At 64.1% G+C, this 55,631-nt stretch carries 53 protein-coding genes and 1 pseudogene (1 of these 54 running past the window's edge); 23 read left to right on the plus strand and 31 right to left on the minus strand.

All coding sequences use genetic code 11. From position 1 onward, the window contains the following. The first annotated feature begins 645 nt into the window (after positions 1–645). On the plus strand, positions 646–1,896 hold the full coding sequence (locus tag Q7V45_RS07610; protein WP_304849532.1) for a peptidoglycan DD-metalloendopeptidase family protein: 1,251 nt from the start codon (positions 646–648) through the stop codon (positions 1,894–1,896). Between the two features lie 6 nt (positions 1,897–1,902). On the opposite strand, the gene clpB is transcribed toward Q7V45_RS07610, so the two are convergent. Next, the gene (gene clpB / locus Q7V45_RS07615) at positions 1,903–4,509 is read right to left on the minus strand and encodes an ATP-dependent chaperone ClpB (protein ID WP_304849535.1); all 2,607 of its coding nucleotides are present in this window, start codon (positions 4,507–4,509) and stop codon (positions 1,903–1,905) included. 182 nt (positions 4,510–4,691) lie between these two features. On the opposite strand from clpB, the gene Q7V45_RS07620 reads away from it, so the two are divergent. Continuing rightward, the gene (locus tag Q7V45_RS07620; protein ID WP_304849538.1) at positions 4,692–5,252 is read left to right on the plus strand and encodes a DUF4337 domain-containing protein; all 561 of its coding nucleotides are present in this window, start codon (positions 4,692–4,694) and stop codon (positions 5,250–5,252) included. Positions 5,253–5,914: 662 nt separating this feature from the next. Here Q7V45_RS07620 and Q7V45_RS27025 read toward each other — a convergent pair. The 8 genes and pseudogenes from Q7V45_RS27025 to Q7V45_RS07660 all read right to left on the minus strand — a co-directional run. After that, a pseudogene (locus Q7V45_RS27025) lies at positions 5,915–6,148 on the minus strand (DUF4167 domain-containing protein); the annotation flags it as partial. A gap of 174 nt (positions 6,149–6,322) precedes the next feature. Beyond that, positions 6,323–7,192 (minus strand): peptide chain release factor N(5)-glutamine methyltransferase, encoded by an 870-nt coding sequence (gene prmC, locus Q7V45_RS07630; protein ID WP_304849544.1) that lies wholly within the window; start codon positions 7,190–7,192, stop codon positions 6,323–6,325. Positions 7,193–7,194: 2 nt separating this feature from the next. Then, complete coding sequence (prfA, locus tag Q7V45_RS07635) at positions 7,195–8,259, minus strand: peptide chain release factor 1 (protein ID WP_304849547.1); 1,065 nt, start codon at positions 8,257–8,259, stop codon at positions 7,195–7,197. Between the two features lies 1 nt (position 8,260). Next, the gene (gene hisS / locus Q7V45_RS07640) at positions 8,261–9,493 is read right to left on the minus strand and encodes a histidine--tRNA ligase (RefSeq protein WP_304849743.1); all 1,233 of its coding nucleotides are present in this window, start codon (positions 9,491–9,493) and stop codon (positions 8,261–8,263) included. A 56-nt stretch (positions 9,494–9,549) separates the two neighbouring features. Beyond that, positions 9,550–10,686, minus strand: coding sequence for a flavodoxin-dependent (E)-4-hydroxy-3-methylbut-2-enyl-diphosphate synthase (gene ispG, locus Q7V45_RS07645; RefSeq protein ID WP_304849550.1), 1,137 nt, complete (start codon positions 10,684–10,686; stop codon positions 9,550–9,552). A gap of 65 nt (positions 10,687–10,751) precedes the next feature. Further along, complete coding sequence (locus Q7V45_RS07650; protein ID WP_304849553.1) at positions 10,752–11,711, minus strand: RodZ family helix-turn-helix domain-containing protein; 960 nt, start codon at positions 11,709–11,711, stop codon at positions 10,752–10,754. A gap of 80 nt (positions 11,712–11,791) precedes the next feature. Continuing rightward, positions 11,792–14,023: a phosphoenolpyruvate--protein phosphotransferase gene (ptsP, locus tag Q7V45_RS07655; protein WP_304849556.1), complete on the minus strand. Its 2,232-nt coding sequence runs from the start codon at positions 14,021–14,023 to the stop codon at positions 11,792–11,794. A gap of 258 nt (positions 14,024–14,281) precedes the next feature. Beyond that, the gene (locus Q7V45_RS07660) at positions 14,282–15,529 is read right to left on the minus strand and encodes an aspartate kinase (protein ID WP_304849559.1); all 1,248 of its coding nucleotides are present in this window, start codon (positions 15,527–15,529) and stop codon (positions 14,282–14,284) included. Positions 15,530–15,607: 78 nt separating this feature from the next. Here Q7V45_RS07660 and ubiG point away from each other — a divergent pair, with 78 nt between their 5' ends. Continuing rightward, complete coding sequence (gene ubiG, locus Q7V45_RS07665; RefSeq protein ID WP_304849562.1) at positions 15,608–16,372, plus strand: bifunctional 2-polyprenyl-6-hydroxyphenol methylase/3-demethylubiquinol 3-O-methyltransferase UbiG; 765 nt, start codon at positions 15,608–15,610, stop codon at positions 16,370–16,372. A gap of 15 nt (positions 16,373–16,387) precedes the next feature. On the opposite strand, the gene Q7V45_RS07670 is transcribed toward ubiG, so the two are convergent. Next, positions 16,388–16,972, minus strand: a complete 585-nt coding sequence (locus Q7V45_RS07670; protein WP_304849565.1) for a DUF1178 family protein — start codon at positions 16,970–16,972, stop codon at positions 16,388–16,390. Between Q7V45_RS07670 and Q7V45_RS07675 the strand changes: the two genes are divergently transcribed. After that, a complete protein-coding gene (locus tag Q7V45_RS07675) occupies positions 16,966–17,832 on the plus strand; it encodes a DMT family transporter (RefSeq protein ID WP_304849568.1) in 867 nt (288 codons plus the stop codon). The genes Q7V45_RS07670 and Q7V45_RS07675 overlap by 7 nt on opposite strands. After that, positions 17,829–18,326 (plus strand): bifunctional 2-polyprenyl-6-hydroxyphenol methylase/3-demethylubiquinol 3-O-methyltransferase UbiG, encoded by a 498-nt coding sequence (locus tag Q7V45_RS07680; protein WP_304849571.1) that lies wholly within the window; start codon positions 17,829–17,831, stop codon positions 18,324–18,326. Before Q7V45_RS07675 ends, Q7V45_RS07680 begins: the two co-directional genes overlap by 4 nt. A gap of 196 nt (positions 18,327–18,522) precedes the next feature. Here Q7V45_RS07680 and Q7V45_RS07685 read toward each other — a convergent pair whose 3' ends face one another. From Q7V45_RS07685 to Q7V45_RS07700, 4 genes are all read right to left on the minus strand, one after another. After that, on the minus strand, positions 18,523–20,226 hold the full coding sequence (locus Q7V45_RS07685) for an amidohydrolase family protein (RefSeq protein WP_304849574.1): 1,704 nt from the start codon (positions 20,224–20,226) through the stop codon (positions 18,523–18,525). Positions 20,227–20,420: 194 nt separating this feature from the next. Next, positions 20,421–21,287, minus strand: coding sequence for a carbon-nitrogen hydrolase family protein (locus Q7V45_RS07690; RefSeq protein WP_304849577.1), 867 nt, complete (start codon positions 21,285–21,287; stop codon positions 20,421–20,423). A gap of 11 nt (positions 21,288–21,298) precedes the next feature. After that, on the minus strand, positions 21,299–21,559 hold the full coding sequence (gene grxC, locus Q7V45_RS07695) for a glutaredoxin 3 (RefSeq protein WP_295142025.1): 261 nt from the start codon (positions 21,557–21,559) through the stop codon (positions 21,299–21,301). A gap of 21 nt (positions 21,560–21,580) precedes the next feature. Continuing rightward, positions 21,581–22,333, minus strand: coding sequence for a ComF family protein (locus tag Q7V45_RS07700; RefSeq protein ID WP_304849585.1), 753 nt, complete (start codon positions 22,331–22,333; stop codon positions 21,581–21,583). A 36-nt stretch (positions 22,334–22,369) separates the two neighbouring features. Here Q7V45_RS07700 and Q7V45_RS07705 point away from each other — a divergent pair, with 36 nt between their 5' ends. After that, positions 22,370–23,344 carry a methyltransferase domain-containing protein gene (locus tag Q7V45_RS07705; protein WP_304849588.1) on the plus strand — a complete coding sequence of 325 codons (975 nt, stop codon included), beginning with the start codon at positions 22,370–22,372 and terminating at the stop codon, positions 23,342–23,344. Positions 23,345–23,356: 12 nt separating this feature from the next. Next, on the plus strand, positions 23,357–24,169 hold the full coding sequence (locus Q7V45_RS07710; RefSeq protein ID WP_304849592.1) for a hypothetical protein: 813 nt from the start codon (positions 23,357–23,359) through the stop codon (positions 24,167–24,169). A gap of 45 nt (positions 24,170–24,214) precedes the next feature. Here the strand turns inward: Q7V45_RS07710 and mutT are convergent, their stop codons facing one another. The 3 genes from mutT to Q7V45_RS07725 form a co-directional block, all read right to left on the minus strand. Next, on the minus strand, positions 24,215–24,664 hold the full coding sequence (gene mutT / locus Q7V45_RS07715) for an 8-oxo-dGTP diphosphatase MutT (RefSeq protein ID WP_304849595.1): 450 nt from the start codon (positions 24,662–24,664) through the stop codon (positions 24,215–24,217). Then, the gene (gene argJ / locus Q7V45_RS07720; RefSeq protein WP_304849598.1) at positions 24,664–25,902 is read right to left on the minus strand and encodes a bifunctional glutamate N-acetyltransferase/amino-acid acetyltransferase ArgJ; all 1,239 of its coding nucleotides are present in this window, start codon (positions 25,900–25,902) and stop codon (positions 24,664–24,666) included. The genes mutT and argJ overlap by 1 nt, the downstream gene beginning before the upstream one ends. A 97-nt stretch (positions 25,903–25,999) precedes the next feature. After that, the gene (locus Q7V45_RS07725) at positions 26,000–26,986 is read right to left on the minus strand and encodes a peptidylprolyl isomerase (RefSeq protein ID WP_304849601.1); all 987 of its coding nucleotides are present in this window, start codon (positions 26,984–26,986) and stop codon (positions 26,000–26,002) included. Between the two features lie 284 nt (positions 26,987–27,270). Here Q7V45_RS07725 and secA point away from each other — a divergent pair, with 284 nt between their 5' ends. After that, entirely contained in the window at positions 27,271–30,036 is a 2,766-nt protein-coding gene (gene secA, locus Q7V45_RS07730) for a preprotein translocase subunit SecA (RefSeq protein ID WP_304849604.1), read from the plus strand. A 163-nt stretch (positions 30,037–30,199) separates the two neighbouring features. After that, positions 30,200–31,345 carry a tyrosine-type recombinase/integrase gene (locus Q7V45_RS07735; protein ID WP_304849607.1) on the plus strand — a complete coding sequence of 382 codons (1,146 nt, stop codon included), beginning with the start codon at positions 30,200–30,202 and terminating at the stop codon, positions 31,343–31,345. A 1,024-nt stretch (positions 31,346–32,369) separates the two neighbouring features. Here the strand turns inward: Q7V45_RS07735 and Q7V45_RS07740 are convergent. The 3 genes from Q7V45_RS07740 to Q7V45_RS07750 form a co-directional block, all read right to left on the minus strand. Further along, positions 32,370–32,810 (minus strand): DUF6641 family protein, encoded by a 441-nt coding sequence (locus tag Q7V45_RS07740; protein ID WP_304849610.1) that lies wholly within the window; start codon positions 32,808–32,810, stop codon positions 32,370–32,372. Between the two features lie 130 nt (positions 32,811–32,940). Then, on the minus strand, positions 32,941–33,111 hold the full coding sequence (locus Q7V45_RS07745) for a hypothetical protein (RefSeq protein WP_304849613.1): 171 nt from the start codon (positions 33,109–33,111) through the stop codon (positions 32,941–32,943). Positions 33,112–33,391: 280 nt separating this feature from the next. Beyond that, positions 33,392–33,664, minus strand: a complete 273-nt coding sequence (locus Q7V45_RS07750; RefSeq protein ID WP_304849616.1) for a DUF6626 family protein — start codon at positions 33,662–33,664, stop codon at positions 33,392–33,394. A gap of 166 nt (positions 33,665–33,830) precedes the next feature. Between Q7V45_RS07750 and Q7V45_RS07755 the strand changes: the two genes are divergently transcribed. Further along, positions 33,831–34,352 carry a hypothetical protein gene (locus tag Q7V45_RS07755; RefSeq protein WP_304849619.1) on the plus strand — a complete coding sequence of 174 codons (522 nt, stop codon included), beginning with the start codon at positions 33,831–33,833 and terminating at the stop codon, positions 34,350–34,352. A gap of 465 nt (positions 34,353–34,817) precedes the next feature. On the opposite strand, the gene Q7V45_RS07760 is transcribed toward Q7V45_RS07755, so the two are convergent. Then, the gene (locus Q7V45_RS07760) at positions 34,818–35,228 is read right to left on the minus strand and encodes a hypothetical protein (RefSeq protein ID WP_304849622.1); all 411 of its coding nucleotides are present in this window, start codon (positions 35,226–35,228) and stop codon (positions 34,818–34,820) included. Positions 35,229–35,357: 129 nt separating this feature from the next. Here Q7V45_RS07760 and Q7V45_RS07765 point away from each other — a divergent pair, with 129 nt between their 5' ends. Then, positions 35,358–36,119, plus strand: coding sequence for a hypothetical protein (locus tag Q7V45_RS07765; RefSeq protein ID WP_304849625.1), 762 nt, complete (start codon positions 35,358–35,360; stop codon positions 36,117–36,119). Here the strand turns inward: Q7V45_RS07765 and Q7V45_RS07770 are convergent, their stop codons facing one another. From Q7V45_RS07770 to Q7V45_RS07780, 3 genes are read right to left on the minus strand one after another with little or no spacing between them, the layout of a single operon-like run. After that, positions 36,120–36,446, minus strand: a complete 327-nt coding sequence (locus Q7V45_RS07770) for an H-NS histone family protein (RefSeq protein ID WP_304849628.1) — start codon at positions 36,444–36,446, stop codon at positions 36,120–36,122. A gap of 21 nt (positions 36,447–36,467) precedes the next feature. Next, positions 36,468–37,676, minus strand: coding sequence for a hypothetical protein (locus Q7V45_RS07775; RefSeq protein ID WP_304849631.1), 1,209 nt, complete (start codon positions 37,674–37,676; stop codon positions 36,468–36,470). 41 nt (positions 37,677–37,717) lie between these two features. Further along, positions 37,718–38,287, minus strand: coding sequence for a tyrosine-type recombinase/integrase (locus tag Q7V45_RS07780; RefSeq protein ID WP_304849634.1), 570 nt, complete (start codon positions 38,285–38,287; stop codon positions 37,718–37,720). Positions 38,288–38,510: 223 nt separating this feature from the next. Between Q7V45_RS07780 and Q7V45_RS07785 the strand changes: the two genes are divergently transcribed. The 5 genes from Q7V45_RS07785 (at position 38,511) to Q7V45_RS07805 (ending at position 41,736) form a co-directional block, all read left to right on the plus strand. After that, positions 38,511–39,344, plus strand: a complete 834-nt coding sequence (locus Q7V45_RS07785) for a GIY-YIG nuclease family protein (RefSeq protein WP_304849637.1) — start codon at positions 38,511–38,513, stop codon at positions 39,342–39,344. 182 nt (positions 39,345–39,526) lie between these two features. After that, on the plus strand, positions 39,527–40,159 hold the full coding sequence (locus Q7V45_RS07790) for a hypothetical protein (RefSeq protein WP_304849640.1): 633 nt from the start codon (positions 39,527–39,529) through the stop codon (positions 40,157–40,159). A gap of 286 nt (positions 40,160–40,445) precedes the next feature. Then, positions 40,446–40,802 carry a cupin domain-containing protein gene (locus Q7V45_RS07795; protein ID WP_304849643.1) on the plus strand — a complete coding sequence of 119 codons (357 nt, stop codon included), beginning with the start codon at positions 40,446–40,448 and terminating at the stop codon, positions 40,800–40,802. 10 nt (positions 40,803–40,812) lie between these two features. Then, a complete protein-coding gene (locus Q7V45_RS07800) occupies positions 40,813–41,481 on the plus strand; it encodes a Crp/Fnr family transcriptional regulator (protein WP_304849646.1) in 669 nt (222 codons plus the stop codon). A gap of 60 nt (positions 41,482–41,541) precedes the next feature. Next, positions 41,542–41,736 (plus strand): DUF2892 domain-containing protein, encoded by a 195-nt coding sequence (locus Q7V45_RS07805; RefSeq protein WP_304849649.1) that lies wholly within the window; start codon positions 41,542–41,544, stop codon positions 41,734–41,736. Between the two features lie 159 nt (positions 41,737–41,895). Here the strand turns inward: Q7V45_RS07805 and Q7V45_RS07810 are convergent, their stop codons facing one another. Together Q7V45_RS07810 and Q7V45_RS07815 are read right to left on the minus strand one after the other, a co-directional pair. Continuing rightward, positions 41,896–42,168: a hypothetical protein gene (locus Q7V45_RS07810; protein WP_304849652.1), complete on the minus strand. Its 273-nt coding sequence runs from the start codon at positions 42,166–42,168 to the stop codon at positions 41,896–41,898. Positions 42,169–42,246: 78 nt separating this feature from the next. Beyond that, the gene (locus Q7V45_RS07815) at positions 42,247–42,621 is read right to left on the minus strand and encodes a hypothetical protein (RefSeq protein ID WP_304849655.1); all 375 of its coding nucleotides are present in this window, start codon (positions 42,619–42,621) and stop codon (positions 42,247–42,249) included. Between the two features lie 159 nt (positions 42,622–42,780). Here Q7V45_RS07815 and Q7V45_RS07820 point away from each other — a divergent pair, with 159 nt between their 5' ends. The 4 genes from Q7V45_RS07820 (at position 42,781) to Q7V45_RS07835 (ending at position 47,465) form a co-directional block, all read left to right on the plus strand. Beyond that, complete coding sequence (locus Q7V45_RS07820) at positions 42,781–43,113, plus strand: Rap1a/Tai family immunity protein (protein ID WP_304849658.1); 333 nt, start codon at positions 42,781–42,783, stop codon at positions 43,111–43,113. A 136-nt stretch (positions 43,114–43,249) separates the two neighbouring features. Continuing rightward, positions 43,250–45,403: a TonB-dependent receptor gene (locus Q7V45_RS07825; protein WP_304849661.1), complete on the plus strand. Its 2,154-nt coding sequence runs from the start codon at positions 43,250–43,252 to the stop codon at positions 45,401–45,403. A 48-nt stretch (positions 45,404–45,451) separates the two neighbouring features. Then, positions 45,452–46,207, plus strand: a complete 756-nt coding sequence (locus Q7V45_RS07830; protein ID WP_304849665.1) for a tyrosine-protein phosphatase — start codon at positions 45,452–45,454, stop codon at positions 46,205–46,207. A gap of 22 nt (positions 46,208–46,229) precedes the next feature. Continuing rightward, complete coding sequence (locus tag Q7V45_RS07835) at positions 46,230–47,465, plus strand: epoxide hydrolase family protein (RefSeq protein WP_304849668.1); 1,236 nt, start codon at positions 46,230–46,232, stop codon at positions 47,463–47,465. Positions 47,466–47,859: 394 nt separating this feature from the next. Here the strand turns inward: Q7V45_RS07835 and Q7V45_RS07840 are convergent, their stop codons facing one another. After that, positions 47,860–49,113: an MFS transporter gene (locus Q7V45_RS07840; RefSeq protein ID WP_304849671.1), complete on the minus strand. Its 1,254-nt coding sequence runs from the start codon at positions 49,111–49,113 to the stop codon at positions 47,860–47,862. An 8-nt stretch (positions 49,114–49,121) separates the two neighbouring features. Further along, positions 49,122–49,982 carry a MaoC family dehydratase N-terminal domain-containing protein gene (locus Q7V45_RS07845; protein ID WP_304849674.1) on the minus strand — a complete coding sequence of 287 codons (861 nt, stop codon included), beginning with the start codon at positions 49,980–49,982 and terminating at the stop codon, positions 49,122–49,124. A gap of 45 nt (positions 49,983–50,027) precedes the next feature. On the opposite strand from Q7V45_RS07845, the gene Q7V45_RS07850 reads away from it, so the two are divergent. Beyond that, positions 50,028–50,534, plus strand: coding sequence for a GNAT family N-acetyltransferase (locus Q7V45_RS07850; protein WP_304849677.1), 507 nt, complete (start codon positions 50,028–50,030; stop codon positions 50,532–50,534). Between the two features lie 332 nt (positions 50,535–50,866). Here Q7V45_RS07850 and Q7V45_RS07855 read toward each other — a convergent pair whose 3' ends face one another. Beyond that, positions 50,867–51,763, minus strand: coding sequence for a TauD/TfdA family dioxygenase (locus Q7V45_RS07855; protein WP_304849680.1), 897 nt, complete (start codon positions 51,761–51,763; stop codon positions 50,867–50,869). 82 nt (positions 51,764–51,845) lie between these two features. On the opposite strand from Q7V45_RS07855, the gene Q7V45_RS07860 reads away from it, so the two are divergent. Both Q7V45_RS07860 and Q7V45_RS07865 read left to right on the plus strand, forming a co-directional pair. Continuing rightward, positions 51,846–52,496, plus strand: a complete 651-nt coding sequence (locus tag Q7V45_RS07860; RefSeq protein ID WP_304849683.1) for a TIGR02466 family protein — start codon at positions 51,846–51,848, stop codon at positions 52,494–52,496. Next, complete coding sequence (locus Q7V45_RS07865; RefSeq protein WP_304849686.1) at positions 52,493–53,779, plus strand: tetratricopeptide repeat protein; 1,287 nt, start codon at positions 52,493–52,495, stop codon at positions 53,777–53,779. Before Q7V45_RS07860 ends, Q7V45_RS07865 begins: the two co-directional genes overlap by 4 nt. A 68-nt stretch (positions 53,780–53,847) precedes the next feature. Here the strand turns inward: Q7V45_RS07865 and Q7V45_RS07870 are convergent, their stop codons facing one another. After that, on the minus strand, positions 53,848–54,897 hold the full coding sequence (locus Q7V45_RS07870; protein WP_304849689.1) for an LLM class flavin-dependent oxidoreductase: 1,050 nt from the start codon (positions 54,895–54,897) through the stop codon (positions 53,848–53,850). Positions 54,898–54,902: 5 nt separating this feature from the next. Further along, positions 54,903–55,631, minus strand: partial view of an acetyl-CoA carboxylase carboxyltransferase subunit alpha gene (locus Q7V45_RS07875; RefSeq protein WP_304849692.1) — the 3' portion only. Its footprint extends 225 nt past the window's final position; 729 of the gene's 954 nt are visible here — the last part of the coding sequence; the start codon falls outside the window, past its right edge — the gene reads right to left on this strand; the stop codon is at positions 54,903–54,905.

Genomic DNA, 55,631 nt, shown 5'->3' on the forward strand with positions numbered 1-55,631 from the left:
TCGGGACCTTCGTCGACGGTGCCCCCTGGATCTCTCGATCCTCGCGCCTCAGTCTCTGAGGCGGTTCCGGCGGCCCCGCTCGTCGTCGGGAGCCGGGCTTATATGGGTACCCCCCAACACCGTCAACGGGAAATTTACGAATCCGTAACGATGACTCGAACTCGCCAAAAATCCCGTCGTACCTATTGTATTGTTGTGCGCCAGAAGCGTTTCCGGCATCAATATGTAGAGAGCGGCCGGTGAGCACAGATTTTTCCGGTCGGGCACTATCCCTAACCCGAAGCCTGGACCTACCGGGCTCATAATAGGTCAGCGGTCATGACGGATTTCCCCTCTCCGTCGGACCGGCCGGAAAGCCCCAGAAACATGACTTTCGGGCTGTTTCGGCCTGTCCTCTTTGCAATCGGCGTCATCGGCCTGGCGATGGGAGGGCTCGTCCTCAGCCATCGCTCGAACCCGGACATTGCCTCGTTACCACCGAGGCCCCCGACAAGTGCGCCAAATCCGGCGCCTGCCGCGCCGCCCCCCGCAGAACCGGCACAGGCCGCCCCAGGGCCCCTGATCCTGGCGGAGTCGCAGCCCGCCCCGCCCGTAACGGCGGCCGATTTCGGCAAACCACCCTCGCTCGATCTCCGCGGCTTCCAGATGAAGCCGCCGGAAGGGCCCACCGCCGACGCCGAACCGCCGGCCAGCGACATCTACGAACTCACCCTGCGCCTCGAGAAGGGCGACACGGTCGAGAAGATGCTGGCCGACATCGACGTGGCGGAGAGCGAACGCAAACAGGTCTCGGAGAAGCTCCAGTCCCTCCTGAAGAAGAGGCGGCTCGCGGTCGGCGAGACGATCGAGCTCACGATGCAGACGATACCGGAGCAGCCCGACACGCCCCGTGTTCTGGCACTGTCCGTCCGGCCTCAACCCGAGCGGGAATACATCGTCAGCCGCAAGGATGACGGCAGCTACGATGCCGAAGAGAAAATCTACAAGGTCAGCCCGCGCATCGTGCGCGTCGAAGGCGAGCGCGAGGGCTCGCTGCAGCAGAGTGGCGTCAAGGCCGGCGCGCCTTCGGCCGCGATGGTCGAGTTTGTGCGGGCGCTCTCCTATGACGTCGATTTCCAGCGCGAGTTGAAGCAGGGCCAGAAGTTCACCGTGCTGCTCGAGCAGCTGGTGACGAGCGACGGCAAGGTCACGCATCCCGGCCGCCTGCTCGCGGGCGAACTGCGACTGATGAAGCGCACGGTCGTCGTCATGCGCTATCGTCCGCAGGGTGGAGCGGATGGCTTCTACAACCCCCAGGGCGAGAGCGTCGCGCGCTCCTTCCTGCGCACGCCGATGGATGCATCGCGCATCACCTCGCGATTCGGCATGCGGGAGCATCCGATCCTGGGCTTCAGCGCATTGCATGCCGGCGTGGATTTCGCGGCCCCCCCGGGCACGCCGATCTTCGCCGCCGGCAACGGCAAGGTGGTTGCGGCCGGGCCGAACGGCAGATACGGCCTCTACGTCAAGTTGCAGCACACGCAGGATGTGGCGACCGCCTACGCCCACATGTCCCGCGTCGGACCAGGCATCAAGCCGGGTGTGCAGGTGCGCCAGGGACAGGTGATCGGCTTCGTTGGATCGACCGGCATGTCGACCGGCCCGCACCTGCACTACGAGTTCCTGAAGGGCGGCAAGCACGTCAATCCGCTCACCCAGAAGTTCGCCATGCGCGGCACGGTCGGGGCCAAGGACGCCCCGCGATTCCGCGCCCTGGCGAAACAGTATCTCGCCCAGCTCAAGAGCGCGCCGGTGGCCGGCGAGCCGGCGAAGTCGCCGGAACCCAAACCCGCCCCAAAGAAAACGGCGCAGGCCCCGAAGGAACCTGCGCCGCCACTGGTCGCCAGGAGCAACTAGCGTTCTTCAGTCGGCCGCGTCGCTCATCACGCGCTCGCCACCGACCGTCAGCTCTCCATTCTCGACGCCGACCTCGACGGTGTCGCCGTCGTGGATCCGGCCCTCCAGAAGCTGCGTCGCCAGCGGATTCTGCAGGCTGCGCTGGATCACCCGCTTCAGCGGCCGCGCCCCGTAGACCGGGTCGTAGCCGCGGTTGGCCAGCCACTGCAGCGCCTTGCCGTCGATCTTCAGCTCGATCTTGCGATCGGCCAGCAGCTTGAACAGCTTCTGGATCTGCACTGTGACGATGTCCGTCATGTGCGCCCGGCTCAGCCGGTTGAACAGCAGGATCTCGTCGAGACGGTTGAGGAACTCCGGACGGAACGCCCGGCGCACCTCCTCCATGACCTGCTCGCGCACCGAGTCGGTGGACTCGCCGTCCTTCAGGGCCGCCAGATGCGAGCTGCCGAGATTGGACGTCAGGATGATCAGCGTGTTCTTGAAGTCGACCGTGCGGCCCTGCCCGTCGGTCAGGCGACCGTCGTCCAGCACCTGCAGCAGGACGTTGAACACGTCCGGATGCGCCTTCTCGACCTCGTCGAACAGGATCACCTGGTAGGGCCGGCGCCGCACCGCTTCGGTGAGGACACCGCCCTCGTCGTATCCGACATAGCCCGGCGGGGCGCCGATCAGGCGGCTCACGGAGTGTTTCTCCATGAACTCGCTCATGTCGATGCGCACCATCGCGTTGTCGTCGTCGAACAGGAACGCCGCGATCGCCTTGGTGAGCTCGGTCTTGCCGACACCCGTCGGGCCCAGGAACAGGAACGAACCGATGGGACGGTTCGGGTCCTGCAGGCCCGCGCGGGCGCGACGCACCGCATTCGCCACCGCGACGACGGCCTCGTCCTGGCCGATCACCCGCTTGTGGATCTCCTCCTCCATGCGCAGGAGCTTGGAGCGCTCGCCTTCCAGCATCTTGTCGACGGGCACGCCGGTCCACCGCGACACGACGGCCGCGATATCCTCGGGCATGACCTCTTCCTTGACGCCCTTGCCGCCGGCGACCTCGTGGGTCTCGGCTTCCTTGAGCTTCTTCTCGAGGTCGGGGATCACGCCGTAGGCCAGCTCGCCCGCCTTGGCGAGTTCGCCGCGCCGCTGAGCGATGTCCAGCTCGGAGCGCGCCTTGTCGAGCTGCTCCTTCACCTTCTGGGAGTCGGCCAGCTTGTCCTTGGCCGAGGTCCACTGCGCCGTCAGCGCCGCCGACTTCTGCTCGAGTTCCGACAGCTCCTTCTCGAGGCGCTCGAGCCGGTCACGCGACGCCTGGTCGCTTTCCTTCTTGAGCGCTTCCTTCTCGATCTTGAGCTGCATGATGCGCCGGTCGAGTTCGTCCAGCGCCTCGGGCTTGCTGTCGACCTGCATGCGGATGCGGCTCGCCGCCTCGTCCATCAGGTCGATCGCCTTGTCCGGCAGGAACCGGTCGGCGATGTAGCGATTGGACAGGGTCGCGGCGGCCACGATCGAGGAGTCCGCGATCCGGACGCCGTGATGCAGCTCGTACTTCTCCTTCAGGCCGCGCAGGATCGAGATCGTGTCCTCGACCGTCGGCTCGGCCACGAACACAGGCTGGAAGCGCCGCGCGAGGGCGGCGTCCTTCTCGATGTGCTTGCGGTACTCGTCGAGCGTCGTGGCGCCCACGCAATGCAGCTCGCCGCGCGCAAGGGCGGGCTTCAGCATGTTGGAGGCGTCCATCGCACCGTCGGCCTTACCGGCGCCGATCAACGTGTGCAGTTCGTCGATGAAGACGATGATCTCGCCTTCCGCCGACGAGATTTCCGACAGCACGGCCTTGAGGCGCTCCTCGAACTCGCCGCGGAACTTGGCGCCCGCGACCATCGAGCCGAGGTCGAGCGACATCAGCTTCTTGTTCTTGAGCGATTCCGGCACGTCGTCGTTGACGATGCGCAATGCGAGGCCTTCGGCAATGGCGGTCTTGCCGACACCCGGTTCGCCGATCAGCACCGGATTGTTCTTGGTCCGGCGGCTCAGCACCTGGATGGCGCGGCGAATCTCCTCGTCGCGACCGATCACCGGGTCGAGCTTGCCGTCACGGGCGGCCTGCGTGAGGTCGCGAGCGTACTTCTTCAGCGCGTCGTAGCCCTCCTCGGCCGAGGCCGAGTCGGCCGTACGACCCTTGCGCAGCTCCTGCACGGCCTTTTCGAGGGCCTGGGGCTTCACGCCGCCCGCGGCCAGCGCCTCGGCCGCCGGTGTGCCCTTGGCGAGCACCAGCGCCACCAGCATGCGCTCGACCGTGACGAACGAATCGCCCGCCTTCTCGGCGATCGCCTCGGCCTGCTCGAACAGGCGCGCGGTCTCCGGCGCCATGTAGATCTGGCCGGCGCCCTGGCCTTCGACCTTGGGCTGCTTGGCGAGGTTGGCCTCCACGGCGCGGTAGACCGCGCGCGAATCGCCACCCGCCGAGCCGATCAGGTTGGCCGCGAGGCCTTCCGGGTCGTCGAGCAGGACCTTCAGAATGTGGTCTGGGATCAGTCGCTGGTGGCCCTCACGGAGCGCCAGCATCTGTGCGCTCTGCAGGAACCCCCGCATGCGCTCGGTGTATTTTTCCTGGTTCATTACTCAACCCTTTCCTTTACGCCCCCGTCGAGCGGCGGGCGGAAGAGTGGACCCTCCGAAGAAGCGTCCTGAGGGCGATATGGTATCGGAACGGCGGGCTGCAAGCCCCTAACCGGCGTGCGACTTTCACTAGTCTTGGACGTGGGCTAAGACCGCCCGGCAGTTGGGACTGGGAGCACTGAATGTCAGGCGGACACGGACACATCGACAGCTCGAACAAGAGGATCGCCCTGCTGGTGGCCATCCTCGCCGCCCTGCTGGCGGTGTCGGAGATGGGCGGCAAGAGCTCACAGACGAACGCCCTGGCGAGCCATATCGATGCCTCCAACCTGTGGTCGTTCTTCCAGTCCAAGACCATCCGGCAGACAACCCTACGCACCGCCGCCGAAGAAGCCGAAGCCACCTACAAGGATGGTCCGACGCCGATGCCGCCCGCGCTCAAGGCCCAGGCCGAGCGGTGGCGCCAGACGGCGCAGCGCTACGACACCGAGCCCGAGACCGGCGAGGGCCGCAAGGAGCTGGCCGCCCGGGCCAAGGCCAAGGAACAGCATCGCGACCAGTCGATGGCCGCCTATCACATGTTCGAATACGGCTCGGCCTGCTTCCAGCTCGCCATCGTGCTGGCAGGCGCGGCGGCTCTCACCTCGGTGATCTGGCTGACCTTCCTGTCGCTCGGGCTCGGCGTCGTGGGCTTCGGCTTCACCGTCCTGGCCTTCGCCGCGCCGACGCTGATCCACCTTTAGAGCAAAAGAAAACGCCCGCAGGCGGCTGCCGGCGGGCGTCTTTCCGTAGAGGGATCGTCGTTGGCGGGTTAGCCGCGTCGGCCGCCGCTGGCGGGAACGAATTCCGGCACCTCGGGCTGCTCGTCGGCCGCCGGGTCGTTATTGACCGGCGCGCTGCGGCCCTTCTGAAGAAAAGCCACGCCGTTCAGACCGGGCTCTTCTTCGACTTGTTCGGCTTGGCGACGATCAGGCTGGCGACGTTCGGGCTGGCGACGCTCGGCCTGACGATCGGATTGGCGATTGTCGGCCTGGCGGTCAGCTTGGCGATTGTCGGCCTGACGGTCAGCTTGGCGATTGTCGGCTTGAGGATCCGATTGACGATTCTCGGACTGGCGATTGTCAGCCTGCTGATGATCGGCCTGGCGAACATCGCCCTGACCCTCGTCGGCCTGGTTCTGATCGGGCTGTTCGCCACGACCACCGCGCTCGTTGGACGGCGCGCGATCGCTGGCATTCTGCTGCGGTTGACCGCCGGGCTGGCCTTGCTGCTGTCCCGGCTGATCGGGCTGGCCTTCTTCGCCATTTTCGCCCCAACCGAGGTTGTTGCGTTGGACGAAGCCGCCCTGAGCCTGGATCATCCGATAATAGTGATCGGCATATTGCCAGTAGGACTCGGCCAGAATGCGATCACCGGAGGACGCTGCCTCTCGGGCCAGCGACTGATATTTGTCGAAAACCTGGTGCGCGTTGCCGCGAACCCGGACGTCGGGGCCGCTGCTATCGAAAATCTGATTTCGATTAGCCGGACGGTTCGAATTGTAATTCTGGGGCTTGTGATGGTGGTTGTTTCCACCGCCGCCACCGCCGCCGCCACCACTGCGACCGCCGCGCGACCGCTGACGATTGTTTGGTCTCATTAACCTAGGGCCAGTTGCACGCCGGACGGATGTTGTTGCAGCCCCTCTGCCCTTCCCGGGCGCCGTCACGGCTGAATTTCAGGGGAGTTGGTGTCCGCCGCTACACACCGGCCGGACCAAGGCCCCCCAAGGGGTAAAAGGAACCTAGTCTCATTCGCCCTGATTGCCAACCGATTAATGCTGGGCCGGCACGACACGTGCGATCCCGCCCAAATCCTGCCGGGCCGGCTTGGGCGTCAGGCCCGCAGCGCCAAAAAGAGCCGCGATATCCGGTGCCTGGCCCTCGCCTGCCTCGACGACCGCCCAGCCGCCCGGAACGACGAGCCGGGGCGCCTCCGCGGCGATGATGCGATACGCCGCAAACCCGTCGGCGCCGCCGTCGAGCGCCAGCCTCGGCTCATGGGCCGCCACTTCGGGCATCAACCCGTCCACCACGGCGCTCTCGATGTAGGGTGGATTGGAGACCAGCAGGTCGAACGGCCCCTCGAGGCGGTCGCTCCAGCCGGCTTGCCGCCAGTCACCCGACGACAGGCGCGCACGCGGCGCCACGCCGAGCGCCTCGGCATTGCCCCGGGCGACGGCGAGCGCCGCCTCCGAGGCGTCGATCCCGACGCCGGTCGCCTGCGGATACTCCCGCAGCAGGGTGAGCAACAGGCAGCCCGACCCGAGGCCGAGGTCGAGGATCCGCATCTTCCGGCTGCGGTCGGGCAGCAGGTCGAGAACCGTCTCGATCACCGTCTCGCTGTCGGGCCGGGGAATGAGGACCGCCGGCGAGACCTTGAACGGCAGGCCCCAGAACTCCCGCTCGCCCAGGATGTAGGCCATGGGCTCGCGCCGCACCCGCCGCGCCGTGAGTTCGCGCAACGTCGCGGCCGCGGCGGCCGGCGCAGCATCGGGTCCGCGCGAAATCAGCTGCTCGATCGTCAGCCCGGTGGCGTGGCTCAGAAGCAGGCGGGCTTCGAAGCGGACATTGTCGATGCCGGCCGCCGTCAGGGCGACGGCCGTGTCACGCAGGAGCGCGTCGTAGGAGGCGCCCTCCGCCACCTCTAGGCCGCGAGTTCCGCCAACCGCGTGGCCTCATCCTCGGAAGTCAGGGCGTCGACGATGGCATCCAGCCCGCGCCCGTCGAGGATTTCGGCGAGATTGTAGAGAGTGAGGTTGATGCGGTGATCGGTCACCCGGCTCTGCGGGAAGTTGTAGGTGCGGATGCGTTCGCTGCGGTCACCGCTGCCGACCTGGCCCTTGCGATCGGCGGAGCGCAGATCGTCGAGACGCTGGCGCTCGGCGTCGTAGAGGCGCGCGCGCAGGATCTTCATCGCCTTGGCGCGGTTCTTGTGCTGGCTCTTCTCGTCCTGCTGGCTGACCACGACGCCGGTCGGGATATGGGTGATGCGTACCGCCGAATCGGTCGTGTTCACCGACTGGCCACCCGGGCCGGAGGCCCGGAACACGTCGATGCGCAGGTCCTTCTCGTCGATCTTGATGTCGACCTCCTCGGCCTCCGGCAGCACCGCCACCGTCGCGGCCGACGTATGGATGCGGCCCTGGGCCTCCGTCGCCGGCACGCGCTGCACGCGATGGACGCCGGATTCGAATTTCAGACGCGCGAAGACGTTGCGCCCCGTCACCGTGGCGATCGCCTCGCGGTAGCCGCCGATCCCGGTGTCCGACAGCTCCATGACCTCGAACTTCCAGCCCTTTTCCGCCGCGTAGCGCTGGTACATCCGGAACAGGTCGGCCGCGAACAGCGCCGCCTCGTCGCCGCCGGTGCCGGCGCGGATTTCGAGGATGGCATTCTTTTCGTCGGCGGCGTCCTTGGGCAGGAGCATGCGCTTCACCGTGCGTTCCAGCTCCGGCAGGCGCTTGCGCAGCTCCTCCGCCTCTTCCTCGGCCATCGCCTTCATGTCGGGATCGGCGGCCATCGCCTCCGCATCCTTCAATTCGCGCTCGGCCTTGTGCCACTCGTTCACCGCCTCGACCAGCGGGCCGAGGTCGGCATATTCCTTCGAGGCCGCGACGAACTTCTGCGAATCGAGCGTGCCGGCCGACAAAGCCGCCTGCAGCTCGGCATGGCGCGTCACGATCTGGTTGAGTTTCAGCAACAACGACATCTCAGACCTTCAGGGCTTCCGCGAGAGTCTCGAACGGCACTTCGCGCTGGGTACCGCTGTCGAGGTCCTTGAGCTGCGCGACGCCCTTGGCCAACTCGTCGTCGCCGATGATCAGTGCGGCGCGCGCATTGAGCTTGTTGGCCCGCTGCATGCGCCGCTTCATGTTGCCGCGATAATCCTGCTCGACGACGATGCCCTGCTTGCGCAGGCTCCGCGCGAGGCCGAGCGCCCTGGCCTCGGCGGCCGTGCCCAGCGGGGCGATGACGACGGGCCGCGGCAGGGGCGTGGGCTCGTCGGCCAGCATCATCAGCCGCTCGATGCCGCCCGCCCAGCCGATGCCGGCCGTCGGCGGTCCGCCCAGCTCGGCGATCAGCCCATCATAGCGGCCGCCGCCCAGCACGGTGCCCTGGGCGCCGAGATGCGTGGTCACGAACTCGAAGGCGGTGTGGGTATAGTAGTCGAGGCCGCGCACCAGCGCCGGATCGACCTCGAAGGCGATGCCGGCGGCCGTGAGCCCGTCCTGCACCGACTTGAAGAAGTCGCGGCTCGCCTCGTTCAGGTGATCGCTGAAGCTCGGCGCCTGGGCGTTGATCGCCTTGTCGCCCTCGTCCTTGCTGTCGAGGATGCGCAGCGGATTGCGCGCCAGTCGATTGCGCGAATCCTCGGAGAGCTTGTCCACGTGACCGGAATAGTAATCGGTCAGGACCTTGCGGTAGCCCGCCCGGCTCTCCGGATCGCCCAGCGAATTGATCTTGAGCACACAGCGCTCGAGGATCGTGAGCCTGTCCAGGATGTCCGCCGCGACCGAGATGACCTCGATGTCGGCCCCGGGCTCGGGCGCCCCCAGCACTTCGAGATCGATCTGGTGGAACTGGCGCTGACGTCCCTTCTGCGGCCGCTCGTAGCGGAACATCGGACCCGCCGCGAAGACCTTCAGCGGAAGCTGCTGCGCCAGCTCGCCATTCGACACGAAGGCACGGCAGATGCCGGCCGTGTATTCCGGCCGCAGGGTCAGCGATTCGTCGCCGCGATCCTTGAAGGTGTACATCTCCTTCGACACGACGTCGGTCGTCTCGCCGATGCCGCGGGCGAAGAGTTCGGTGAACTCGAAGATCGGCGTCGCCATCTCTCGATAGCCGTACAGGCGCGCCACCTCGCGCGCCGTGTCGACCACGTGCGCGAAGTGCCGGTAGTCGTCGGGAAGGATATCGTGCGTGCCACGCACGGGTTGCATCTTGCTCACGGGAAATCGCCTTGAAAGAAGAACGTCGGGAGGGGAAGGCCTGGTCGCTACTCGGCAGCAGCGCGATGTCGCTCGGCTTCTTCCACCTTGGCGGCCTCGATCTCGGCCGCCTTCTTCTCGATCAGCCCGACCAGGTGGTCGACGACGTTGGCGTCCTTCAGTCGATGATGGGGGACGCCGGCGATGTAGACCTGATGGGTGTTCGAGCCGCCGCCGGTGAAGCCGATATCGGTTTCGCGCGCCTCGCCCGGCCCGTTCACCACGCAGCCGATCACCGACACCGTCATCGGCGTAGTGATGTGGGCCACGCGTTTCTCCAGCGCCTCGACCGTGCGGATGACGTCATACTGCTGACGCGCGCAGGACGGGCAGGAGATGATGTTGACCCCGCGATGCCGCAGGTTCAGCGCCTTCAGCATCTCGAAGCCGACGCGAACCTCCTCTTCCGGCTCGGCCGAGAGCGAGACGCGGATCGTGTCGCCGATGCCCGCCCACAGGAGCGAGCCCATGCCGATCGACGACTTCACCGTGCCGGTGCGCGTGCCGCCCGCCTCGGTCACGCCGACATGCAGAGGGTAGTCGCAGGCGTCGGCGAGCTGCTGGTAGGCCGCGACCGCCAGGAAGACATCGGATGCCTTCACGCTGATCTTGAACTCGTGGAAGTCGTGGTCCTGCAGGATGCGGGCATGATCGAGCGCGCTCTCCACCATCGCCTCCGGACAGGGCTCGCCGTACTTCTCGAGCAGGTCCTTCTCCAGCGAGCCGGCGTTGACGCCGATGCGCATGGAACAGCCATGGTCCTTGGCGGCCTTGACGACCTCGCGCACGCGCTCGGCGCTGCCGATGTTGCCAGGATTGATGCGCAGGCAGGCGGCGCCCGCCTCGGCCGCCTCGATGGCGCGCCGGTAGTGGAAATGGATGTCGGCAACGATCGGGACCTTGGCGGCCCGCACGATCTTCGGCAGCGCCGCGGTCGAGTCCTCGTCGGGACAGGATACGCGGATGATGTCCACACCCACCTCTTCGCAGCGGCGGATCTGGGCGATGGTCGCGTCGGCGTCCGCGGTCAGCGTGTTGGTCATGGTCTGGACGGTGATCGGCGAATCGCCGCCCACCGGCACGGACCCGACCATCACGCGCCGCGACTTGCGGCGCTGGATGTCGCGGTACGGTCTGATGCTCATGGGCGCAATGTAGCGGCGCGGGCCCGCCTCCGCCAGCCGCCGGACATTACAAAGGCGCGATGGTGCTATCGGGCCTCGGTGATGCGGTAGGCGATACCCGCGGGCACGACATAGCTTTCGCCGGCACGCACATAGGTCTGCGTCAGCACGTCGCCGTTCGGCGCCCGCAGCTCGACCCAGCTGTTGGTCTTCACGCTGATCGGCGTATTGACCCGGACCGGGATCGATGGCTGCGTTGCCTCGGGCTGTCGTGCAATCGCTTCCTCCACCGGCCTCGGCGGCTCGAGGCGCGGCGGCTCGACCAGCGCCGGCGGTTGGGCGGCCTGCGCCTGGCCGATCGAGGGAACATTCATCACGACCGGCGGCGGCGGTGCGGGTACGGCGACAACGACCGGCGGCGGCGCCAGCGGCGCGGCCGGGGTGCCGCTTTCGGCGCGCTGCGCGGGCCACACCTGGGCGGGCAACGAGCCATTGATCGTGCGTGTTTCCGGAGCCGGCGCGGGCGGCATCTGGGCAATGAACGGATTGGGTGCAGGCGCCGGCGCGCTGGGGCGCTCGGAGAGAAGACGGTCCGGCACGGGCGGAACCTTCTGCGCCACGACGGCCTGATCGCGCGGCATGTAGTGCCACACGCCATAGCCGGCGCCGACGACGAGAAGAACCGTGAGAACCGCAAGGCCGATCGGCGCACGCCGGTCGGCGACCGGGAAATTGGCAGGCAGTGCGACCGGACGCTTGATGGGAACCGCGCCCGACAGATGATAGGCGGTCATGACCTTTTCGGGATCGAGACCGACATGGATCGCGTAGGCTCGCAGGAAAGCGGGAATGTACGCGGCACCGGGCAGCGCGTCGTAGCGGCCTTCCTCGATCGCTTCGAGGTGGGTGCGCCGGATACGGATGCTCTTCTCGACTTGAGTCAGGTCCAGACCGCGTGCCTCGCGTTGATCGCGTAGGAGTCGACCGACCGCTTGGCCCGGTCCGGCCTCGCGCTCAATCGCCCGCCAGTCAACCTGATCCGGCATTGAAATTCCCTGCTTGTCCCCTCGTCGCGACTCTTAGCAGAGGCCCCATGACAGGGCAAAAGCGATTCGACTTTTCGTCGTTAAATTTCGATCGCGTGATCGGCGGCGAAGAGACGCAACGTCTCACGCATCGGACGATCGGGTTGCGCGAGCGCAGAGGTCATGAATCCAACCGCCTCGTTGAGATCGAGCGAACGGATCATCGCCTTCACAGGACCGATCGAGCCCGGTGACATCGACAGCGAGCGTACGCCGATCGCCAGCAACGCCAGGGCCTCGACCGGACGTCCCGCCATCTCGCCGCACACCGCGATGTCCACACCAGCGGGGCGCACCTTGTTCACTACATAATGTAGCAGTCGAAGCAGGGCTGGGGACAAACTGTCGTAGCGTCCGGCCACCCGGCTGTTGCCGCGATCGGCAGCGTAGAGGAATTGCAGGAGATCGTTCGTGCCCACGGAGATGAAATCGACGTGAGGCAGGAGGCTGTCGAGTTGCCATGCCAGAGCAGGCACTTCGAACATGACGCCAACCCGCAGACGCTCCGGCACCACCTGGCCGCGCCGCCTCGCCCGATCCATTTCAAGATCGAGCAAGTGACGAGCCCGTATCAGTTCAGTGACCTCCGCGATCATGGGGAACATGATCGACAGAGGCCGGCCCGTGGCGGCGAGGATCATGGCGCGCAACTGGCGGCGCAGCATCGCCGGACGATCGAGCCCGATGCGGATGGCGCGCCACCCCATTGCGGGATTCTCGTCGCCGAACGAGTCGATATAGGGAAGGACCTTGTCCCCCCCTACATCGAGAGTGCGGAAAGTCACGGGCCGGCCGTCCGCGAGGTCGAGCACGCGGCCGTAGAGCCAGGCCTGTGCATCGACATCGGGGAACTCCGAACGCACCATGAACGGAATCTCGGTCCGGTAGAGGCCGACACCGTCGGCGCCCGTATCGTCGAGATGCTGCATGTCGATCAGCAGGCCGGCATTCATGTTGAGCGAGATGCGCGCCTGGTCGCGCGTTGCCGACGGCAGGTCGCGCAGGGCCGCATATTTGCGGCGCCGCTCGGCGCGCGCATCGAGTGCGAGATGGACCGTCTGGAGGATGTCCTCGGCCGGCCGCACCAGCACCTGCGCATTGTCGCCGTCGACCACGATCGGATCGCCGGCCTCGACACGGGCGAGCACGTTGGGCGCGCGGCCGACCACGGGAATGTCGAGCGCGCGCGCCACGATCGCGACGTGGCTGAGCGCCGAGCCCTCCTCCAGCACGACACCGCGCAGGCGGTTGCGGTCGTAATCGAGCAACTCGGCCGGCCCCATGTCGCGAGCAACCACGATCATGTCGTCGGGCAAGGTGCTGGGATCGATGGCCACACGGCCGGTGAGCCGCAGCAGCAGCCGGTTGCTGAGATCCTGCAGGTCGCTCAGCCGCTCGCGGATATAGGGATCGGTCGACTGGCCCAGGCGCGTGCGGACATCGTCGAAGGCACGCTGGACGCCGGCCTCGGCGGTGAGGCCCGAATCGATGGCCTCGCGCACCCGTTCGGCCCAGCCGCGGTCGTCGACGAACATGCGGAAAGTCTCGAGGATCTCGCGCTGCTCGCCCGACTGCATGTCGTGCGCCTCGAGCATGCGATCGACGTCCTCGCGCACGCCACGCAGCGCCTCGAGGAAGCGGACCTGCTCCTGCCCGACATCCTCGGCCACGACGCGCTGGATGATGATGCGGGGCTCGTGCAGCACGGCGCGGCCGATCGCGACGCCGGGCGTCAGTTGCACGCCATCGACGCGCAACGGCAGCAACCCGATGCCATCGACCTGCTGGACCTCGTTGGGACTGACGACGTGACTGGCCGAGACCAGTTCCGCCAGCACCATGGCGATGGTCTGCAGCGTCTCGACCTCTTCCTCGTCGTACTGGCGGCGGGTGCGATTCTGCACGACCAGAACGCCCAGCACCCGGCCGGCGCGCACGATCGGCACGCCCGCCAGCGAGTGGTAGATTTCCTCGCCGGTCTCGGGGCGGTAGGCGAATTGCGGATGGCGCTGGGCATCGTCGAGCGTCAGCGGTCGTCCGTGGGCGGCAATGTCGCCGACCAGACCTTCGCCGACCCTCAGCCGCGTGCTGTGGACGGCCGACGGGTTGAGGCCCTGGGTTGCAAACAGCTCCAGCACTTCGCCGGCCCGCAGCAGGTAGATCGAGCAGACCTCGGCCACCATCTCGTTGGCGACAAGGCGCACGACCTCGCCCAGCGTCACTTCGACGGACTCGGCACGCGCCATCGTGTCCCGGAGCCGCTTGAGGAGCATTCGCGGTCCGGCCAGAGGAGTTGATCTCTCCATGGTCAGACCGCGAGATGCTTGAGTCGGATAACGACGAAGCTGCGGTCGATGATACAGGCGCAAACTCGCCAAGCCGCGGCCGCCGACCGGGTCGGTCGGGCGTTCAAGCAGGCCATGTAGGCGAGTACGGCGTCCATGCGTTGCTTATAGCAAGACCCGCGCCGGACTGCCTACCGGCGAATTTGCAGAGCCCCGCTGGACTTCAGGGCTGTTTTTCCGGACCGATCAGACGGCATCCAGTTCATAGGCAGTGTGAAGGGCCCGCACGGCGAGCTCGGTATACTCGGCCGCCACCAGAACGCTGATCTTGATCTCCGACGTGGAGATGACCTGGATGTTTATCCCCTTGGCGGCAAGCGTCTCGAACATCTTGAGCGCCACGCCGGCATGGGAGCGCATGCCGACACCGATCACCGACACCTTGGAGACATTGAGGTCCGACTTCACCTCGGCGAACTTCAGATCCGCCTTGGCACGCTCGAGTTGCTGCACCGCACGCGCGAGGTCAGGCTTGGGGACCGTGAACGTCATGTCGGTCGAACTGCCGTCGACCGAGACGTTCTGCACGATCATGTCGACATTGATGTTCGCCGCCGCAAGCGGGCCGAAAATTGCCGCGGCGACCCCGGGCCGGTCGGGCACCTGGGTCACGGTGATCTTCGCCTCGTCCTTGGCGAAGGCGATGCCACTCACGACGGACTTCTCGAGGCCCTGGGCCATGATCTCTTCCTCGTCCACAACCAGAGTTCCGGGCAGGTCGCTGCCGAGCGCCTCGTCGAACGACGACAGCACCTGCACGCGCACATGATGGTTCATTGCCAGCTCGACGGAGCGCGTCTGCAGCACCTTCGAGCCCAGCGAGGCCATTTCGAGCATCTCCTCGTAGGTCACGCGGTCGATTTTCTGCGCCTTCTCGACGATTCGCGGATCGGTCGTGTAGACGCCGTCGACGTCGGTGTAGATGTCGCAGCGGTCGGCCTTGAGGGCGGCGGCCAGCGCCACCGCCGACGTATCGGAGCCGCCACGGCCCAAGGTCGTGATGCGACCTTCCGGCGAGATACCCTGGAAGCCCGGCACCACGGGAACCTCGCCCGCCGCCATCGTCCTGGCCATCTCGACCGTGTCGATCTCCACGATTCGCGCCTTTGCGTAGGCGTCGTCGGTCTTGATCGGCAGCTGCCAGCCGACCCAGGAACGCGACTTCACCCCTTCCTGCTGCAGCGCCATCGCCAGCAGGCCGATCGTCACCTGCTCGCCGGTCGCCACGACGACATCGTATTCGCGCGGATCGTGCAGCGGGGAGATCTCGTTCACCCACTTCACGAGCTGGTTGGTGGCGCCGGACATGGCCGAAACCACGACCGCGACCTCGTTGCCGCGCGCGACTTCGGCCTTCACCTTGCGCGCGACGTTCTTGATCCGGTCCGTGTCGCCGACCGAGGTACCGCCAAATTTCAGAACGATGCGCGCCATGAATTCACTCGAAGGGCAAGCGTCTGCCCGGAAAGCGGGCTATAGACACCGGAGGCGCCATATGGGTCAAGGGTAGCCATGGTTGAAACCGCGCATATCCCCACTGACGGAACGGTCGATCCCGCCGAGATCGAGCGCTTTTCCCGCATCGCAGACGAATGGTGGGATCCCTCCGGCAAGTTCGCGCCCCTGCACCGTCTGAACCCGGTGCGGCTCGCCTACATCCGCGATCATGTCGCCGCCCACTGGCAGCGCGACGCCCTGAGCGGTGAACCGCTGAAGGGCCTGTCGCTGCTCGACATCGGCTGCGGCGGCGGACTGATCAGCGAGCCGATGACCCGGCTCGGCGCGTCGGTCACCGGCGTGGACGCCTCGGCCCGCAATATCGCGACCGCGTCCGTCCACGCCGCGCGCCAGGACCTCGCCATCGACTATCGCCAGGGCACCGCCGAGGCGCTGGCCGAAAGCGGCGCGCAGTTCGACGTGGTGCTGGCCCTCGAGATCGTGGAGCACGTGGCCGACGTCGATCTGTTCCTGCGGTCCTGCGGCCGCCTGGTGAAGCCCGGCGGACTGCTCTTCCTGTCGACCCTCAACCGCACCGCAAAGGCCTGGGTGCTGGCCATCGCCGGTGCGGAATATGTGCTGGGCTGGCTGCCGCGGGGCACCCACGACTGGAAGAAGTTCCTCAAGCCTTCGGAAGTCACCCGCGGCCTGCGCGCGGGCGGTATCGAACCCCAGGAGATCGTCGGCGTGGTCTACGCCCCGCTCAGCCGCAGATGGTCGCTGAACAGGAACGACCTCGACGTGAACTACATGCTGTACGGGGTGGCCGGACCGAAGTAGCGGCCCGGCGGCGGCTCAGTTGCCGCGTGGGATCCAGGGAAGGCGGCCGAACTCGATGCCCTCTTCCGCCAGGGCCTCGGCCTCTTCTTCGCTGGTCTGGCCGTAGATTCCGCGCTTGTCGCTCTCGCCGTAGTGAATCTTGCGGGCCTCTTCGGCAAACTTGTCGCCGACAGGCTCGCAGTTCTTCTCGACCTCGGCACGGACAGCGAGAAGGGCCTCCCGCAGTTCCTTCGGCATCTGACGGGCGAGCGCCGCGATCTGCTGCTGCTCCGGGGACGGTGCGGAAGTCGTTTCGGCGGCGGGCGCCTCCACGACGGCCGGCAGCGTGCTGTCCTTGCCCTTCTTGCCGATGCGGGGCGCCATCAGGGCGCGCTCGACCTTCGCCGATCCACACACGGCGCAGCCGATCAGGGATTTCTTCTCCTGACGTTCATAGGTCTTGCTGTCCTTGAACCAGCTGTCGAACTCGTGGCCATCGGCGCAGCGCAAGCGATACAAAATCATGACAGACAGAAAAATGGTGGCTTGTCGGGCCGGACGCAAGGCCCGATTGTCGCGCCCCGCTCCCAGGAGCCCGCCAGCAGCAGCCGTCGATGTCATCGCACCCCTCAACTCTCAAGGCCGCCTTCTGGATGGCCGGCTGGCTGGCGGCCATGCTGGTCATGGCGATTGCCGGCCGGGAGACGACGCGTGAACTCGACGTCTTCCAGATCATGGAGATGCGCTCGGTCATCGGCCTCGTGATGCTCTATCCGCTGATCCACCTGGCGGGCGGGTTCGCCAAGCTGAAGACGGCGCGGCCCTGGCAGCAGGTCGGCCGCAACATCGCCCATTACGGCGCGCAGTTCGCCTGGTTCAAGGCGCTGACCCTGATCCCGCTCGCCCAGGTGATCTCGATCGAGTTCACCATGCCGATCTGGACCGCGATCCTGGCCGTCGCCTTCCTCGGCGAGCGCATGGGATTGTGGAAGAACCTCGCCGTCGCGCTGGGCGTGATCGGAGTCGTCATCATCGTGCGGCCCGGCACCAACGAGATCGTGCCCGGGCAGATCATCGCGCTGGCCGCGGCGGTGGGCTTCGCCGTCTCGGTGACCATGGTGAAGTCGCTCACCCGCGCCGACAGCGTGGTCACCATCCTGTTCTGGATGCTGCTCATCCAGTCGATCATCGGCCTGGTGCCGGCGCTCGACGTGTGGCGCTGGCCCTCGGCCTATGCCTGGGCCTGGATCATCGTCATCGCCTTCTGCGGCACCTTCTCCCACTACTGCCTGACGCGCGCGATGCTGCATGCCGATGCCACCGTCGTCGTGCCGATGGATTTCCTGCACGTGCCGCTGGCCGCCCTCGCGGGCTGGCTGCTCTACGGCGAGCGGCTGGATACGCTCACGATCCTCGGCGCCGCGCTGATCCTGTCGGGCAATCTGCTGAACCTGAAGGGAACGGGAGCGCGCAAGAAATGACACCCTCTTCCTGGGTCGCCACCTGGGCCGGCCTCGTGCCACCCGGCGCCCACGTCCTCGATCTCGCAGCCGGCAAGGGCCGCCACACGGCGTTCTTCGCCGGCCGCGGCCATCCCGTGACCGCTGTCGATCGCGACGTGAGCGCGCTGGCCCCGTCCGACACAGTCGAGGTGATTGCAGCCGATCTCGAAGACGGCTCGCCCTGGCCGCTGGCCGACCGCCGCTTCGGTGCGATCGTCGTCACGAACTACCTGCACCGGCCGCTGTTCCCCGCCCTCTTCGCGGCGCTGCAGCCGGGCGGCATCCTGCTCTACGAGACATTCATGGAGGGCAACGAACGCTTCGGAAAGCCAAGCCGGCCGGACTTCCTGCTGAAGGACGGTGAGCTGCTCGACCTGGTGCGCGGGCGCTTCTCGGTGACGGCCTACGAGGCGCGCATGATCAGCCAGCCGAAGATGGCGATGGTGCAGCGGATCGCCGCCCGTCTCCTCTAGAGTCTTTCCGTCTCAACTTGACCCATTCACCTCATCCTGAGGAGCCGCGCCTTGCGCGGCGTCTCGAAGGATGGGCAACAGACGCGGTGCTCTTGCCCACCCTTCGAGACGCTCACTGCGTTCGCTCCTCAGGGTGAGGTCAGTGTTGCATGCTCGGATCGATTCAAGTCTCGTCCGGAGAGACTCCAAGACGCGTTCAGGCGCCTCGCGCGCCGCGGACCAGGCGCCCGGGCAACGCGCCGGTCGCTTCGCCGTGCCGATAGACGACGGCGCCCGACACGATGGTTGCATCGAAGCCGTCGGTCCGCTGTATGAGACGTTTGCCGCCCGCCGGCAGGTCGTAGACGATTTCGGGCCGTCGCAGCTTCATCCTGTCGTAGTCGATCACGTTGATGTCGGCCTTGAGTCCGACCTTCAGCAGGCCCCGGTCGCAGAGGCCGATCTCCGCCGCATTGTCGGCGGTCAGCCGCTTGATCGCCCACGAAACCGGCAACAGCGAGCCGCGCCTGCGGTCCCGCGTCCAGTGGGTCAGCGTGTAGCTGGTGGCCGTCGCGTCGCACATGATGCCGACATGGGCGCCGCCGTCGCCCAGCCCCAGCAGCGTGTTGGGCCGGTCGATCATCTCGCGCACCACGTCGAGATTGCCGGCGGCGAAGTTGGTGACCGGCAGATAGACGATCTGCTTGCCGTCGCGTTCGAGCATCAGGTCGTAGGCGACCTCGGCGGGCGGGCGACCCTGCCGCGCCGCGATCGCAGCGACGCTGTGCTCCGGCCCCGGTTCGTAGTCCGGCGGATCGTCGAGCGGATACATGCGATCCCAGCGATCCACCATCCGTCTTTGCGACTTGCCCGGGTCGCGCTCGGCGAGCACGCGGGCGCGAAACTCCGGGTCGCGCCACAATGCCACCCGTTCGGCGAACGGCAGCCGCGCGAGGCGGTCGGCGCTCGGCCGGCCGGTGAACGGAGTCTGCGACAGTTCCAGCCCCAGCAGCACGCTGGTCGGTCGGGTGCGGACCTGGGCGGTGATGCGCAGACCTTCCGCGTTGGCCTCGTCGATCTCCGCCATCGTCTCGCGCCAGCCTTCGGGGCGGACATTGGACTGCAACAGGGTGATCGTCACCGGCCTCCCGGACTCCTTCGCCAGCCGCCGGAACAGACCGATCTCGCCCTCCTGGAAGTCCGACACGATCTGCAGCCAGCCGGCGTCGGCCGTGCGCATTGCGCGGGCGATCGCCGTGAGCTCCGCCTCCTCGGCGCGGAGCGTCGGGATGTGCTTGCCGTCGGCCGAGCGGTGATTGAGCGTCCGCGAGGTCGAGAAGCCCAGCGCGCCGGCGCGCAGGCCCTCGACGGTGAGTTCGGCCATCCGCTGCCGATCCTGCTCGGTCGCGGGCTCCCGGTCGGCGCCGCGCCGGCCCATCACGTAGACGCGCAGGGCGGCGTGCGGCACCTGTGTCGCCACGTCGGCGTCGTAGGAACGGGCGGCGATGGCATCGAGGTAATCCGGGAAGGAATGCCAGTTCCACGGCAGGCCCTCCGACAGCACGACCTCGGGAATGTCCTCCACGCCCTCCATCAGGTTGATCAGCATCGCGTGCTGGTCTTCGTGGCAGGGCGCGAAACCGACGCCGCAATTGCCGAGCACGACGGTGGTGGCGCCGTTCCACGACGACGGCGACAGCCGCTCGCTCCATGTCACCTGCGCGTCGTAATGGGTGTGCACATCGACGAAGCCCGGCGTGACGAGCCTGCCACGCGCGTCGATCTCCTCTTCGCCCGTGGGGAGGTTCTTACCGATGGCGGAGATCCTGCCGCCCTCGATGGCCAGGTCGGCTTCATAAGGATCGCCGCCCGAGCCGTCGACGATGGTGCCATTGCGAATCACCAGGCTGGGCGAGGACATCGGATGCTCCTAGAAGAGGTGGCCGAGAGTGGCGGGGCTCGGCTGTTTCGACCTATAGCCGGTAAATCGTGTTGGGGAGGTCTCTTGTGTCTGACACCCCAGCCATGATGTGCAAACGGGGCGGCTCCACTCCGCCTCGCTCCGGGAGGCTCCGGTTCCGGCGGGGTAACCCCCGCCCTGAGACGACGGATTTCTTACTCTGCCGCCTTTGCGACCTCGGCCTTGTGGAGCACGGGCGCCGCGTACTTGCGGTCGTGGGTCAGCGACGGGACCATCTTCCGCGCCTCCTCGATCTTCGTCATGTCGATGTCGGCGATGACGAAGCCCGCGTTTTCACCGCCGGCATCGGCCAGCACCTCGCCCCAGGGGGCGACGGCGATCGAGTGACCGTAGGTCTTGCGGTTGGAGCCCTTGTGCGTGCCGACCTGGGCAGGCGCAAAGACGAAGCAGCCGGTCTCGATGGCGCGGGCGCGCATCAGCGTGTGCCAGTGCGCCTGGCCGGTCGGCACCGTGAACGAAGACGGGATCGCCAGCATCGTGGCGCCGGCATGCGCCAGCTCGCGATAGAGATAGGGGAAGCGCAGGTCGTAGCAGATCGTCATGCCCAGCACGCCCCAGGGCGTCTCGGCCAGCACCGCTCTCTCGCCCGGCCTGAACGTCGAGGATTCACGGTAGCTCTCGCCGCCCGCGAGCTGGACGTCGAACATGTGGATCTTGTCGTAGCTAGCGACGATGCCACCCGACGAATCGATCAGGTAGGAGCGGTTGCGGATCTGCTCCTCAGCCCCCACGCGCACATGGATCGAGCCCAGCAGGAACCAGACCCCGGTGTCGCGCGCGGCGGCGCGGCAGGCCGCGAGCATCGCGTGCTCTTCCTCGGTCTGCGCCTTGGCCAGCGTCTCGGTGCGGTTGGCGCCGATCAGGCCGGTATTCTCCGGCGTCATGATGAAGTCGGCGCCGGCGTCGCGCGCGAGCTTCGCCTGCGCGCGCAGCGAGGCCACGTTCTCGGCGATGTCGTTGCTGACGTTGGTCTGGATCAGGCCGGCCTTGAACGCGGTCATGATGGGCTTCCTCAGCCCGGCTGCGCGAGCAGCGCGTCGAGCTTGCCCGCTCGTTCGAGGGCGGCGAGGTCGTCGGAGCCGCCGACATGCTGGCCGTTGATGAAGATCTGCGGCACCGTCGTGCGATTGGCGCGGGCGCGCATCTCGGTGCGCTTCTTGTCGTCCATCATCACGTCGGTCTCTTCGTACTCGGCGCCCTTGCTGTCGAGCAGGCTCTTGGCCCGCGCGCAGTAGCCGCAGAACGGCGTGGTGTAGATCTCGATCTTGGCCATGGGTGAACCTCTTTGTCGAAACTATAACGCTGGCCGCACGACCCGCGCCAGTGTCAGGACATCAACCCTCGGGACACCGGCGCGTTGCAGCGCGCGGGCGCAGGCCTCGACCGTCGCCCCGGTCGTCAGCACGTCGTCGACCAGCAGGACGGTCTTGCCGGCCACCAGCGGCCGCCATTTCGGGTGGACGTCGAAGGCCTCGCGCACGTTGCGCCGCCGCTCCTTCGCCCTGAGGCCGGCTTGCGACCCGGTCCAGCGCTGTCGTCGCAACAGGTCGGGCGCCAACTGCAGATCCCGGCCGCCTGCCGCCGTCCGCACGACGATACGGGCCAGAAGCTGCGCCTGATTGTAGCGGCGCATGAACAGCCGCCGCCAATGGAGCGGCACGGGCGCGACCAGATCGGCCTCGCCCAGGAGATCGGCGCCCGCGCGCGCCATCCAGCCGCCGCAGGCCCGCGCGATATCCGTGCGGTCCCCGTGCTTGAACGGCAGGACGAGCCGGCGGCTCTGATCGTCATAGACCAAAGCGGCACGGGCGCGATGGTAGCGCGGGCGACGGACGAGGCAGCCGGCACAGAGCGCCTCAGGCCCCAAATCCTCCGCGAGAGGCGTGCCGCAGCAGGCGCAGTGCGGGGCGGAAATGAAGGAAAAGCCGTGCCAGCAGCTCGCGCACAGCGATCCCGGTGCGCTGACGATCTCGTTGCAGCCGAGACAGAGCGGCGGCAACACGGCGTCGAGCACGGCCCGGCCCACTCCCGCAACGGCTTCCTTCACTCCTCGCGGCGACATGCAGCGGATTGGGGCGGGCAAATGCGCCCACAGGATGGCGTTCCCCTACCCGCCGCCGTGCTTTTTCCCTACATAGCCACTGTGACGAGCCACGATCCCCTGCTGGTTTTCGACCGCGCCACCTTGCGCCGGCGCCGCGAGCGCGCGGCCCGCGACTGGGAGCGTCACGATTTCCTGAAACGCGAGATCGCCGAACGGCTGGTCGACCGCCTGGACGACGTGCGCCGCACCTTTCCCCTCGGCCTCGATCTCGGCAGCCATGGTGACGAAGTGGCAAACGCGCTGGGCGAACGCACGATCGTCGGGCAGCTGGTGCGCGCCGATCTCGGCCGCGGCTTCGCGGCGCGCGCCCGCGGACCGGCCATCGTCGCCGACGAGGAGTTCCTGCCCTTCGCGGCCGGACGCTTCGACCTGGTGCTGAGCGCCATGGACCTCCACTGGGTCAACGACCTGCCCGGCACCCTGATCCAGATCGCACGCATCCTGAAGCCCGATGGCCTGTTCCTCGGCGCCCTGCTGGGCGGCGCCACCCTGTGGCAGCTTCGCCAGGCCCTTGCCGCCGCGGAAAGCGAGATCGACGGCGGACTGAGCCCGCGCGTCTCACCCTTCGCCGACCTGCGCGACGCGGCGGGCCTGCTGCAGCGGGCAGGCTTCGCCCTGCCGGTGGCCGACGGCGAGACGATCGAGGTCGAGTATGAGAGCGCCCTGGCGCTGATGCGCGACCTCCGCGCCATGGGTGAGAGCAACCTCGTGGTCGGCCGGCGTCGCGGCATGGCCGGGCGCGCCGTGCTGCTGCGCGCCGCCGAACTCTACGGCGAACGGTTCGCCCGGCCGGGCGGCCGGGTGACCGCGAGCTTCGAGGTCCTGTTCCTGCACGGCTGGTCGCCGCATGCCTCCCAGCCCAAGGCGCTCAAGCCCGGCAGCGCCGCGCAGCGGCTGGCCGACGCCCTGGGGACTTCGGAACTGAGTGCGGGCGAAAAAGTGGAACGGAGCTAGACAGTGCCAGCGGTGAAACTCTCGTTTGGCGGCCTGGTGGCCCAGAGCTTCGGGTTCGTCTTCGCCAATTTCAGCCTGTTCTTCCATCTCGTGACCATCCCGTGGATCGCCTCGCTCGTGATCCGGCTGCTGGGATCGACGATGAGCCGCGACTCGCTGATGCCGATGCTGATCGAGAAGGCCGCCGACATGATTCCGACGGTCATGTTCATGGTGGCCTGGCAGCGCGTCGTGCTGCTCGGGCCCAATCGTGTCGGCCGATTGCCGGGGCTCGGCTGGTCGCCACGCGAGACGGCCTTCCTGCTCCACCTCATCAAGATCGGCGGCTTCACCTTCGTCCTGCTCGCCGCCTTCGTGCTGGCCCTGGGCAACATCGATCCCGAGAGTCTGGCTGCGGGCGCCGCGATCGATCCCGAGGTTGCGCGCCGGCAGGCGCTGGCCGCGCCGATCGGAGCCGGTTTCACCGTGTCGGTCGTGCTGGCGCTGCGCATCAGCTACGGCCTCGCCGCGACGTCCGTCGACGAGCCCTTTTCGCCGCGCCTGTCATGGTCTCACAGCCGCGGCAACGCCTGGACGATCATCGGCGTGCTGTTCCTGATCTTTTTCTCGAGCGCCCTCGTCACCACCATGGCGACCCTGGTCGTGCTCAGCCTGGCGCGTGGCGTGCTGGGCGCCGGCGAATCGGCGGCCGTGATCACCTGGACGGCGGCGATCCTGGTCTCCTATGCCGGCACCGCGGTGGCCGCGACCGCGCAGGCGCTGATCTTCCGCGACCTGCTGGGCTGGCGCGAGGGCGCGCCCCTTCGGGCGATTGAGCAGCGCTGACCTTCAGACTCCTCTCCCCCTAGCGGGGTAGAGGAACATGAAAGGTCAGAGCAAATCGCGCAGCAGGCCGACCAGCGGGACGTCTGCGGGTGGCATCGGGTACTTCCCGAGTTCCATGGGAGCGACCCATTTCAGGGCCTGGCCCTCGCGCGCCTGGGGCATTCCGTTCCACTTGCGGCAGGCGAAAACCGGCATCAGCAGGTGGAACTTGTCGTAGCCATGGCTGGCGAACGCGATCGGCGCCAGGCAGCTCGTCGACGTCTCGATACCCAGCTCTTCGTGCAGCTCGCGGACCAGCGCCTGCTCCGGCGTCTCGCCCGGCTCGACCTTGCCGCCGGGAAATTCCCAGAGCCCGGCCATCGACTTGCCGGCCGGGCGCTGGGCAATGAGGACGCGGCTGTCGACATCGACCAGGGCGACGGCCGCCACCAGCACGAGCGGCCGCTCGCCGAGCGGCGGCGGTCCGCCCGGACACTCGTCGTCGAAGCCGCCCATCAGGAGCGGTAGCTGCCGTTGATGTCGATGTAGCCGTGCGTGAGATCGCAGGTCCAGACGGTGGCGCGGCCGCGGCCGATACCCAGGTCGATGTCGATCACCACGTCGGAGCCCTTGATGTGCTGGGCGACAGGCGCCTCGTCGTAGTTCGGCACGACCTGGCCCTGGTCGGTGATGCGCACGCCGCCGATCGAGATGCGCAGCTTGTCGCGGTCCGCCCGCTCGCCCGACTTGCCGACCGCCATGACGATGCGGCCCCAGTTGGCGTCCTCGCCGGCGATCGCGGTCTTGACCAGCGGCGAATTGGCGACCGCCAGGCCGATCTTGCGTGCGGCGCCGTTCGACGAGGCGCCGCCCACGTTGATGGTCACGAACTTGGTGGCGCCCTCGCCGTCGCGCGCGAGCAGCTGCGCCAGTTCGATCATCACCTCGTCGAGGGCCCGCTTGAAATCGACCAGAACGGGGTCGTCGGCCTCCTCGATCGGCGCATGCCGCGCCGCCCCCGTCGCGACCATCAGGAAGGTGTCGCTGGTCGAGGTGTCGCCATCGACGGTGACGCAGTTGAGGGACTTGTCTGCAGCATCCGACAGGAGCTTCTGCAGGACGGGACCCGGGATCTTGGCGTCGGTGAAGGCGAAGCCCAGCATGGTGGCCATATCCGGCGCGATCATGCCCGAGCCCTTGAGGAAGGCGTTCACCGTCACCGTGCGCTCGCCGATCTTGGCCTGACGCGTGGCTAGCTTGGGGAAGGTGTCGGTGGTCATGATGGCGGCCGCGGCGGCCGACCAGGCGTCCTCCTTGCCCGACTTGATCAGGGTCGGCACCACGGCGGCGATCTTCTCCCACTCGAGCGGCTGGCCGATCACGCCGGTCGAGGCCATGAAGACCTCGTTGCGCGGACAGCCCAGCGCCTGGGCGATGGCCCGGGTCGATTCCTCGACCGCCTTGTCGCCGAGCTTGCCGGTGAAAGCATTGGCGTTGCCGGCATTGACCACGATCGCGCGGACCTTGCCGCGGGCCAGGTTCTTACGGCACCAGTCGACGGGCGCCGAGCAGGTCTTGGATTTGGTCAGGACGCCCGCGATGGTCGCCCCGGCCGGCACCACGGCCAGCAGGACGTCGTCGCGGTCCGTGTAGCGCACGCCGGAACGCGCGACACCGAGCTTTACGCCCGCGATGCGGGGCAGCGTCGGCGTCGTCTTGGGCGCGAGCGGCGATATGGCGTGCTTAGCGGACATGTGTCTCCCCTCGGGCGCGACCGCGAAAAGCGGCCGGCCAGCGGCGGAGACTACACCAGAAACACCCTAAAACGTGAGTTTTAGTTGAGCCCCTGTTCTACTTCGGCGGCGCAGCCGGGGTCGCGGGCTTTGCCGGCGTCGCGGCGGGAGCTGCCGGCGCAGACGGGGCCGCCTCCACCTTGGTGCCGTCCATGTTGAACTTTTCGATCTTGGAACCGGCGCGGATCTTGTCGAGCTGGGCCGTCACGGCCTCACGCGCCAGTTCCTCGCGGATCTGGTCGGAAAGCTCCTCGAGCGCCGGCGGCGGCGCCGTGCGGCGGTCGTCGATCTTGATGATGTGGTAGCCGAACTGGGTCTTGGTCGGCGTCTCCGAGGTCTGGCCCTTCTTGAGGTCGAAGGCGGCATCGGCGAATTCCTTCACCATGTCGGACTTCTTGAACCAGCCGAGATCGCCGCCCTCGGCACCAGACGCCTTGTCGGTCGACTTGTCCTTGGCGATCTTGTCGAAGGCCGTGCCCTTCTTCAGCTCGGCAATGATGGCCTTCGCCTCGTCCTCGGTGGCGACCAGGATGTGGCGCGCATGCACTTCGTCTTCCGCCGGCATCGACTTCAGGCGCTCCTGATACTTCTGCTGGATCTTCTCCAGGGTGACCAGGCGCGAGATCTCGCGCTGGATCCAGAAGTCCTGCAGGACCTGCTCCTCGACGAAGGCCATGCGCTTCTTGAACGCCGGGTCCTCGTTGGTCTTGGTCTTCTTGCCTTCCTGGACGACCAGCTTGCTGTCGATGATGCGCTCCAGCAGCGCCGGGAACACCGCCTGCAGCGGCATGGAGCGGTACTGCTGCGGCAGCGACTGCTGGGCGATCTCGAGTTCGGACAGGCGAACCTGCTGACCGTTCACGATGGCGACGACCGGGTCCTTGATCGCGGCCGGCGCGGCGGCAGCCGGCGGCTTGGCGGGGGCGGCCGCGGGCGGCTTGGCCGGCTGGCCGGCCGGCGGGGTCTGGGCCAGGGCAGGACCCGCGACGAGGGCGACCGCGCCACTCAGGAGGGCGAGGCGCAGGGAACGCAGGTCAAGACTCATGGCGGACTCCAGCAGATTCATTCGTTGCGAAAGGCGCAAACCGTTTACACAGGCCCCGTTGGACCAAGCAAGCGCCGCCTCCCCGGCGAGGTGCCTGATGGCCTTGAATTGCGGCACTTTTTCGTGAGTACCGCGTCCATGTCGGGGCGATGACGTTTGGGCGTCTGCCTTTCGGCACGCCTGCGATGGTCCGCTGCGTTGACACTCTACCGGCCGCTCTCTATCTCTGATGGCAAGGGCGGGCCACTGAGCCCGCCTAAGTCATTAGAATATCGAGGTTTTCCATGCTTGGCGCGCTTGCCCGGACGCTCTTCGGGACGGCCAACGACCGGATCGTCAAAGGCTTCGACAAGCCGGTGGCGAAAATCAATGCGCTTGAGCCCGAGATGGTCAAGCTGTCCGACGAGCAGCTGAGAGGCAAGACCGTCGAATTCCGCGAACGCCTGGCCAAGGGCGAAACGCTCGACGACCTCCTGCCCGAGGCCTTCGCCACGGTGCGCGAGGCGGCCAAGCGCACCCTGGGTCAGCGCCACTTCGACGTCCAGCTCAAGGGCGGCATGGTCCTGCACCAGGGCAAGATCGCCGAGATGAAGACCGGCGAAGGCAAGACGCTGGTCGCCACGCTCGCCGTCTATCTCAATGCCCTGCCCGGCAAGGGCGTGCACGTCGTCACCGTGAACGACTATCTGGCCCGCCGCGACGCCGAATGGATGGGCCGGGTCTACACCTTCCTCGGCCTCACGGTCGGCATCATCGTGCACGACCTCGACGACGAGCAGCGCAAGGCCGCCTATGCCTGCGACGTCACCTACGGCACCAACAACGAGATCGGCTTCGACTACCTGCGCGACAACATGAAGTATCGGCTGGACGCGATGGTCCAGCGGCCCTTCAACCATGCCATCGTCGACGAGGTCGATTCGATCCTGATCGACGAGGCTCGTACCCCTCTCATCATCTCAGGCCCGGCCGAGGATTCGTCCGAGCTCTACCGGCGCGCCGACACGGTGATTCCCCGGCTGAAGCCCGAGCATTTCGAGAAGGACGAGAAGAACCGCACGGTCGTGCTGACCGATGCCGGCATCGAGGCCGTCGAGGACACCCTGCGTACCGACGGGCTGCTGGCCGAGGGGATCAGCCTCTATGCGCCGACCATGGTGTCGGTGCTGCACCACGTCACCCAGGCGCTGCGCGCCCACAAGCTGTTCAGCCGCGACGTCGACTACATCGTGAAGGACGGCCAGGTCGTCATCATCGACGAGTTCACCGGCCGCATGATGCAGGGCCGCCGCTACTCCGAGGGCCTGCACCAGGCGCTGGAGGCCAAGGAGCAGGTCGAGATCCAGCGCGAGAACCAGACGCTGGCGTCGATCACCTTCCAGAACCTGTTCCGAATGTACCCCAAGCTCTCGGGCATGACCGGCACGGCGCTGACCGAGGCCGCGGAATTCTCCGAGATCTACAAGCTCGAGGTGGTCGAGATCCCGACCAACGTGCCGGTCGCCCGCAAGGACGCCGACGACGAGATCTACCGGACGCTGGGCGACAAGACGCGCGCCATCGTCAAGCTGGTCGGCGAATGCCGGGCGCGCCAGCAGCCGATGCTGGTCGGCACCGTGTCGATCGAGAAGTCCGAGGGGCTGTCGGAGGCGCTGAAGAAGGCCGGCATCCCGCACCACGTGCTGAACGCCCGCTTCCACGACCAGGAAGCCCAGATCGTGGCCCAGGCCGGTCGTCCGGGCTCCGTCACCATCGCCACCAACATGGCCGGCCGCGGCACCGACATCCAGCTCGGCGGCAACGTCGAGATGCTGGTGCAGCAGAGCGTGCCGGAGATCACCGCGAAGTTCCCCGACGAGGCGACTCGCAACGCCGAGATCGCGCGGGTCGAAGCGGAAATCCGCGCCGGCGTCGAACGCGACCGCGCGATCGTCCGCGCGGCAGGTGGCCTGTTCGTGGTCGGCACCGAGCGCCACGAGTCGCGCCGCATCGACAACCAGCTGCGCGGCCGGTCGGGCCGCCAGGGCGATCCCGGTGCATCACGCTTCTTCCTGTCGCTGGAAGACGACCTGATGCGCATCTTCGGCAACAACAAGGTGCTCGACTGGGTCCAGAAGAAGGGCATGGCCGACGACGAGGCGCTGACCCATCGCTGGCTCAACAAGGCGCTGGAAACGGCGCAGGGCAAGGTCGAGGCGCGCAACTTCGAGATCCGCAAGAACCTGCTGCGCTTCGACGACGTGATGAACGCCCAGCGCCAGGAGATCTACAAGGAGCGCATCGAGCTGATGGGCACCGAGGACGTGTCCGACACGGTCGCCGGCATGCGGCGCGACGTGGTCGACACGCTCGTCAAGCGGACCATCCCCGAGGGCGTCTACGCCGAACAGTGGAAGGTCGGCGAACTCAAGGAAGAGGTACAGCGCATCTTCGGCCTCGACCTGCCGGTCGAAGAGTGGGCCAAGGAAGAAGGCATCGCCGACGAGGAGATCAAGGTTCGCCTGGACGACGCGGTCGAGCGGGTATTCGCCCAGAAGGCCGCGCAGTACGGGCCCGACGTCTGGCGCCAGGTCGAGAAGAGCGTGCTGATGCAGATCTTCGACCAGAACTGGAAGGACCATCTGCTGCACCTCGACCATCTGCGCCAGGGCATCGGCCTGCGTGCCTATGGCCAGAAGGATCCGCTGAACGAGTACAAGCGCGAAGCCTTCAACCTGTTCAGCGACCTGCTGACCAACCTGCGCGAGCAGGTGATCACATTGCTGGCGACCCTGCAGATCCGCATGGAGCCGCCGCCGATGCCCGAGATGCCGTCCAACATGCACGAGGTGCACGAGGACCCGGCCCTCGCCGCGGCGATGAGCGACGACCCGGCCTACGATCCGGCAGACCCGGACGGCGGCGGCGTGGCGACGCTGCACCGCCCGCGCCCGCTCGCCAAGGGCCCGGTCGATCCCAACGATCCCTCGACCTGGGGCAAGGTCTCACGCAACGCCGCCTGCCCCTGCGGCTCGGGGAAGAAGTTCAAGCACTGCCACGGACGCGTATAATATCGTTTATTTTCAATAACTTACGAATTGTTGACTACCTGCACAAACCTATACAAACTGCGTTTCCGGGCTGAAAAACAGCCCGGACCTATACAGAACCTACGCAAGTTTGGTTGGGTGAGGCTTGGAAGTTCTAACGCGATTAGAGAACGGTAAACTCGTCGTGTATCGGCGCGGCGGTGTTCTATACGCGCGGCTGGCTATCGCCACCAACCAGTATCAGCACCGCAGCTTAAAGACTGGCAACGCTGAGCAGGCGACGCTGACGGCTCAAAAACTGTGGACAGAGTTCACAGTGAGACGGCAACTCGGGCTGCCAGTTAAGCAGCGGACGCTGAACACGGTAATTGATGAATACGTGGCGCTGCGTGAGAAGCAGCACCAGCAAGGTCGCACATCAGAGCACATGCTGCGCCAGACACATCGCGTAGTGAAATTCTGGCGTAAATACGCTGGCACTAAACAAGTCAGCCAAATTGGCGATGCCGAGATGAGCGGCTACGTCGATTGGCGTCGCGATTACTACGCCGGCATGACCGATGACGAATTGCCCAAGAATGCCAAGCGGAACCCCACCCACAAGACGCTACAGTGGGAAATAATGCTGGGTAAGAGCATCATCAAATATGCTCAACAGCAGGGATACCGAGGCGCAGTACCCTTCCCCACCTTCTCGTTTACGCCGAAAACCAAACGTGTCCGTCCCGCGTTTTCCCTCGTCGATTACAGGAAGCTATGGCGAGCGTTGATTAAGTGGGAACGAGAGTGTGAAGACCCCCGACACCTACACACACGCCAGCTACTGCGCGACTACGTCCTGATACTGGCAAACAGCGGACTGCGTGTTGGTGAAGCGAACAATCTCAAACGGCGCGACATCGACCCGTTTAAGGACGAACACGGCAGACGCAATTACAGGCTGATTGTGCGCGGCAAGACGGGTGAGCGCGACGTTATCCCGCGAGCCATTACCACCAAGTATATCGAGCGCCTGTTAGCACGGCGCCCTGACATCAAGGCTGATGACTGGTTATTTGCGATGTCAGATGGCAGCCAGGTCATTACGTTGATTGACCAATTCAACGTGGTGCTGAAACTGGCTGGAATTGAACGCAACAGCTTCAACGACAAATACACGCTCTACAGCCTCCGGCACTTCTATGCCACGCAGGCTCTAAACAACAATGTTCCCATCTACGCAGTGGCTAGGAACATGGGCACCAGCGTGAAGATTATTGAAACCTACTACGGAAAGGGCGCGACTGCATTGAGTATGGCGAGCATGCTGGGCGGGAAGCTGCGACAGTAGCCCTCTATCGTTCTCGTCATCTGCATACTTATTAGGCTAAACTCAGATAACTAATACTTGCGGGGACAGGGAATGAACTGCCGTCGGCTAATCACAGCTGCAAGTATCTTCGCAGTGACAGCATTCACTCTGGTTGGCTGCGGAGAGAGCAAGGCGGCGGCTTTGGCACAATGTCATATAGAGGCAATGAAGACTTATCCTTCGAAGTCCCAATACGGAGACGAGGTACAGTTGTTCGTGCTTCTCTGCATGGAAGTCAAAGGCTACTCCCCCTCGTCGTTAACATCATGCATCGGCAGAGGGAAATTTGATGAAGCCTGCTACCAATCGCACTTTGAATACTGGTGGCGACGCATTGTCTTCGGATAGACGACCGAAATATTCCAACGAGCTAACTTTCCGCACTTGGGTGTGAGAGTAATTGAGGCTTAACGCTAATACTCTCTCTGCTCTTATTCATCTCGCCAACAAGGATGACAGTCAATTTTGGCAACATCAACACAGGACGTTCAGCTTAGTGGACTTTTTCCATTTTGACTCTGCGAAAGCGCCTGCTTCACTACAATCGCCACCGTATTACAACTGATACCACGTCTTTTACAGTAAGCCGATTCCATCCAATCACTGAGCAATTTTGCACCCTTGCTCGAATTGCACGAACGACAGCAAAGCGCGATGTTTTCCCTAGTTATAATCTTTGCATCGTTACAGATATGTTCCCAGCTTGGTCGGCTCCCATGACTGTCTACTGAGCCAAAGAGAACCCCGCAGTAGACGCAGTTGGAATCGCGTTCTCTTACTTCTAATTCGAGCCACTTAGGGATGTTCCAACGATTCATTTATCGTTACGCTTTGTCTGATTAATTTTTATAGTCGCCGCTGGCACGGTAGCTACTCGGGCAGCTACCGCATTTTACCAACGCTTCCTGTGCGACGGCTGGTTCCGTCGCGAGAACAATCGGAACAACGAGAGCCCCAAGCTTCATAGCCTCTCCCGGCAGCACTGCGTTTGGGTCGCAGTAGCCTATTTGCCTGTTGATCGTGCTCGCCCCTTGTTCGCATTGTCAATCGCTGCGTCGAGTTCACCAGCCCGAACTGCACCAATAATCTTGTCAAATACTGGCACCAGCTTGGTGTTATCGCCGATAACAATTGCTGTCTTTTCGCCCTGCAATTCTAGCAGCCGACTGCCCCAGCGCACGACCAGCACCACCTTGCCGTCAGCGTCCTTCGTCCACCAACGCCGCAAGCGCTTTGGAGCCTCTACCTGCTTCTTCTCGCCAGTCTCCGTAATCTCCCAACGCCGACGCATCACCTTATGGTCGCGTCCCTCAGCATCGGCGATAGCGATGTCACGCTGCTCCTGCAGATTGGCGATGAGCTTGTTCCGACGATATTCCTCTGACGGAATGAGATTGGCGGCACGCGGTGCCGTCGTAAAAGTAAGTCCCTTCAACATGCTCATCGCTGTCTCCTTGTTGTGCGATGAGTTCAATCAATAGCCAGGCGCTAAACTGGACAATCGGTATGATGAGCTGAAAAGCATTTTCTGGTTCAGTCTATTTGAGGCAGCCAACACCGAATTACACCGCCCCTTATATTTTAGCTGGTGGCGTCCCAGTTAAGCTGTTGTTGGCAATCTTCCTGTATTGAGCCATTGCCTTCTGTATTCGCAGGTTTGCCTTCTGCTTCTTTACGGCTTGTTCCTTTTGCTTCACCGCTTGTTCGGCGGCGCTCATATCCTCAACCACTTCATCCACTGTCATAGTCAATCTCCTGTTCGCTACATATTTAGCTGCCTGACAGGAAATCGGTTGCGAAGGGGTATGAGCGGCAGCAGTATGATTTTTGCTACGTGCTAATGGTGTCAATCTGACCTGCTTTTCGCTGCCAGATTTCCGCTAAGATATTGAGCTTGATTGAGTAATAGAATTACCCACTCAGCAGTCTAGCTCTACGACGCTCTATCAGAGCTTCTCGTAGCGATGAGCTACGCAGCTACAGCCCAACTCTACAAACAGCATGACAAGCTCTTGTAGGGTTCGACTAAACGCGATTTGAAGCGCGGCATCGCTTATCTAGCTGCTTGAATAGCTGGGCACTAGCTACTGCCAAATCGAGCTGGATGGGACTGCTGCGCTGGGCTTGGGATTTGAGATTGTTAGCAAGCGTATAGACAGCACTGACGCTGGCACTGCGATTGCGTGCTTTGATGCTGCTGAACCAGGTATTGCGGCGTCCACATAACTTGCTGAATTCGTATTGGCTTTTGACGACGCCGATATCGCGTAACTGATGGTAAATTGCGGTAATATTCATCAGCTATTTACGTAATTTTATCATAAATCGGCTAAAAATGTCGATATTTAATTAAACATTGAGCGAAAAACACGAGAATATCGACATTCTGAGCGATATTTGCTATATTAACGCCTATTAATTGAGTGCTTTTTTAGAGAAGCGCTACAAATTTAGTAAATACAATATGCCTAACCACTCTTCATCCTCAGTCATTCAATATAAGCTCAGCCAGCATCCTGAAGTGAAGCAATGGCTGAATACATATACAGGCAATGACGTTGTTGCGTTTACGCTGCGCTGGACCTTGCGCTGTAGACAAGAACGCAGATTATACGACGACATTAGTTGTAGCAGAGATGTTGGCTTTTTTTGGAGTGGATTTGAGACAATAATGTTTGGGAAGCAGAACAAGCGAAAGCTGAAGCGATTTTTGACGCTGGAGAAGACTGACGGATTTAGCTGGCATTTACACGGGCTATGCGAAGCTGACAGATTTACGGCTGAAGATATGGCGTTGCTGTTAGACTACTGCTGGCGACGACATATACGAATTGCAGGAAGCAACTGGCATACTGAGAAGCATTTAGTAGAAGCGAAGCGTTACGAGCGTGGCTGCTACGGCGAATACTGTATAAAACACATTGATAATGACAACATGAATAGCAACAGAAATATTGGCACGATTGACGCAATGAATACGAACTAAGCTTGAGAGGCAGGAATGCTAAGCACACTGTTTGACAGGTTACAGTGTAGTAAACGAACAGCGCTTTGTTGAATTGTTTAGTAGTAGAAAAGCAGCATTTAGAGATGTTGCTTAAGTAATACTATTGTTTGAATTCTAGTACTGAACACATTATTTCAATACAATTACGACATTCTCACAATCTCCACTATCTACAATAAATCAGAGCTTTTTTACTTGAATACATATTCACTAATTGAACGACTGAATAATTCGACATCAACACATTGAACAAGACAGACATGAAACAAGCCAGGCAATGGATGGCTGGCTTGTCACACGTCCGATTATCGCTTGAGGCTTTGGCTACGCTGGTGGCGGGATGAAGCAGCGGCTCGGGTAGCGAAGCCCCCCCTATTCTGCTGCCTCGATACATCGCATTGATGTCTTGTGTGGTAGGATTTCTTGCCCACAGAAGTTCAATGCCTACTCTCTGAAACGTAGCTTGAGCAAATCCCGCACGTTCTCTTGCTTCATCAACATTTCGAATCCGAGCCGTGCTGACAGATTGAGCCCACTGAACCGAACCCAATCTTCGTCGCGTAGAGCAAACATGGCTTCATGTCCTCGCGTCAATGTAAGCAGTTCTATGGCGGCTTGATTATCTGCGAGATTGCCCACTGCCAGCGTGATGTTTGCCCGCACCATGTCCAACATCCTTTGGCTGAGAGGACGAGTACTTCCGACTTTCTTCCTGCCACTCTGGCGCTTGATAATACCTTTCGGTGGCGAGTCTTTCATTGGCGCGTTGGGTACTTTATTCCGTCGGGCGCGCTGCAAGTGCTTGGACTTGCTCGTACCCGCGCTGTGCTTACGCGTAGAAGTAGATTTCTTCATTGTGATGTTCTTTCATATTGTGAGCGTGATTGCGTTAACACCATGTCTTCGCTAATCATTGAGCCAATTATATTACGGGTTTCGTAGTACGTATGTGCGCGTCACAAACGGACTAATACGGACGTTAACATGTCGGTCTACTTCACTGCTCTCCACCCCCTCTTCGGCAGAGGCAAGAAGCCGCTCGGCATCGCTTACCAGCAGCGCAGCCCCTATTATTGGTGGTGGGCGTTCCTGCGACGGAACGAGCGGTATCTCGCCTGCTGTGAACGAAACGGAGAGGGTGAGCTTTCTGAGCTCTATTCCGCCTTTAAAGACGTGAGAAACGACAACTTTAAAGAGTGGTCGACGCGGAAGACGGACATCCCCAAGTTGTCGTTGGGAGCATTTCTGTTTGGTGAACAGCAGATAGCGCTCACTCTAAAAGAACTCGAGCGTCGGGATGAATGGCGGGAGGACTGGCGGCAGGACAGTGTGCTCGTCATTGCCGCCAGCCTGTCTATCAGCAAGAAGCGGCTAAAGGCGCTGTTCAATAAGCTTCTGAAGAAGAGGCACACCCGAACGAGGGGGAGAAAGTCATTCGCTGAGCTAACAAGGGAGAGCACGGCGAGGTTCAAGCTCTATCAGGTAGCTGATACCCATGCGCTCGGTATTCAGCTTCGTGTTTTTGACGCCTGCACAGCCAATGTGAAGGTGGGTAGCCCGAAAACCCTCGCAGAAATAGGAATTGAGCTGGGGCTCATGCCCAGTGCTCGTCCCAAAGCGGGCGACGATAAGCGAGAAATCGCCCGCAAGCGCATAATAATGGCAGCAGCTGTGAGCCGCTATTACAGGCAGGCGCGGAAGATTGTCGGAAACACGAGCTTGGGGATTTTTCCCAAGCCTTCGTAGTCAAATAGCCAAGTCCTCGATCTTCTTGCCGGTCTTGATAGCAGCAGCGACCCACTTCGGCTGCCTGCCTCGCCCCGTCCACGTTTCGGTCTTGTTGGCTGGGTTACGATACTTCGGCGGGACCTTCTTGCCCTTCAGCTTGCTGGTGCTGGCGGTCTTCTTGCCAGTTAGCGCATTTTTGACGTCGCTCAGGTCCAGCTTGTATTTTTTCAGCACAGCCTTCAGCTGCTTCATGCCAGGCTTTTCAGCGTTCTTCAGTGCGTCGGCTTTTGCCTGCAGTTCGCGTATCTGCGCTTCGATACGGCTTAGGCTGGCTTTGCGCGGCATTTCCGACTCCTTATTCCTTTTTTATGATGCCACAACAGCGCTGCTGAACTTATAAGACTCCAGCGCAATTCTTTCATCAGCTTTTGACAGATTTAGCTTGAGACTATCATTTTCAGTTGTAAGAGCGATGTGCCAGTATTCTTTATCTCCGCTTTTTGTTTGGTTGAGTTTTGGCAACAACGCCTCCAAATCGGAGACGGGGATAGCAAATGCATCAACCCGATCCATACATGAGAGTATGAAATATCCGCTCTGCGCACTGCGCAAAAATGATAGCCATTTTGGGTGTAACGCATACCAATATGGCTGATAGTCCCTTGGATAGCGCTTCGATACTGCACATGTAACGTGAATGGCGCCATCATTCGAAGCGAAGTTTGTTCTAGTGACTTGATGAAATGCCGCGTTCTTAGCCTGAAAGAAATTCGTAACGACGACTCGGCGTTGCGCGTCAAGATCATGGCGCGGCGTAAACTCGTATTTGGTATCTGATGCTGCGCCGTTCGATTCTGTTTCATCCAATTCTGCTTCAGCTTCAACTTTAACTTCAGTTTCTTGCTGTGTCTCGAAGACAAGTTCGACAATTTCGTCGACCTTCGTGTACTCGAACGGCAGCAATATTCTTTTCACCTTATCTAGAACATTAGTATGACTAAGGCGCTGGCATACGAACAGAAGCTTAAGCAGGGCATCGACGCTGATGAGACGCACATTCCATGCGTGGCGACTGCCCCGCACTTGAGCCTCCAGATCACCAGTGTCATTTCTGCCTACAACAATCAGGACTTGCGGTTCGTCGCCCCATGCCACATTGGCATCACGCAGTTTTCTAGCGTAGTCGCGAATAGTATCGAGATTGATTCGATAGGCGTCGGTTGTTTTCACTTCGACTACGAACCGGGTTTTCCCTGTTGTCCACAAGCCGTCAAATCCATTTTCATTTCGCACGCCTGAGTATCGTCCATTAGTCACTTCGAAACCCAACCGCCGTCCAATCTCGTTCACCGTGTCCTGTAAAGCGAATCCACTTTGTGAGAAGGCGTTCTTTAGACAGTATGATGCGTGTAGAGCCAGTTGCTCTCCCGTCTGGCATGACAAAAAGTACCGCAAGTCGGCTTCACTTTCAGCGCCCGTTCGTAATTTTCCATCACCACAAATCGCGACTATTTGTTCGATTGTGTATGAGGATAATGCGTCGGGCGTAACGGAGAGCAGGTCCTTTAGGGGCATCCGCATTCCTCACATGGTAGCGGACTACTTTGCTCAACTTTCTAGGCTAACTCAACAGCCGCCTTCAGCACTTCCTCATTCAGGTCGATATAACGCTGAGTGGTTCCAATATGCTTGTGTCCTGCCAAGGCAGCGAGGACGCGCACATTCACCCCCTTGTTTGCTAGGTTAGTGATGAATGTTCGACGACCGCTATGACTAGTTGCCTTATCAATCCCCGCGGCGTTGTAGAGCTGGATGAAGCGCAAGCAGAGCCCATTTGCTGAGAACGCTTTTCCGGTTTTGCTAGGAATGAACGCTGATTGAGCGTCCGGCATCGTATCGTGGTTATTGATATAATTCCGTAGCTCTTGCTGTAGCTGAGTGCTTACGTGGACGGTTCGCGCTTCACTACCCTTTGTTTGCTCAGCGCTAAGCTGGATTTGAGCACGGATTTCACCAGTAGCACCGATTACGTCCCCGAACTTCAGTGCCGCGATTTCGCCGACGCGCATGCCAGCCAGCCAACTCAGCATCAGCATGGCGCGGTTACGCGCGGGATAGCTGCCCTTAGCTACGTGGCTCATCACGCGCTGCTTGTCCCGCTCTGTAAGCACCTGTGCTTGTTTCATCGCTACACTCCCGCCTGGCTAATATTCAGTGCGGGGTCAGCGTGTTGTCTGAACTGCTGAAGGGCAACCGAAAGGCGTGGCTAGAATTTGCCAATGCCTTCAACAGCTTCGCGCAACGGCTAAGACAATATGTATTTTGTTATGCTGCGATGTTGTCGGTAATGTAGAGCGCTGGGACCTGCTACCGAGGCAGGGAAAGTGAGAGTTTTGCGAGCGCAGCGAAATGCCGGTCATGTTCAACACCATTCTTCAGCAAGAGGGCATTGATCCAGCTACGGTCAGATTGCTTCGGCACCAAGACACTCGCTCCACTACATTGCACACACCGTATGAACTGTGGCGCGATAGCGCCACATCGTTTGACGCGTACCAGTCGGTGCAGAGCATCCACAATCGGTCCAAGTTCAAGCTTCCACTATGGGCATCGTTCGTAGCAGACCCGAGAGGCGCGACTCTTTTTGTAGGCTTGTATTCAGCGAAGTACGTCGGGTTGAGCGAGATGGACTTGCCTCGACCACACACCCTCGGCGTAGATAAAGCGGGCGACTTCGATCTGTATGAGCTTCAACTACAGGCAGCGTTGGGCGATTTGATCGGCAAGCTTTATGTCGATTGGGGAGCCGGCACGCGTGCGTGGGTGCAGCGCGCGAAAGACCGAAACAAGCCCGTCGTGGAAATTCGCACTGCCTTTCGGGAGGATGAGTTTCCGGGCTTCAGCAAGTTTTTGAAGCCGCTCTCCGAAATTCCCGCACTGCCGAAGTCTTGGATCGACCAGCTCAGTAAGACTAGGGGCGTCTATTTGTTGTCCTGCCCGAAAACGAAAGAGCAGTACGTTGGATCAGCGACTGGTGACGATGGCTTCTGGGGCAGATGGCAGTCCTACGCGCAGACCGGTCATGGCGGCAATGAAGGGCTCAAGATACGCGAAGCGAGCGACTATCGGGTCTCCATTCTTGAGACAGCTGGAAATCAATTGAGCAGAGACGACATCATTGCCCTTGAACAGCTATGGAAGGCAAAGCTGCAGAGCAGAGAGATGGGATTGAACAAGAACTAGAGCGCACTGACTAGCGCGGCTAGAGTGCAATTCTCTGCGATGCTAGGCTTCGCCCGTAGCCGCGGCGAGCAGTGCAACTGGGTGAGCTGCAGATGACTGTTCGAGCGTCGGATCGGAATTCTTTAGTTGGCAACGCGGGCGTCAACTATGTCGCCTGGCAGTTATCGCGGCGGGGATGGCACGTGCTGCAAACGGTTCGAAACATCCGCGGGTCTGATCTATATGCCACCGATGTTGATGGAACGGTTTTCTTTGGCGTCCAGTCGAAGGCATCAGCTTCACAGAACCCTGTCGGACTTGGGCTGAATCTCGATGACTTGCGATCGGAATGGTGGGTCATCACCACACTGGTTAACGCCGATGTACCTGTCTGTTACGTCTTGCGGCTCGAGGAAGTACGGCGGTTAGCGAAGCAGGACAAGAACGGCGGCAAGTGGTGGCTTGGCACGCGTGAATACTGTCAGGCTGATTTTCGCGAGAATTGGAACCGCATAGGCGAAGCGGGAGGCACCCCCGTGACGCAATCATTTACTGAAGCATCTTCATATTCTACTGGCTCGAAACCGGCGCGCGGCAAGCGTGAGGAGAGGAACGGCGTCAAGCGACCTGGCGCAGGAGGAAAATGCGCTGCCGTTTGGGACTACCTCGACTTGAGCCCTGCTGCGACCGCGAAGGATATGCGCGAACTCGCCACGTCGGTCGGCTGGAACATGAACAACACACTGATTGAGTACTATCAGTGGCGGAAGTTCCACGGGCTAACTCGGACCAGAGCGAAGGACGGAGCAGACAGCGACACTGATGTTGAGAAGTAGAGCAGTGCTTGCAGGTAACTCTGGCGACGCGAGCTGCGCTATCGCACAGGGTTGTAGAAAAGTTAAAGCATCTCGTATAACGGGAACGTTAGACCTGCACAAAACCTACACAGGGAGAAATTGATCATATATGTCATTGTTTTTATTGAATATTTTCTAATTCCATGGCAATTCAAGCACTGCCACGGGCGGGTGTGAACCAAAGTCGCCGGAGACGTCGCGCAAACCTGAAGTGGCGCGTCGATCTTTCGGTCGGTCTCGAGCCGGGGCAAGAAACTCGAGTCCCATGACTGGCCGTGACACACGAGGGAATGTCTTCGCGGCGATGCCAAAGGCGGTCGATCGCGAGCTTGTCGAGGCACTGGTCGACGATCCGGCCGTGCGTATCGAGCGCATCGTCTCCACAGGCCAGGTCACTCCCGAGGGCGACTGGTACGACCAGACCGAGGATGAGTTCGTGCTGCTGCTGAGCGGCGCGGCGGTGCTGCGCTTCGAGGCCGGTGATCGTCGCATCACGCTCGCCGCGGGCGACTGGGTGGAAATACCGGCGCATGTCCGCCACCGCGTCGACTGGACCGATCCCGACGCGCCGACCGTCTGGCTCGCCGTGTACCGTCGTCGCGCCGGCGGCGCGAAGGCATGATGCCGTCCCGATGACCTCGTGTTCCTCCTGGCTCGACTCCTTCCCGCCGCTGCGTCGGCTGCCGGCCGCGCTGCAGGCCGATCTCGCCGCCGGCAGCCGCGTCGTCGAGTTGCCGGCGGGCAGCCGGATCTTCGGGCCGGGGCAGGGACCGGAGAACTTCCTGCTGGTGCTGGACGGCGTGGTGCGCGTCTCGCAGGTCTCGGAGGGCGGGCGCGAGATCGTGCTGTACCGCGTCGCCGCCGGCGAATCGTGCACGCTGACCACGGCCTGCCTGGTCGGCGAGGAGGAGTACCAGGCCGACGGCGTCGCCGAGACGGCGGTGCGCGCCGTCGCCGTGCCGCGCCGCCTGTTCGACGCGATGATCGCCGACTCGGGCGAGTTCCGCCGCTTCGTGTTCGCCGCCTTCGGTCGCCGCGTGACCTCTCTGCTGCGCGTCATCGAAGACGTTGCGTTCGCGCGCATCGAGGTCCGGTTGGCGCAGCGGCTGCTGCTGCTCGACGACGGTACCGGCCGCATCGCCGCGACGCACCAGGAGCTGGCCAACGAGCTGGGCAGCGCGCGCGAGGTGGTCAGCCGGCAGCTCACCGAGTGGCAGCGTCGCGGCCTGATCCGCAGCCAGCGCGGCGTGGTCGAGATCGCCGACCGGGCGGCCGTGGCGCGGCTGGCCTCGGTGACTTAGTTACAGACCGGATGCCGCACGGGGCGTATCCGGGAAGGGTCAGACTTCCTGGAGGGACACATGACCCGCAACGTTGGCTCCATCGACCGCATCGTCCGCATCGTCGTCGGCCTCGGCCTGATCAGCCTCGCCTTCTGGGGCCCGCAGACCCCTTGGGGCTGGGTCGGCATCGTGCCGTTACTCACCGCGGTGGTCGGCTGGTGCCCGCCCTACGCCCTGCTCGGCATCAACACCTGCGGACGCAAGGGCGCCTGAGCCTTCGACGGAGCCGGCCGCTGAACCCAGGAAAAGCAACCGCCTGTAGCATCCGGCAGTCGCCCGCCCCACGGGCCAACGGACGGGCGGGGCTGATAGGGACCCCGTTCTGTGCGCCGCGCGCCCCGGCAATGAAACGCGCGGCGAGGACTTCTCAGGCTACTTCAGAAGCTTGAGGCATTCGCCGGCCGCTTCGGCGGCCGCGCGTGCGGCGTCGCGGGACAGGGTGCCGTTCATCACCAGCGGACGGGCCTGCGCGGTAAGGGCGTCCTTGATGTCGCTCGTGGGCTTCATCGTCGGGGCGGTCTTGTTGTAGAGCATCTGTCCGGTCGGCGACAGGTTGGCCGCGCAGGCATTCGCGGCAGCCTGGTCCGCATGGGCCGCGACGGGAAGAACGACGAGCAGCGCCGACGCGAAGATCCAGCTTTTCATGGTAAGCAACTCCCTCAACAAGAACACAGGCGGAGGATAGCGGCGCGGGAAGTCGCGCCGCAACCGGTCCGTGCGACGTCAGGCGCCGGCTTGCGTCGCGAGCCAGGCGCGGGCCTTCTTCTCCGTCTTGAACAAGGCCGCCGGTCGCTTCGATGGCGAAATGTTGACGAAGCGCTTGAACGCCAGGACGACCGACTCGTCATGACCGACCACGGCCAACGGGCCGCTCGGAAAGTGGGACGTGTAGGCGCTCAACCGAGCGCCCATCGCCATCACGTCGGCGTCGTCGTAGACCGGCTTGAGACCGGTCGCATCGAACAGCTTCGAATAGGCGAGCGCATTGGCCACGACGAGGGCGTCGAAATGCGCCTCCATCTCCTTCAGCGTGACCTCGCCCTCGGCGACGACATGGATGAGTTTCTCCGAATGAAGGATCTCCCAGCGCAGCGGCATCGTTCGCGTCTCCAGCAGTCTCCGTCCCCGTGCAGCGAGCCTATCACGGGCAACACGGGCCCCGCCAAAGCCTGTTCGCGGGCCCGCGCTGCGCGCTATCATCGCAGCGAAACGGAAGAGAATGGACTTATGAAGCCGGCTCGCCTTTTGGTTGTCACATTGACCATTGCCCTCGCCGTCCCCTTGACCTCTCCCGGGGCCCGGGCGCAGCAGGACACGAACTCGGCCAATTACATCATGCTGGGCTGCGAGGCGTTCCTCCTCGACCCGATCCCGACCTCCAAGCTGCTGGTCGCCGGGGTCTGCGCCGGGATTATCGACACGCTGCAGGCGATCAAGCCGAACATCTGCCTGCCCGGCATCTCGACGCGACGGCTGCTGGTGCGCGGGGTCGTCACCTACATCAACAACAACCCTGCGCGCCTGCACGAGAATTTCATCGACCTGGCGGGCGAGGCCCTGGAACAGACCTGGCCCTGCGCCAAGCAATAGCGACAGCGAACCTAGGGTCCAATCGTCCTCGACACCCCGATCGGCCGCTCCCGACGCAGATCGATTGACGTCACATAGTGTTATATCATAACAAGATACAATATAACGTTTACTGGCGTAATCGAAGGAGTCCCGGATGCAGCGGATCGGCGTATCGGCATTGGCCCTCGCAGCGGGTCTTTCCGCAGCCCACCCGGTCCTGGCGCAGACTGCGCCCGAGGCCCAGCCTCAGCCGGCACCATCGGACGGGCTGGCGATCGAAGTGGTCGGCAAGCGGCTCGACCGCGAGCGCAGCGAGATCCAGCCGAGCCTCGGCGCCACCCGCTACGACTTCAGCAAGACGGCGATCAGCAACACGCCGCTGGGCGAGAACGCCACGCTCAACCAGGTCCTGCTGCGCGCGCCCGGCGTCGTGCAGGACGGCTTCGGCCAGATCCACGTACGCGGCGACCATGGCAGCCTCCAATACCGTCTGGACGGCGTGCAGCTGCCCGAGGGCCTGGCGCTGTTCAGCAGTATTCTCTCGCCGCGCTTCGCCGACCAGCTCTCGCTGATCACCGGGTCTCTCCCCGCCCAGTACGGCCTGCGCACCGCCGGCGTGGTCGACATCACGGTGAAGTCCGGCACGACCAATCCCGGCGGCGAAGCCTCGGCCATGGTGGGATCCTACAACTGGGTGCAGCCGGCGCTGGAATATGGCGGCCGCTCCGGCAACTTCGACTACTTCGCCGTCGGCCAGTACGTCAGCAACAACATCGGCATCGAGAACCCGACGCCCAGCACCGCCCCGCTCCACGACGCCACGGCGCAATGGTATGCGCTGACCAAGCTCAGCGCCCTGGCCGACGAGAATACGCGCCTGAGCTTCATCGCCGGCGGCGCCAGCGCGCGCTACCAGATCCCCAACGTTCCGGGGGAGACCCCCGCCTTCCCGGTCAACGGCATCACCGACTGGAACAGCGCGGTGCTCGACCAGCGCCAGTGGGAGGACACGTACTTCGGCATCGCCTCGCTGCAGAAGAGCTACCAGAACTTCAACATGCAGCTCTCGGGCTTCGGCCGCTATTCCAAGCTTTCCTATCAGCCCGACGCACTCGGCGACCTGCTCTACAACGGTGTCGCGCCCTGGTCGCAACGCTCGAGCTTCGCGTTCGGCGTCCAGGGCGATGCAAGCTGGAAGGTCGCGTCCAACCACACGCTGCGCGGCGGCTTCCTCGTCCAGCGCGAGCAGGTCTCGAGCTTCAGCCAGAACAACGCGCTGGGACTGATCCCCGATCCCCTCAATCCCGGGGAACTGATCCCCGGCGACAGCCCGGTGGGGTTCACCGACGGCTCCAATCTCGTCGGCTGGACCTACAGCGTCTATCTGCAGGACGAATGGAAGGTGACGCCGACTGTCACGGTGAACTTCGGCGCGCGCTTCGACGCCATCTCCGGACAGATTTCTGAAAACCAGGTCAGCCCGCGCATCAACGTCGTCTGGGAGCCGACGCCGCAGATCAGCCTCCGGGCCGGCTACTCCCGCTACTTCGTGCCGGCGCCGCTCAACCAGGTCGGCTTCGCCTCCCTCGCGGCCCGAACGGGCACGACGGCCGAGCCCGAGAATTTCACCAACGATCCGGTCAGGGCCGAACGATCCGACTATTTCGACGTCGGCCTGACGGTGAAGCCGGTGGACGGCCTGACCATCGGCTTCGCCGGCTACTACAAGTTCGCGGAGAACTATCTCGACAAGGGCCAGTTCGGCGCGCCGATCCAGCTGGCGTCCTTCAACTATGCGAACGCGCAGGTGAAGGGTTTCGAGCTCTACGCCAACTACGACCAGGGTCCGTGGTCGCTCTACGGCAACCTCGCCTGGTCGAAGGTCAGCGCCACGCGGATCAACTCGGCCCAGTACAATTTCTCGCCGGAGGATCTGGCCTATATCGGCAGCTACTGGATCGCCGCCGACCACGACCAGAGCTGGACCGGGTCCGCCGGCGCCGCCTACATCTTCAACCAGGGCAGCGACTGGGCCACCCGCGTGTCGGCGGATGTGCTGTTCGGCAGCGGCCTGCGCACCAGCGTGGTGACCCCCAACGACACGGCGCTGCCGGCCTATGCCACGCTCAATCTTTCGGTGACGCAGAAGGTGCCGTTCAACGGCAGCAAGGGCACGCAGATACGCCTCGACGCGATCAACGTCACCGATGGCGTCTACGAGCTGCGCACCGGCGAGGGTGTCGGTGTCGGCGCCCCGCAGTACGGAATGCGCCGGGCCTTCTTCGTGACGCTTGCGCAAAAATTCTGACGCGCAAACGACATGATGCGGCAAGGCCGGGCGTGCTAGAAGCAGGCCATGCCTGACACCAGCCTTCCCTTCGTCCTGACCCTTCAGGGCGGCTCCAACTTCCGCGACCTCGGCGGCTACAAGACCGAGGACGGCCGCACCGTGCGGCGCAGCGCGGTGTTCCGCTCGGCCCATCTCGGCGGCCTGACCGCCGAGGATCGCGGCGCCCTCGGACGCCTCGGCGTCCGCACCATCGTGGACCTGCGCGGCGTCAGCGAAGCGGCCGAGACGCCGCACCTGATCGACGGCCTCGAGTGCCGCATCGTCGGCGCGCACATCGAGCCGGGCGTCGGCGACAAGATCCGCGGTGCCGTAGCCGACGGATCCGCCAACCCTCACATCATGATGGGGTTCCTCACGGATCACTACCGTGACTATCCGCGCCGCTGCGCCCCCGGGTTCCGCACCCTGTTCTCGACCCTGAGCGACGGCACACACCGGCCGCTGGTGTTCCACTGCACCGCCGGCAAGGACCGGACCGGCTTCGCTTCGGCCCTGCTGCTGTCCCTGCTCGGCGTGCCCTGGGAAACGGTGCTGGAGGACTATCTCCGCACCAACGAGTTGTGGACCGGCCATATCGGCCGCTATCCCGAGCTCGACATCGACACCCGCGCCGCGATCATCGAAGCGCGCACGCCCTACCTCGAAGCCGCCTTCGAGGTGCTGCGCGGCGACTTCGGCACACCGGAAGACTTCGCGGAAAAGGCGCTCGGCCTCGACGCTGCGGCGCGCGAACGGCTGAAGGCGGATTTGCTGGAAGGGTAAGTTCCGCGCTACGCCTGTCGCCATGGCCGACACGCGCTACGACACTCCCGAACCCTTCAAGGTCGACATTCCCGAGCGGGCGCTGATCGACCTCGACGAGCGCCTGCGCCGCTGGCGTCCACCGGTGACGATTGCCGACGGCGGCTCCTGGGCCTCCGGCACCGATCCCGCCTTCCTGGCCGAGCTGGTCGACTACTGGCGCCACGGCTACGACTGGCAGCGCTGTCAGGAGGCCATCAACCAGTGGCCCAACTACCTGGTTGATATCGGCCCGCAGCGAATCCACTTCATTCGCGAACCCGGCACCGAGGTCGAGGACGCGCCGCGGCCGCTGCCTCTGGTCGTAACGCATGGCTGGCCGGGATCGATCGTCGAGTTCCTGCACCTCATCGATGTCCTCGCCCACCCCGAGGAGCATGGCGGCGATCCGCTCGACGCCTTCGACGTGATCGTGCCCTCGCTGCCGGGCTACGGCTTCTCACGGTCCCCAATCCGCGCCGACGGGACAACGGGCCCGATCGGGCCGCGCGCCATCGCCGGCCTCTGGCATACGCTCGTGACCGAAAAGCTCAACTACGACCGTCCCTATGGCATCCAGGGCGGGGATTGGGGCGCCGTCGTCTCGTCATGGCTCGCCTTCGACCATCCGCAGAAGGACGACTCCGGCGTCCTCGGTGTCCATCTCAACATGATGGGACTGCGGCCGGGCCTCGATCTCGAGACGGCCACCCTGAGCGCCGACGAACAGGCCTGGCTCGCGAAGATGGGCAATGCCCTCGACGACAAGACCGCCTACCAGCGCATCCACGCGACGCGGCCGCAGACCCTGGGCGTGGCGCTCGCCGATTCGCCCGTGGGCCTCGCGTCGTGGATCGTCGAGAAGTTCCAGGCATGGAGCGACTGCGGCGGCGATCCCTTGAAGCGCTTCTCGATGGACACGCTGCTCGACAACATCATGGTCTACTGGCTCACCGGCACGGCCGGCACCGCCACCTGGCTCTATCGCGGCGCGGCCGAGCAGAAGCCGCGCGCGCTGCCCCCCGGTGCGAAGGTGGAAACGCCGACCGGCTTCGCGGCCTTCCCCGCCGACATCGCGCCGGCCCCGCCGAAGGAATGGATCGAGCGCGCCTTCAATCTGCGCCGCCACACGATCATGCCGAGCGGCGGCCACTTCGCGGCGCTCGAGGAACCGGACCTCCTGGTCGAGGACATCAGGGCCTTCTTCCGCCCCCTGCGCTACGGCGCGGCGAACGATTAGAATCTTTCCGCGCAAGATCGAATCAAGCCAGCTTTACAGAGAGAACCTCATGCTGAGGAGGCCCGAAGGGCCGTCTCGAACCATGGGCTACACACACCACGCCGGCTGCCCATCCTTCGAGACGCACGCCTGCGGCGTGCTCCTCAGAGGCTGGCCGGAAATGATTTGAATCGATTCAAGCACTTACCTCATCCTGAGGAGCGCCGCTTCGCGGCGCGTCTCGAAGGATGGGCAACAGGCAAGGTGCGCGTTCCCACCCTTCGAGACGCATCGCTTCGCGATGCTCCTCAGGGTGAGGTTATCAGGGCTGTTCATAGCCTCTTGTTTTAGCTGCATTCATTTCCGGCCAGCCTCTCAGGATGAGGTGGTGTGGTGGATTTGAGGTGGAAGGACGCTAGATCGTCAGAACTCGCGGCCGCTGCGCCGCCAACGCTGCCATCACGCCCAGCGTCGCCAGCGTGCCGAACAGCAGCAGCGAGTCGGTGTAGGTGCCGCTCCAGTCGCGCAGCATGCCGGAGGCCAGCGGCCCGGCGGCCTGTGCCGTGACCTGGAGCGACAGCGCCACGCCGCGAATGGCGCCGTAGCTTTCGCGACCGAAATAGTCGGCCCAGGCTACGGGCAGGAGCAGCATGATGCCGCCGATGCCGATGCCGAACAGGCCGGCTGCCGCCATCGCGGTCTCGACCCCGGAGACGAAGATCAGCCCGTAGCTGCCGAGCGCCATGCACGCCGCGCACAGCGCCATCTGGTAGCGCACCGGCCATCGGCGCGGCAGGAAGCCGATGCCGAAGCTCGCCGCCCCCGAGAGCATCGCGACAAAGGCGATCACGGAAGCCGCCGCGACCGGCGACAGGCCGCGCTCGATCAGGTGCGGCGCGTTGTGCAGGCTGACCCCGGCCTGCACGGGGAACAGGAGGACGGTGTAGAGCGAGAGAAGCCAGAAGGCCGGCGTCCGCATCGCCTGCGCCCGGCTCCAGCGCGGCTCGGCCAGGGGCGGTGCCTTACCGTCGGCCAGCCGGTCGGGCTGCAGGCCGACATCCTCCGGCCGCCGCACCAGCAGGAGCCAGCACGGCACGAAGCCGACCAGCAGCACCGTGGCGCCGACTGCGATCCAGCCCGCCCGCCAGTCCGCACCGCTTATGGCGAACTGCGCAATCAGCGGCAGCCCGACCAGCCCCGACATCTGCGCCAGCGTGGCGAACGAGGCGGCGATGCCACGGCGCGCCACGAACCAGTTGTTCAGCGCGCCGTAGAGGCCGAGGTCGAACGGCCCGGCCCAGATCATGCGCGCGAAGCAGAACAGCACGTAGAACAACAGCAACGACTGGATCAGCGACAGCGCCATGCAGGCGATGCCGGTGCCGGCGACCGCGAGGCAGAGCACGAGGCGCGCGCCGCGGCGATCGACGAACGGCCCGATCAGCGGCGACAGGATCGCCGCCAGCACCCCGCCCAGCGACACCGCACCGGACATCTCCGTGCGCGACCAGCCGAACGCCTCGGTCATCGGCAACACGAAGATCGAGAGCACGGCCACCGCCGGTCCCTGCCGCGCGAAGCCCGCGAGGCAGATGCAGCCCAGCACCACCCAGCCGTAGAAGAACGGCAGCCGCGGGATCAGGAACCGCGGCAGGGGCGGCGCTTGCATCCCAGGCTTCAGGCGAAGGTCGCCGTGGCCTGCGCCGCGATCGTGCCCTTCGGCGTCACAGTCCAGAGTTCCGCCCCCTTGCCATCGGCGGTCGGCCGGCCGATCGCGTCGAACGGCGATGTGTCGAACAAAGGTGCCCGGGCGCGGATGGCGAAGGTCTTGACCGGTCGTCCCGGATTGGAATCGCGCAGCAGGTCGAACAGGCACTGCTGGGCGAAGGGTCCGTGCACGACCAGGCCGGGATAGCCCTCTGTCTCGATGCAGTAGGTCCGGTCGTAATGGATGCGATGCGGGTTGAAGGTGATGGCGGAGTAGCGGAACAGCATCACCGGATCGACCTTGATCGTCCGCCGCCACGGCACGTCGGTGGGGGCCGCCTCGCGCACCGGCACGCCGCTCTTCTCGCCGGCTTTCACCTCTTCGCGGAACACGGTGTTCGCGACCTCGGTGACGGCAAGGCCGCGCGGCGTGAAGATGCGGCGCGTCTGGCTGGTGACGATCAGATTGCCGGTGGCGCCGCCCCGGAGTTGCACATCGGAGAATTCAGTCTCACGGCGCAGCTTGTCGCCGACGCGGATCTCGCCGTCGAAGGTGAAGGTCGAGCCGGCATACATGCGGCGCGGCAGCGGGATCTTCGGCAGCACGCCGCCTTCGGTCGGCAGCCCGTCCTCGGCCAGCACGTTGCGGCGCGCATAGGAATGCAGGAAGCAGAGATGCCAGCCCGGCGCGATCGCCTCGCCCTCCGCCGGGACCTTGTCGTCACGATCGAAGGTCGCGATCATCGCCTTGAGCGGCGCCTGGGTGACGACGTCCTCGTCCTCGATCTTGCGGCCGAGTTCCTTCTTGAGCGGTTCGATGTCGATGGTCATGGGTGCTTCCTCCGGGCTTTCAGCCAGCCTAACCAATCCCCTGCCATGATTCGCCGCCCGCACCCGCATGAAATCAAGCTGCTGCCGCAGATCGAAAACGAGGCCGACCTGCGCTATCGGCGCGTCGGCCTCGGCCAGGTGGTCGACATGCCGCCCGCCAGCCTCGCCTCGCTGGAGGCCGGCCGGCGCGAGGGCCGGCTCTGGGTCGCGGTCTCGCCGCTCAACCGGCCGGTCGGGTTCGCCCTGATGAAGTTTCCGGGCGGTACGGCATGGCTCGACCAGCTCTCGGTGCTGCAACGCTGGCAGGGGTACGGCTTCGGCAGTGCATTGATCGAACAAACCGCGACAGCCGCCCGCGGCCTGGGCCATCGCACGCTCCACCTCTCGACCTATCGCGATGTCCCGTGGAACGCGCCGTACTACGCGCGCCGCGGCTTCGAGGAAATGCCCCGCGCAGACTGGCCACACGTCTTCCGCATGCAGGCCATGGAAGGGAACCGGCAAGGCCATCCGCCGTGGCGGCGGACGATCATGCGGCGGTCACTCGATTGACCGAGCTTCCGTAGCCCCCTCACCCAGCCTCTCCCCCTAGCGGTGGAGAGGAGTTTGAATTTCATGTTCCTCTCCCCCGATCGAGCAGGGCAATCACATATAGAATTATCCGTCGTCTCGACCGGAGCGCGCAGCGCGGAGTGGAGAGACCTCTTTTCTACTTAAGAGCCGTCAAATCGAAGAAAAAAAGGTCCCTCCACTCCGCTTCGCTCCGGTCGGGACGACGGGTCATTTGGGCAAATGCAATAGCCCTGCCCGATCGAGAGAGAGGAGTTTGAATGTCATGTTCCTCTCCCCCGATCGGGGGAGAGGTTAGGTGCGGGGGTGACGCACTACTCCGCGGCGACCGACAGGCCCATCTGCTCGCAGGTCGGGGCGACGTCGGAGACGGTGGCGCGGCGCATGTCGCGCTTGTAGCGCTGGTCGTCGAACGCCATGCCGCGATGCATGGTGCAGCGATTGTCCCAGATCACGAGGTCCTTCTCGCGCCAGCGATGGGCGTGGACGAACTGGCGTTGCGTGGCATGCGCGGTCAGTTCCTCGAGAAGCTTGCGCGCCTCGTCGTCTTGCATGCCGCGGATCGCGCCGGCGTGGCTGGCGATGTAGAGGCTCATGCGGCCGGAGTCCGGCAGGCGCCGCACCAGCACCTGCGGCACCGGCGCGAAGGCCGCGCGCTCGCCCTCGTCGAAATCCTTGAAGCCGAGCTTGCCGCGCGAGGTCATGATCGAGTGCTCGGCCACCAGTCCGGCGATGCGCTGCTTCGTCGCCTCGGGCAGCGCGTCGTAGGCCGCGCGCATGTCGGCGAACTCGGTGTGGCCGCCGATCGGCGGGATCGAGCGGGCATGCAGCATCGAGCAGTAGGCCGGCAGGCGCTTGAACGACGAGTCGGTGTGCCACAGCCGGTTGCCGAGATTGTAGAGACGCTGGCGGTTGTTGGTTTCCAGGATGCGGTTCTCCGCATCGAGGTTGCCGACATCGGCCATGTTCTGGTGCAGGCGCAGGTTATGGCCCTTGCGCGCCATGAAGACGGTCGTCTCGAGCGGGCCGAAATGGCGCGCGAAGGCGAGTTGGCCGTCGTCGTCGAATTCCTGGTCGGGAAAGACCAGGACCGCATACTTGGTGAACGCCTCGCGGATCGTGGCGAGGTCGTCGGACGAGACCTCGTTCAAGGCGACATCGCCGACTTCGGCCACGAAGTCGGGCGTCACGGCATGGATCGACACAGTCACCGGGCTTCCTCCTCGCTCTGCTTATGCGGCGGATTGGATCACCTAAAGGACATTCGGGCAATCGCGGGATATACTTTCAGCCATGATCGAGAAGCAGGAAGTGCAGGAGATCTTCCCGACCCCGTTGTGGATCGTGGACCTCCAGCCGGTCGCGGCGGCGAGCCTCAATGCGAAACTCAAGGCCGAGATCGAACGGTTGATCGCGCCGCGATCCAAGGTGCCGGCCGGCAGCAACTGGCAGACGCCGCAGGACCTGCACACGCGCCCGGCCTTCGCGGAGTTCGCCAAGCTGGTCGAGACGGCAGGCCGCGGCGTCGCCCGCTTCCTGCAGGTCGACCAGTATCCGATGGGGATCACCGGCTGCTGGGCGAACGTCAATCCGCCCGGCGCCTACCATCCGATGCATCACCATCCCAACAACTACCTGAGCGGCGTCTACTACGTGTCGATCCCGGCCGGCGGTTCGCAGATCCTGTTCCAGGATCCGCGCGGCCAGGCCTCGATGATCATGCCCAAGCCGCGCCAGTACACCCGCCTCACCGCCAACGGCGCCAATGCGCCGAGCAAGGAAGGCCGCATGGTGATCTTCCCCTCCTGGCTGAAGCACACGGTGCCGGCCAATGACGGGGAGAGCGACCGCATCAGCATTTCGTTCAACCTGATGTTCAAGAATTTCAGCGAAACCATGGCCTCGCCGATGTGGGATCCCACGGCGGGCAAGGAGAAGTCATGAGCAGCCTGCAGGATCGCTACGGCAACGAACTCGGCACGCACTCGGTTGCGGCACGCGATGCCTATCTGGCAGGCGTCGATAGCCTGATGGCCGCGACGCCCGGCATGGACACGGCCTTCCAGAAATCCGTCGAAGCCGACGAAACCTTTGCGCTGGGTCACATCTCGCTGGCCCGCGCCAAGCAGCTGCTGGGCCGCGGCCACGAGGCCAAGGCGCCGCTGGCGTGCGCAAAGGAGCTGGCCGCCAGCGCATCCCCGCGCGAGCAGAGCCAGATCGCCCTCTTCGAGAAGATTCTGACCGGCCAAGGCGCAGCAGCGCTCGATGCCATCCATGTGCACATGAAGGAATGGCCCCGCGATGCCATGGCGCTCGCGCCCGCGACCAGCGTGTTCGGCCTGATCGGCTTCTCCGGCAAGACCGGCCGCGAAGTCGACCAGCTCGCGCTGCTCGAACCGTTCGAGAAACACTATGGCGACGACTGGTGGTACCGCACGCAGCTCGCCTTCGCGCAGATCGAGCTGCAGAAGCTCGACGAAGGCCAGCGCAATATCGATGCGGCCCTCGAAGCCTATCCGCAGAGCGCCCACGCCGCGCACATCCGCGGACACCTGTTCTACGAGCTGGGCGAGCGCGAGGCGGGACTGGCCTTCCTGCGGGACTGGATGAAGGACTATTCGCGCGACGGGTTGATGCACGTCCACAACAACTGGCACCTTGCGCTGTGGTCGATGGAAACCGGCCGCATGGAAGATGCCTGGCGCATCTACGACGAGGCGCTCAGCCCCGCCGTCGCCTGGGGACCGCAGGTCAACGTCGCGACCGACTGCCCGGCCTTCCTCGCACGCGCGGAGATGGCGGGCGAGCCGCGGCAGGCCGCGCGGTGGCGCGAGGTCGCCGACTACGCCACCAAGTGGTTCGGCCGACCGGGCCTCGGCTTCGTCGACATGCATACGGTGCTGGCCTATGCGATGGCCGGCGACGGCGAGACGCTCGCCAAGTTCATCGAGAGCCCGCGTGGCGCCACGGCCGACATGCTGCCATCGCTGGCGCACGGTTTCGAGGCCTATGCGCAGGGCGACTGGTCGCGCGCCATCGGCGAGATCGAGCCGCTGCTCGCCACGCACGAGCGCCTGGGCGGCAGCCGCGCGCAACGCGACCTGCTCGAGTACATCGTGACTTCGGCGATGGCGAAGGCCGGCCGCGCCGCGGAGGCCCGCGCCATGATCGAGAAGCGCCGGCCGCAGAACGGCAAGGGCAAGGGCTTCCCGCTCGCGGGGCTTTAGATTCACATTCCTCTCCCCCAATAGGGGGAGAGGTTAGGTGAGGGGGTTACAGGCGGTGCGTCGCCCCCTCACCCAGCCTCTCCCCCTATCGGGGGAGAGGAGCTCGAAGAAAGCCCGAACTCTTCGGCCAGCAACTCGTACGACCGCTTCCGCTTCTCGAAGTCGTAGCAGATCGTCACGGCCATGATCTCGTCGACCTCGTAGGCGGCGGCGTGGCGTTCGAGGCCCGCCCTCACCGTCCTGGGCGAGCCGACCACCGAGCGGCGGCGCAGCGCCGGCAGCCAGCGCTCCGCACCGGGCGCCTTCGCGGCTTCCAGCGCTTCGTCGACCGACGGGACGGGACCGGGATTGCCGAGCGTCCGCAGGCGCATCGCCCAGACCTCGCGGCTGCGCGACAGGAGATCGGCCTCCTCGTCGGTCTCCGCGCAGAGCACCGAGATCGCCATCATCGGCACCGGCCTGGGATGAAGCGACGACGGCTTGAAGTGCGCGCGGTAGGCGCGCGTGACGCCGTCGCCGCCGTCGGGATTGATGAAATGCGCGAAGCAGAAGGGCAGGCCGAAATGGGCGGCCAGCGCGGCGCTGTCGTCGCTCGAACCCAGCAGCCAGACGTCGGGCGCGGTGTCGCCGGTCGGCTGGGCCACCACGCCGGTGCCTTCGTGATTGAGTGGCAGCGCATCGTGCAGCCAGGCGACGAGGTCGCGCACCTGGTAGGGATACTTCTCGGCGTTGCTCCAGTTGGGCTTGCCGTCGGCCAGGATGCGCATCGTGTGCTGGTCGCTGCCCGGGGCACGGCCGATGCCGACATCGATGCGGCCGGGAAACAGCGTCTCCAGCATGCGGAAATTCTCCGCCACCTTGTAGGCGCTGTAGTGCGGCAGCATCACGCCGCCCGATCCGACCCGAATGCGCCCGGTGAGACCCGCCACCCGCGTGATCAGCACCTCGGGTGTCGAGCCGGCCAGCGCCTCGCTGCTATGGTGCTCGGCCAGCCAGTAGCGCGTGTAGCCCAGCCGGTCGCAGAGCTGCGCCAGTTCCAGCGTGTCGCGCACGGCTTCGGCCGGCGTGCCACCCTTACGGATCGGCGACTGGTCGAGAACGCTGAGGCGCAGCGACAAGGAAGTCAGAGGCCCTTCTTGCCCATGGCCAGGAACTTGTCCTGGCGGCGCGCGCGCAACGTGTCGCCGTCGAGCTTCGAGAGGTCGGCGATCGCCTCGGCCACGACACGGCCCACGACGTCGATCGTCTCGGTGGCTGCGCGATGGGCGCCGCCCATCGGCTCGGGGATCACGTCGTCGATCACCTCGAGCTTCTTGAGATCGGCGGCCGTGACCTTCATCGCCTCGGCAGCGTCCTGGGCATTGGCGTTGTTGCGCCACAGGATCGAGGCGCAGCCTTCCGGCGTGATCACCGAATAGACCGAGTTCTCCAGCATGTAGACGCGGTCGGCCGAGGCGATGGCCAGCGCGCCGCCCGAACCGCCCTCGCCGATCACCACGCTGACCAGCGGCACGCCGAGTCCAAGGCAGGTCTCGATCGAGCTGGCGATCGCTTCCGCCTGGCCGCGCGCCTCCGCGTCGATGCCGGGATAGGCGCCGGGCGTGTCGACCAAGGTCAGCACCGGCAGCCTGAACCGGTCGGCCAGCCGCATCAGGCGCTGCGCCTTGCGATAGCCCTCGGGCCGCGCCATGCCGAAATTGTGCTTGATGCGCGAATCGGTGTCGTCGCCCTTCTGCTGGCCCAGCACGACGATGCTGCGGCCCTGCAACCGGCCCATGCCGCCCACGATGGCGGCATCCTCGCCGAAGGCGCGGTCGCCGGCCAGCGGCGTATAGTCGGTGATCAGCCGGTC

This window comes from Reyranella sp. (genome assembly GCF_030651995.1).
GTDB lineage: Bacteria > Pseudomonadota > Alphaproteobacteria > Reyranellales > Reyranellaceae > Reyranella.

Excerpts from the sequence above, each read along its gene's own strand:
- Q7V45_RS07610 (WP_304849532.1), top strand. The coding sequence starts at position 646 with ATGAAGCCGCCGGAAGGGCCCACCGCCGACGCCGAACCGCCGGCCAGC.
- clpB (WP_304849535.1), bottom strand. The coding sequence starts at position 4,509 with ATGAACCAGGAAAAATACACCGAGCGCATGCGGGGGTTCCTGCAGAGC.
- Q7V45_RS07620 (WP_304849538.1), top strand. The coding sequence starts at position 4,692 with ATGTCAGGCGGACACGGACACATCGACAGCTCGAACAAGAGGATCGCC.
- prfA (WP_304849547.1), bottom strand. The coding sequence starts at position 8,259 with ATGTCGTTGTTGCTGAAACTCAACCAGATCGTGACGCGCCATGCCGAG.
- hisS (WP_304849743.1), bottom strand. The coding sequence starts at position 9,493 with ATGCAACCCGTGCGTGGCACGCACGATATCCTTCCCGACGACTACCGG.
- ispG (WP_304849550.1), bottom strand. The coding sequence starts at position 10,686 with ATGAGCATCAGACCGTACCGCGACATCCAGCGCCGCAAGTCGCGGCGC.
- Q7V45_RS07650 (WP_304849553.1), bottom strand. The coding sequence starts at position 11,711 with ATGCCGGATCAGGTTGACTGGCGGGCGATTGAGCGCGAGGCCGGACCG.
- ptsP (WP_304849556.1), bottom strand. The coding sequence starts at position 14,023 with ATGCTCCTCAAGCGGCTCCGGGACACGATGGCGCGTGCCGAGTCCGTC.
- Q7V45_RS07660 (WP_304849559.1), bottom strand. The coding sequence starts at position 15,529 with ATGGCGCGCATCGTTCTGAAATTTGGCGGTACCTCGGTCGGCGACACG.
- ubiG (WP_304849562.1), top strand. The coding sequence starts at position 15,608 with ATGGTTGAAACCGCGCATATCCCCACTGACGGAACGGTCGATCCCGCC.
- Q7V45_RS07675 (WP_304849568.1), top strand. The coding sequence starts at position 16,966 with ATGTCATCGCACCCCTCAACTCTCAAGGCCGCCTTCTGGATGGCCGGC.
- Q7V45_RS07670 (WP_304849565.1), bottom strand. The coding sequence starts at position 16,972 with ATGACATCGACGGCTGCTGCTGGCGGGCTCCTGGGAGCGGGGCGCGAC.
- Q7V45_RS07680 (WP_304849571.1), top strand. The coding sequence starts at position 17,829 with ATGACACCCTCTTCCTGGGTCGCCACCTGGGCCGGCCTCGTGCCACCC.
- Q7V45_RS07685 (WP_304849574.1), bottom strand. The coding sequence starts at position 20,226 with ATGTCCTCGCCCAGCCTGGTGATTCGCAATGGCACCATCGTCGACGGC.
- Q7V45_RS07690 (WP_304849577.1), bottom strand. The coding sequence starts at position 21,287 with ATGACCGCGTTCAAGGCCGGCCTGATCCAGACCAACGTCAGCAACGAC.
- grxC (WP_295142025.1), bottom strand. The coding sequence starts at position 21,559 with ATGGCCAAGATCGAGATCTACACCACGCCGTTCTGCGGCTACTGCGCG.
- Q7V45_RS07705 (WP_304849588.1), top strand. The coding sequence starts at position 22,370 with ATGCGCCCACAGGATGGCGTTCCCCTACCCGCCGCCGTGCTTTTTCCC.
- mutT (WP_304849595.1), bottom strand. The coding sequence starts at position 24,664 with ATGGGCGGCTTCGACGACGAGTGTCCGGGCGGACCGCCGCCGCTCGGC.
- argJ (WP_304849598.1), bottom strand. The coding sequence starts at position 25,902 with ATGTCCGCTAAGCACGCCATATCGCCGCTCGCGCCCAAGACGACGCCG.
- Q7V45_RS07725 (WP_304849601.1), bottom strand. The coding sequence starts at position 26,986 with ATGAGTCTTGACCTGCGTTCCCTGCGCCTCGCCCTCCTGAGTGGCGCG.
- secA (WP_304849604.1), top strand. The coding sequence starts at position 27,271 with ATGCTTGGCGCGCTTGCCCGGACGCTCTTCGGGACGGCCAACGACCGG.
- Q7V45_RS07740 (WP_304849610.1), bottom strand. The coding sequence starts at position 32,810 with ATGAGCATGTTGAAGGGACTTACTTTTACGACGGCACCGCGTGCCGCC.
- Q7V45_RS07745 (WP_304849613.1), bottom strand. The coding sequence starts at position 33,111 with ATGACAGTGGATGAAGTGGTTGAGGATATGAGCGCCGCCGAACAAGCG.
- Q7V45_RS07750 (WP_304849616.1), bottom strand. The coding sequence starts at position 33,664 with ATGAATATTACCGCAATTTACCATCAGTTACGCGATATCGGCGTCGTC.
- Q7V45_RS07755 (WP_304849619.1), top strand. The coding sequence starts at position 33,831 with ATGCCTAACCACTCTTCATCCTCAGTCATTCAATATAAGCTCAGCCAG.
- Q7V45_RS07760 (WP_304849622.1), bottom strand. The coding sequence starts at position 35,228 with ATGAAGAAATCTACTTCTACGCGTAAGCACAGCGCGGGTACGAGCAAG.
- Q7V45_RS07765 (WP_304849625.1), top strand. The coding sequence starts at position 35,358 with ATGTCGGTCTACTTCACTGCTCTCCACCCCCTCTTCGGCAGAGGCAAG.
- Q7V45_RS07770 (WP_304849628.1), bottom strand. The coding sequence starts at position 36,446 with ATGCCGCGCAAAGCCAGCCTAAGCCGTATCGAAGCGCAGATACGCGAA.
- Q7V45_RS07775 (WP_304849631.1), bottom strand. The coding sequence starts at position 37,676 with ATGCCCCTAAAGGACCTGCTCTCCGTTACGCCCGACGCATTATCCTCA.
- Q7V45_RS07780 (WP_304849634.1), bottom strand. The coding sequence starts at position 38,287 with ATGAAACAAGCACAGGTGCTTACAGAGCGGGACAAGCAGCGCGTGATG.
- Q7V45_RS07785 (WP_304849637.1), top strand. The coding sequence starts at position 38,511 with ATGCCGGTCATGTTCAACACCATTCTTCAGCAAGAGGGCATTGATCCA.
- Q7V45_RS07795 (WP_304849643.1), top strand. The coding sequence starts at position 40,446 with ATGACTGGCCGTGACACACGAGGGAATGTCTTCGCGGCGATGCCAAAG.
- Q7V45_RS07800 (WP_304849646.1), top strand. The coding sequence starts at position 40,813 with ATGACCTCGTGTTCCTCCTGGCTCGACTCCTTCCCGCCGCTGCGTCGG.
- Q7V45_RS07805 (WP_304849649.1), top strand. The coding sequence starts at position 41,542 with ATGACCCGCAACGTTGGCTCCATCGACCGCATCGTCCGCATCGTCGTC.
- Q7V45_RS07810 (WP_304849652.1), bottom strand. The coding sequence starts at position 42,168 with ATGAAAAGCTGGATCTTCGCGTCGGCGCTGCTCGTCGTTCTTCCCGTC.
- Q7V45_RS07815 (WP_304849655.1), bottom strand. The coding sequence starts at position 42,621 with ATGCCGCTGCGCTGGGAGATCCTTCATTCGGAGAAACTCATCCATGTC.
- Q7V45_RS07825 (WP_304849661.1), top strand. The coding sequence starts at position 43,250 with ATGCAGCGGATCGGCGTATCGGCATTGGCCCTCGCAGCGGGTCTTTCC.
- Q7V45_RS07830 (WP_304849665.1), top strand. The coding sequence starts at position 45,452 with ATGCCTGACACCAGCCTTCCCTTCGTCCTGACCCTTCAGGGCGGCTCC.
- Q7V45_RS07835 (WP_304849668.1), top strand. The coding sequence starts at position 46,230 with ATGGCCGACACGCGCTACGACACTCCCGAACCCTTCAAGGTCGACATT.
- Q7V45_RS07840 (WP_304849671.1), bottom strand. The coding sequence starts at position 49,113 with ATGCAAGCGCCGCCCCTGCCGCGGTTCCTGATCCCGCGGCTGCCGTTC.
- Q7V45_RS07845 (WP_304849674.1), bottom strand. The coding sequence starts at position 49,982 with ATGACCATCGACATCGAACCGCTCAAGAAGGAACTCGGCCGCAAGATC.
- Q7V45_RS07850 (WP_304849677.1), top strand. The coding sequence starts at position 50,028 with ATGATTCGCCGCCCGCACCCGCATGAAATCAAGCTGCTGCCGCAGATC.
- Q7V45_RS07860 (WP_304849683.1), top strand. The coding sequence starts at position 51,846 with ATGATCGAGAAGCAGGAAGTGCAGGAGATCTTCCCGACCCCGTTGTGG.
- Q7V45_RS07865 (WP_304849686.1), top strand. The coding sequence starts at position 52,493 with ATGAGCAGCCTGCAGGATCGCTACGGCAACGAACTCGGCACGCACTCG.